General features: G+C 58.2%; 56 protein-coding genes (1 of these 56 cut by a window edge). 30 read left to right on the top strand and 26 right to left on the bottom strand.

Features of this window, described 5'->3' with window-relative positions:
- Both ACTG3X_RS09980 and ACTG3X_RS09975 read right to left on the bottom strand, forming a co-directional pair.
- On the bottom strand, window positions 1–1297 hold the 5' portion of the coding sequence (locus ACTG3X_RS09980) for an alanine/glycine:cation symporter family protein (RefSeq protein WP_439111122.1). It extends 245 nt beyond the left edge of the window; the window shows 1297 of its 1542 coding nt (coding positions 1–1297); it begins with the start codon at window positions 1295–1297; its stop codon lies off the left edge, out of view.
- 20 nt (window positions 1298–1317) lie between these two features.
- The gene (locus tag ACTG3X_RS09975; RefSeq protein WP_439111121.1) at window positions 1318–1752 is read right to left on the bottom strand and encodes a universal stress protein; all 435 of its coding nucleotides are present in this window, start codon (window positions 1750–1752) and stop codon (window positions 1318–1320) included.
- 146 nt (window positions 1753–1898) lie between these two features.
- Between ACTG3X_RS09975 and ACTG3X_RS09970 the strand changes: the two genes are divergently transcribed.
- Complete coding sequence (locus ACTG3X_RS09970; RefSeq protein WP_439111120.1) at window positions 1899–2354, top strand: Lrp/AsnC family transcriptional regulator; 456 nt, start codon at window positions 1899–1901, stop codon at window positions 2352–2354.
- On the opposite strand, the gene recR is transcribed toward ACTG3X_RS09970, so the two are convergent.
- The 5 genes from recR to ACTG3X_RS09945 form a co-directional block, all read right to left on the bottom strand.
- Window positions 2351–2947 (bottom strand): recombination mediator RecR, encoded by a 597-nt coding sequence (gene recR, locus ACTG3X_RS09965; RefSeq protein ID WP_439111119.1) that lies wholly within the window; start codon window positions 2945–2947, stop codon window positions 2351–2353. The two genes, ACTG3X_RS09970 and recR, sit on opposite strands and share 4 nt — an antisense overlap.
- Window positions 2948–3032: 85 nt before the next feature.
- Complete coding sequence (locus tag ACTG3X_RS09960; protein WP_439111118.1) at window positions 3033–3377, bottom strand: YbaB/EbfC family nucleoid-associated protein; 345 nt, start codon at window positions 3375–3377, stop codon at window positions 3033–3035.
- Between the two features lie 60 nt (window positions 3378–3437).
- Window positions 3438–3872 carry an NUDIX hydrolase gene (locus ACTG3X_RS09955; protein ID WP_439111117.1) on the bottom strand — a complete coding sequence of 145 codons (435 nt, stop codon included), beginning with the start codon at window positions 3870–3872 and terminating at the stop codon, window positions 3438–3440.
- 1 nt (window position 3873) lies between these two features.
- A complete protein-coding gene (locus ACTG3X_RS09950; protein ID WP_439111116.1) occupies window positions 3874–4272 on the bottom strand; it encodes a hypothetical protein in 399 nt (132 codons plus the stop codon).
- Window positions 4248–6008, bottom strand: a complete 1761-nt coding sequence (locus tag ACTG3X_RS09945) for a DNA polymerase III subunit gamma/tau (RefSeq protein ID WP_439111115.1) — start codon at window positions 6006–6008, stop codon at window positions 4248–4250. The genes ACTG3X_RS09950 and ACTG3X_RS09945 overlap by 25 nt, the downstream gene beginning before the upstream one ends.
- A 238-nt stretch (window positions 6009–6246) precedes the next feature.
- Here ACTG3X_RS09945 and ACTG3X_RS09940 point away from each other — a divergent pair, with 238 nt between their 5' ends.
- The 5 genes from ACTG3X_RS09940 to ACTG3X_RS09920 all read left to right on the top strand — a co-directional run bounded on the left by ACTG3X_RS09940 (window position 6247) and on the right by ACTG3X_RS09920 (window position 13076).
- On the top strand, window positions 6247–6741 hold the full coding sequence (locus ACTG3X_RS09940; RefSeq protein WP_439111114.1) for a protein-tyrosine phosphatase family protein: 495 nt from the start codon (window positions 6247–6249) through the stop codon (window positions 6739–6741).
- 251 nt (window positions 6742–6992) lie between these two features.
- Entirely contained in the window at window positions 6993–8078 is a 1086-nt protein-coding gene (locus ACTG3X_RS09935; protein ID WP_439111113.1) for a TRAP transporter substrate-binding protein, read from the top strand.
- 132 nt (window positions 8079–8210) lie between these two features.
- Entirely contained in the window at window positions 8211–9203 is a 993-nt protein-coding gene (locus ACTG3X_RS09930; RefSeq protein WP_439111112.1) for a TRAP transporter small permease subunit, read from the top strand.
- Between the two features lie 12 nt (window positions 9204–9215).
- Window positions 9216–11882, top strand: coding sequence for a TRAP transporter large permease subunit (locus ACTG3X_RS09925; RefSeq protein WP_439111111.1), 2667 nt, complete (start codon window positions 9216–9218; stop codon window positions 11880–11882).
- A gap of 102 nt (window positions 11883–11984) precedes the next feature.
- Window positions 11985–13076: a CaiB/BaiF CoA transferase family protein gene (locus tag ACTG3X_RS09920; RefSeq protein WP_439111110.1), complete on the top strand. Its 1092-nt coding sequence runs from the start codon at window positions 11985–11987 to the stop codon at window positions 13074–13076.
- Between the two features lie 7 nt (window positions 13077–13083).
- Here ACTG3X_RS09920 and ACTG3X_RS09915 read toward each other — a convergent pair whose 3' ends face one another.
- Window positions 13084–13443 carry a hypothetical protein gene (locus ACTG3X_RS09915; RefSeq protein ID WP_439111109.1) on the bottom strand — a complete coding sequence of 120 codons (360 nt, stop codon included), beginning with the start codon at window positions 13441–13443 and terminating at the stop codon, window positions 13084–13086.
- A gap of 140 nt (window positions 13444–13583) precedes the next feature.
- On the opposite strand from ACTG3X_RS09915, the gene ACTG3X_RS09910 reads away from it, so the two are divergent.
- The 6 genes from ACTG3X_RS09910 to ACTG3X_RS09885 all read left to right on the top strand — a co-directional run bounded on the left by ACTG3X_RS09910 (window position 13584) and on the right by ACTG3X_RS09885 (window position 19272).
- A complete protein-coding gene (locus ACTG3X_RS09910; protein ID WP_439111108.1) occupies window positions 13584–15023 on the top strand; it encodes an FAD-linked oxidase C-terminal domain-containing protein in 1440 nt (479 codons plus the stop codon).
- Window positions 15024–15027: 4 nt separating this feature from the next.
- On the top strand, window positions 15028–16146 hold the full coding sequence (locus tag ACTG3X_RS09905; RefSeq protein WP_439111107.1) for an FAD-binding protein: 1119 nt from the start codon (window positions 15028–15030) through the stop codon (window positions 16144–16146).
- Entirely contained in the window at window positions 16143–16478 is a 336-nt protein-coding gene (locus tag ACTG3X_RS09900; RefSeq protein WP_439111106.1) for a hypothetical protein, read from the top strand. Before ACTG3X_RS09905 ends, ACTG3X_RS09900 begins: the two co-directional genes overlap by 4 nt.
- A complete protein-coding gene (gene glcF / locus ACTG3X_RS09895) occupies window positions 16478–17764 on the top strand; it encodes a glycolate oxidase subunit GlcF (RefSeq protein WP_439111105.1) in 1287 nt (428 codons plus the stop codon). The genes ACTG3X_RS09900 and glcF overlap by 1 nt, the downstream gene beginning before the upstream one ends.
- An 86-nt stretch (window positions 17765–17850) precedes the next feature.
- A complete protein-coding gene (locus ACTG3X_RS09890; RefSeq protein ID WP_439111104.1) occupies window positions 17851–18666 on the top strand; it encodes a trypsin-like serine peptidase in 816 nt (271 codons plus the stop codon).
- Between the two features lie 138 nt (window positions 18667–18804).
- A complete protein-coding gene (locus ACTG3X_RS09885) occupies window positions 18805–19272 on the top strand; it encodes an Hsp20 family protein (protein ID WP_439111103.1) in 468 nt (155 codons plus the stop codon).
- A 65-nt stretch (window positions 19273–19337) separates the two neighbouring features.
- Here the strand turns inward: ACTG3X_RS09885 and ACTG3X_RS09880 are convergent, their stop codons facing one another.
- On the bottom strand, window positions 19338–20810 hold the full coding sequence (locus tag ACTG3X_RS09880; RefSeq protein ID WP_439111102.1) for an NAD-dependent succinate-semialdehyde dehydrogenase: 1473 nt from the start codon (window positions 20808–20810) through the stop codon (window positions 19338–19340).
- Window positions 20811–20895: 85 nt separating this feature from the next.
- Here ACTG3X_RS09880 and ACTG3X_RS09875 point away from each other — a divergent pair, with 85 nt between their 5' ends.
- Window positions 20896–21678: an alpha/beta hydrolase gene (locus ACTG3X_RS09875; RefSeq protein ID WP_439111101.1), complete on the top strand. Its 783-nt coding sequence runs from the start codon at window positions 20896–20898 to the stop codon at window positions 21676–21678.
- Here the strand turns inward: ACTG3X_RS09875 and ACTG3X_RS09870 are convergent.
- A complete protein-coding gene (locus ACTG3X_RS09870) occupies window positions 21675–22661 on the bottom strand; it encodes a P1 family peptidase (protein WP_439111100.1) in 987 nt (328 codons plus the stop codon). The genes ACTG3X_RS09875 and ACTG3X_RS09870 overlap by 4 nt on opposite strands.
- A gap of 152 nt (window positions 22662–22813) precedes the next feature.
- On the opposite strand from ACTG3X_RS09870, the gene ACTG3X_RS09865 reads away from it, so the two are divergent.
- Window positions 22814–24022 carry an aminopeptidase P family protein gene (locus ACTG3X_RS09865; RefSeq protein ID WP_439111099.1) on the top strand — a complete coding sequence of 403 codons (1209 nt, stop codon included), beginning with the start codon at window positions 22814–22816 and terminating at the stop codon, window positions 24020–24022.
- A gap of 100 nt (window positions 24023–24122) precedes the next feature.
- Here the strand turns inward: ACTG3X_RS09865 and ACTG3X_RS09860 are convergent, their stop codons facing one another.
- Complete coding sequence (locus tag ACTG3X_RS09860; protein WP_439111098.1) at window positions 24123–24461, bottom strand: cupin domain-containing protein; 339 nt, start codon at window positions 24459–24461, stop codon at window positions 24123–24125.
- 37 nt (window positions 24462–24498) lie between these two features.
- Entirely contained in the window at window positions 24499–25137 is a 639-nt protein-coding gene (locus tag ACTG3X_RS09855) for a TetR/AcrR family transcriptional regulator (protein ID WP_439111097.1), read from the bottom strand.
- Window positions 25138–25258: 121 nt separating this feature from the next.
- On the opposite strand from ACTG3X_RS09855, the gene mbfA reads away from it, so the two are divergent.
- The 7 genes from mbfA (at window position 25259) to ACTG3X_RS09820 (ending at window position 31560) form a co-directional block, all read left to right on the top strand.
- Entirely contained in the window at window positions 25259–26233 is a 975-nt protein-coding gene (mbfA, locus tag ACTG3X_RS09850; protein ID WP_439111096.1) for an iron exporter MbfA, read from the top strand.
- Window positions 26234–26280: 47 nt separating this feature from the next.
- Window positions 26281–27213 carry an AEC family transporter gene (locus tag ACTG3X_RS09845; protein ID WP_439111095.1) on the top strand — a complete coding sequence of 311 codons (933 nt, stop codon included), beginning with the start codon at window positions 26281–26283 and terminating at the stop codon, window positions 27211–27213.
- Window positions 27214–27333: 120 nt separating this feature from the next.
- Complete coding sequence (fghA, locus tag ACTG3X_RS09840) at window positions 27334–28164, top strand: S-formylglutathione hydrolase (RefSeq protein WP_439111093.1); 831 nt, start codon at window positions 27334–27336, stop codon at window positions 28162–28164.
- Between the two features lie 9 nt (window positions 28165–28173).
- Window positions 28174–29592 carry a Si-specific NAD(P)(+) transhydrogenase gene (sthA, locus tag ACTG3X_RS09835; RefSeq protein ID WP_439111092.1) on the top strand — a complete coding sequence of 473 codons (1419 nt, stop codon included), beginning with the start codon at window positions 28174–28176 and terminating at the stop codon, window positions 29590–29592.
- Window positions 29589–30032, top strand: coding sequence for a YaiI/YqxD family protein (locus tag ACTG3X_RS09830; protein WP_439111091.1), 444 nt, complete (start codon window positions 29589–29591; stop codon window positions 30030–30032). The genes sthA and ACTG3X_RS09830 overlap by 4 nt, the downstream gene beginning before the upstream one ends.
- Window positions 30029–30649: an HAD family hydrolase gene (locus ACTG3X_RS09825; RefSeq protein ID WP_439111089.1), complete on the top strand. Its 621-nt coding sequence runs from the start codon at window positions 30029–30031 to the stop codon at window positions 30647–30649. Before ACTG3X_RS09830 ends, ACTG3X_RS09825 begins: the two co-directional genes overlap by 4 nt.
- Window positions 30646–31560, top strand: coding sequence for an ornithine cyclodeaminase family protein (locus tag ACTG3X_RS09820; protein WP_439111088.1), 915 nt, complete (start codon window positions 30646–30648; stop codon window positions 31558–31560). Before ACTG3X_RS09825 ends, ACTG3X_RS09820 begins: the two co-directional genes overlap by 4 nt.
- 50 nt (window positions 31561–31610) lie before the next feature.
- Here ACTG3X_RS09820 and ACTG3X_RS09815 read toward each other — a convergent pair whose 3' ends face one another.
- Window positions 31611–32855 (bottom strand): MFS transporter, encoded by a 1245-nt coding sequence (locus tag ACTG3X_RS09815; protein ID WP_439111086.1) that lies wholly within the window; start codon window positions 32853–32855, stop codon window positions 31611–31613.
- 354 nt (window positions 32856–33209) lie between these two features.
- Window positions 33210–33917 (bottom strand): hypothetical protein, encoded by a 708-nt coding sequence (locus ACTG3X_RS09810; protein WP_439111085.1) that lies wholly within the window; start codon window positions 33915–33917, stop codon window positions 33210–33212.
- A gap of 96 nt (window positions 33918–34013) precedes the next feature.
- Between ACTG3X_RS09810 and zapE the strand changes: the two genes are divergently transcribed.
- Window positions 34014–35075, top strand: coding sequence for a cell division protein ZapE (gene zapE, locus ACTG3X_RS09805; RefSeq protein WP_439111084.1), 1062 nt, complete (start codon window positions 34014–34016; stop codon window positions 35073–35075).
- Window positions 35076–35164: 89 nt separating this feature from the next.
- Here the strand turns inward: zapE and ACTG3X_RS09800 are convergent, their stop codons facing one another.
- The 10 genes from ACTG3X_RS09800 to ACTG3X_RS09755 form a co-directional block, all read right to left on the bottom strand.
- Entirely contained in the window at window positions 35165–36004 is an 840-nt protein-coding gene (locus ACTG3X_RS09800) for a LysM peptidoglycan-binding domain-containing protein (RefSeq protein ID WP_439111083.1), read from the bottom strand.
- Window positions 36001–36633 carry a rhodanese-like domain-containing protein gene (locus tag ACTG3X_RS09795; protein WP_439111082.1) on the bottom strand — a complete coding sequence of 211 codons (633 nt, stop codon included), beginning with the start codon at window positions 36631–36633 and terminating at the stop codon, window positions 36001–36003. The genes ACTG3X_RS09800 and ACTG3X_RS09795 overlap by 4 nt, the downstream gene beginning before the upstream one ends.
- A gap of 199 nt (window positions 36634–36832) precedes the next feature.
- The gene (locus ACTG3X_RS09790) at window positions 36833–37300 is read right to left on the bottom strand and encodes a hypothetical protein (protein WP_439111081.1); all 468 of its coding nucleotides are present in this window, start codon (window positions 37298–37300) and stop codon (window positions 36833–36835) included.
- A gap of 138 nt (window positions 37301–37438) precedes the next feature.
- The gene (locus tag ACTG3X_RS09785; RefSeq protein WP_439111080.1) at window positions 37439–38710 is read right to left on the bottom strand and encodes a bifunctional folylpolyglutamate synthase/dihydrofolate synthase; all 1272 of its coding nucleotides are present in this window, start codon (window positions 38708–38710) and stop codon (window positions 37439–37441) included.
- The gene (gene accD, locus ACTG3X_RS09780) at window positions 38707–39645 is read right to left on the bottom strand and encodes an acetyl-CoA carboxylase, carboxyltransferase subunit beta (RefSeq protein WP_439111079.1); all 939 of its coding nucleotides are present in this window, start codon (window positions 39643–39645) and stop codon (window positions 38707–38709) included. Before accD ends, ACTG3X_RS09785 begins: the two co-directional genes overlap by 4 nt.
- A gap of 77 nt (window positions 39646–39722) precedes the next feature.
- The gene (locus ACTG3X_RS09775; RefSeq protein ID WP_439111078.1) at window positions 39723–40631 is read right to left on the bottom strand and encodes a lysostaphin resistance A-like protein; all 909 of its coding nucleotides are present in this window, start codon (window positions 40629–40631) and stop codon (window positions 39723–39725) included.
- 3 nt (window positions 40632–40634) lie between these two features.
- Window positions 40635–41522, bottom strand: coding sequence for a lysostaphin resistance A-like protein (locus ACTG3X_RS09770; RefSeq protein WP_439111076.1), 888 nt, complete (start codon window positions 41520–41522; stop codon window positions 40635–40637).
- Window positions 41523–41607: 85 nt separating this feature from the next.
- Complete coding sequence (rpiB, locus tag ACTG3X_RS09765) at window positions 41608–42057, bottom strand: ribose 5-phosphate isomerase B (protein WP_439111075.1); 450 nt, start codon at window positions 42055–42057, stop codon at window positions 41608–41610.
- Between the two features lie 134 nt (window positions 42058–42191).
- A complete protein-coding gene (locus tag ACTG3X_RS09760) occupies window positions 42192–42578 on the bottom strand; it encodes a hypothetical protein (RefSeq protein WP_439111074.1) in 387 nt (128 codons plus the stop codon).
- Between the two features lie 74 nt (window positions 42579–42652).
- Window positions 42653–43483: a prephenate dehydratase gene (locus ACTG3X_RS09755; RefSeq protein WP_439111073.1), complete on the bottom strand. Its 831-nt coding sequence runs from the start codon at window positions 43481–43483 to the stop codon at window positions 42653–42655.
- Window positions 43484–43605: 122 nt separating this feature from the next.
- Here ACTG3X_RS09755 and ACTG3X_RS09750 point away from each other — a divergent pair, with 122 nt between their 5' ends.
- The 5 genes from ACTG3X_RS09750 to ACTG3X_RS09730 all read left to right on the top strand — a co-directional run bounded on the left by ACTG3X_RS09750 (window position 43606) and on the right by ACTG3X_RS09730 (window position 50034).
- Window positions 43606–44130, top strand: a complete 525-nt coding sequence (locus ACTG3X_RS09750; RefSeq protein ID WP_439111072.1) for a c-type cytochrome — start codon at window positions 43606–43608, stop codon at window positions 44128–44130.
- A 169-nt stretch (window positions 44131–44299) separates the two neighbouring features.
- A complete protein-coding gene (locus ACTG3X_RS09745; protein WP_439111071.1) occupies window positions 44300–46231 on the top strand; it encodes an extracellular solute-binding protein in 1932 nt (643 codons plus the stop codon).
- A gap of 4 nt (window positions 46232–46235) precedes the next feature.
- Complete coding sequence (locus tag ACTG3X_RS09740) at window positions 46236–47318, top strand: microcin C ABC transporter permease YejB (RefSeq protein ID WP_439111070.1); 1083 nt, start codon at window positions 46236–46238, stop codon at window positions 47316–47318.
- 8 nt (window positions 47319–47326) lie between these two features.
- Window positions 47327–48433 carry an ABC transporter permease gene (locus ACTG3X_RS09735; RefSeq protein ID WP_439111149.1) on the top strand — a complete coding sequence of 369 codons (1107 nt, stop codon included), beginning with the start codon at window positions 47327–47329 and terminating at the stop codon, window positions 48431–48433.
- Window positions 48430–50034: an ABC transporter ATP-binding protein gene (locus tag ACTG3X_RS09730; RefSeq protein ID WP_439111069.1), complete on the top strand. Its 1605-nt coding sequence runs from the start codon at window positions 48430–48432 to the stop codon at window positions 50032–50034. The genes ACTG3X_RS09735 and ACTG3X_RS09730 overlap by 4 nt, the downstream gene beginning before the upstream one ends.
- Before the next feature lie 99 nt (window positions 50035–50133).
- Here ACTG3X_RS09730 and hemN read toward each other — a convergent pair whose 3' ends face one another.
- A complete protein-coding gene (gene hemN / locus ACTG3X_RS09725; RefSeq protein ID WP_439111067.1) occupies window positions 50134–51489 on the bottom strand; it encodes an oxygen-independent coproporphyrinogen III oxidase in 1356 nt (451 codons plus the stop codon).
- Between the two features lie 66 nt (window positions 51490–51555).
- Here hemN and fnrL point away from each other — a divergent pair, with 66 nt between their 5' ends.
- Window positions 51556–52302 (top strand): transcriptional regulator FnrL, encoded by a 747-nt coding sequence (fnrL, locus tag ACTG3X_RS09720; RefSeq protein WP_439111066.1) that lies wholly within the window; start codon window positions 51556–51558, stop codon window positions 52300–52302.
- A 143-nt stretch (window positions 52303–52445) separates the two neighbouring features.
- Here fnrL and ACTG3X_RS09715 read toward each other — a convergent pair whose 3' ends face one another.
- Window positions 52446–53285, bottom strand: a complete 840-nt coding sequence (locus tag ACTG3X_RS09715; RefSeq protein WP_439111065.1) for a universal stress protein — start codon at window positions 53283–53285, stop codon at window positions 52446–52448.
- Window positions 53286–53481: 196 nt separating this feature from the next.
- Between ACTG3X_RS09715 and ccoN the strand changes: the two genes are divergently transcribed.
- Together ccoN and ACTG3X_RS09705 are read left to right on the top strand one after the other, a co-directional pair.
- Window positions 53482–55086: a cytochrome-c oxidase, cbb3-type subunit I gene (gene ccoN, locus ACTG3X_RS09710; protein WP_439111064.1), complete on the top strand. Its 1605-nt coding sequence runs from the start codon at window positions 53482–53484 to the stop codon at window positions 55084–55086.
- Between the two features lie 13 nt (window positions 55087–55099).
- The coding region (locus ACTG3X_RS09705; RefSeq protein WP_439111063.1) for a cbb3-type cytochrome c oxidase subunit II at window positions 55100–55345 on the top strand (246 nt) is incomplete at its 3' end.

Genomic DNA, 55345 nt, shown 5'->3' with positions numbered 1-55345 from the left:
CCTTGAGGCCGTAGTAAGACCAGCTGATCATGGTTGAGAAAGCAAAGAGGATCACCGCAAGCGCCAGAACATACTGGAAGCCGCCAAAGGCAGAGGAGAAGGCCGCCGACGTGAGCGCCACGCCTTTGTTGCCATCAACCGTCTGGATTGTGCTTGCGCCTTCGTCCAGGAGGTACATGCCTGTGTTCGGATCGGCGACGAGCTGGCCTGAGATGATGATCACAAGAGCTGTCATGGTGCAGATCACGACTGTGTCGATGAATGGCTCAAGCAGTGAAACATAGCCTTCGGTGATCGGCTCTTTTGTTTTCACCGCTGAGTGGGCAATGGCGGCTGAACCGACACCCGCTTCGTTGGAGAACGCCGCACGCTTGAAGCCTTGGATGAGTGCACCCACCATGCCACCGGCAACACCGAGGCCTGTGAAGGCACCTGCGAAAATCTGGCCAAAGGCCCAGCCGATTTTGTCATAGTTTATCAGGATGATCACCAATGCGGTGAGGACGTAGAGAATGCCCATGAAAGGAACGACTTTCTCTGTCACTTTGGCGATGGATTGCAAGCCACCCATGATCACGAGGCCCACGATGACCGCGAAAATCACGCCAGTGATCACACCCGGGAAGTCGCCGACGACATTGGCGATTTGCGCGTGAGCCTGGTTGGCCTGGAACATGTTGCCACCGCCAAGAGCCCCGAGGATACAGAAGATCGAGAACAACACGGCGAGGACTTTACCCCCTGGCAGGCCACGCTCGGCGAAGCCTTTGGTGAGGTAATACATCGGGCCACCCGAGACGGTGCCATCGGCGTATTCGTTGCGATACTTCACACCCAAGGTACATTCGGTGAACTTTGAGGCCATGCCGAGAAGGCCTGCAAGGATCATCCAGAAGGTTGCGCCTGGCCCGCCGATCCCGACAGCAACGGCAACACCCGCGATGTTGCCGAGGCCGACTGTGCCCGAGAGCGCTGTGGCGAGCGCCTGAAAGTGGCTGACTTCGCCTGCATCGTTCGGGTCAGAGTAGTCGCCCTTCACCAGCGAGATCGAGTGGCGGAAGGCTGTGAACTGCACAAACCCGAAGTAGAGTGTGAAGACCGTGGCCGCCACGACAAGCCACATGACAATCCATGGAAAAGTCGTGCCGGGAAACGGGCTGAAGATGAGGTTGACGAACCAGCCTGTTGAGCTGGCAAAGATGCTGTTGACCGTTTCGTCAAAGCTTTGGGCGGCTGCGGCAGCGGGCGTAAGGGCCAGCGCTGCGGCGGAAGCCGCGAAACGTGTTGGTGTTTTCATTATAGTGTCCCTTATTCTTTTTATGGCACGATCACGACAGGCACAGGCGCAGCTTGCGCCAGTGTGCCAGCCACAGACCCGAACAGGCGGCTTGAAAGGCCCGAATGGCCCGTGCGCCCGATCACCACCATGGCCGCGCTTTCTTCTTTTGCGATGTCGATCAGAACTTCGGCGATGTTGCCATATTTGAGCGCTGTCTTAACCTCAAGCCCTTGGTCGGCGAGCTTTTTGACGAGAGGAGTCAGCACGGCTTCTTCCGCGCGGATCAACTCTTCCCGACGGCGCTTTGTGCGCTCTTCGACCTCTTGTTTGGTAAGGAATGAATATGGCGACCATTCCAGTACGTGAGCAACCACAAGCGACCCACCCGCCGCTTTGGCCTGCGCAACTGCAAAGGCCAGAGCCTTGTCAGAATCGCTACTTCCGTCGTAACCGACGACTATCTTTTGGGACATTTTGCCCTCCCTATTTTGTACTTTGCCCTCTTTCGGACAGTTTTAGTCTAACTGTCCGGACATCGGAAAGGTTCCTGTTTTTCTTGCGTGTTCGGAAATTTTCATAAAAAATAGCAAAATACGAGTTTGTATCAGGAAAATTTACGATGGATGCACTGGATAGGTCGATTCTTTCCGTTTTGCAGAAGACGGGTGATATCTCAATGGCGCAGTTGTCGGAAAAGGTGGGGCTCTCGCTCTCCGCGTGCCACAGGCGGGTGAAGCTTTTGGAGAGTAGCGGGAAGATCTCGAACTACGAAGCGCGGCTCAATCGCAAGGCGATCGGCTTGGCGCTTCAGGTCTTTATCGAGGTGAAGCTCTACAGCCAGCAGACCGAGAGCATTGTGGCCTTTGAAGCCGCGATCAAGGATATGCCGGAAGTGCTGGAGTGCCATCTGATTTCGGGCGAGTTTGACTACCTGATGCGGCTCGCTGTCCGCGATACCGAGGCCTATGAAGACCTCTACCGCAACCGCCTGTCGCTGATCCCTTCGGTGTCGCAGATGAAAACGCTGATCAGTCTTTCGACGGTCAAGGAATTTGGCGGATTTTACCTTGGTTAGATGTCTTTGCGGGCGTTGAGCGCGGCGGTGATGGTGCCGTCATCCAGGTAATCAAGCTCGCCGCCAATGGGCACGCCTTGGGCCAGAGAAGTGAGGCGCACGCGGCCTTCCAGCTGGTCGGCGATGTAATGCGCCGTTGTCTGGCCATCGACGGTGGCGCCAACCGCCAGGATCACCTCGGTGACGCCTTCGCTCTCAAGCCGTGTGACGAGCTGGGGGATGCGCAGGTCTTCGGGGCCGATACTGTCGAGGGCGGAGAGCGTTCCGCCGAGCACATGGTAGCGCCCTTTGAAGACGCCGCTGCGCTCCATGGCCCAGAGGTCGGCCACATCTTCGACCACGCAGATTTCGCCATTGGCGCGTTTGTTGGAGCTGCATATATCGCAGATATCAGCGGTTCCGATGTTGCCGCAACGCAGGCATTCACGCGCTGTTGCTGCGACTGTTTGCATGAGGTCGGCCAGCGGCGTGAGCTGGAGCGCGCGCTTGCGGATGAGGTGCAGCACGGCGCGGCGGGCGGAACGCGGGCCGAGGCCCGGCAGCTTGGCCATCAGCTCGATGAGCGCGTCGATATCACGGGTGGAGTTGCTCATGCGGGGCTTTCACTTGGGGCAAGGCCGGGGGGCCAGCCCCCCAGACCCCCGGGATATTTTTGGCAAAAAGAAAGAGCGGGAGGTGTTAGAACGGGAGTTTCATATCTTTTGGAAGGCCGAGGCTTTCGGTGATGCGCGCCATTTCTTCCTGGGCTTTTTCGTTGGCCTTGGCCTGAGCGTCTTTGATCGCGGCCAGGATCAGGTCTTCGACGACTTCTTTCTCATCGGGATTGAAGATCGACGGGTCGATGTCGAGGCCTTTCAACTCGCCCTTGGCAGAGCATGTTGCAGTGACAAGGCCAGCGCCACTCTGGCCTGTGACCATCATGTTGTGCAGCTCGTCTTGCAGCTCTTCCATTTGCTTTTGCATGGCTTGCGCTTTTTTCATCATGCCTGCCATATCGCCAAGCTGGCCCAGTCCTTTAAGCATTGTCGTCTCCTTGAAGGTCGTTGTTGTCTTTAGATAGGCGGCATTGCTGCGCGGGGCAAGCTACCAGCCGAATTCGGAATATTGGGTGCCGTGCGCGATGTGTTCAAGCGCCGCGCGGATGTAGGGGATGGTGAGATCAGGGAGCGCGTTGCGCGGCTGCCATGTGAGGGCGGCGCATTTTTCGGGTTCCATGTTTTGGGGTGTGCCGATGGGGGCCTCTGTTGTGAAGAAGAGAGAGACGCGCTCTGTGTCGGAATTGCGGTGCATGATGTGGGTAAGATGCAGCGCTTCGGGTGCAAGTGTCAGGCCTGCTTCTTCCTCGGCTTCCCGCGCCATGGCCTCGCGAAAGGTTTCACCTGCATCGACATGGCCGGCCACCAGCCCCCAGTGGCCATCCATGAAGCCTGTGTTCTGGCGCAAAAGCATCAGCAGTTCGCCCTCCCGCTCGAGCACGAGGTGTGCCTCGACAAAGAATGTGTCGCGCGTATCGGCCACGTCAGAGTCTCTTTTCGCGGCGGGCGGTGTAGATAACAGCGGCGAAGCAGAGGGCTGCAGAGGCCGCGATAAAGAGCGTGGGTTGGGCTTCGCAGCCTTCGGCGATGCGGGCGCTGCGCTGGCCTGTTGCATCTGGCCAGATGATCATCGAGATGAAAAAAGACCAGAGCAGCGCGACAATGGCTGTGCCCATAGCGTGGCGGAAGAGAATGGCGACGGCGAGCGCGCCAAGGAGGAAGAGGGGAATGGGCGACTGGAACAGCCCAACCGCTTCGTCGAGGAGGGTGACGGGTGTGCCGTCCCACTCGGGGCGGTCTGTGTCGCAGACGTCTGCCAGCGCCGGGCTGGCCAGCAGGGTTGTTGCAACAGTGAGGGTCAGTCTTCCTCGAAAGGATCCCATTCGTCTTCCACTTCTGGCAGGGCTTCTGACTGAGCTTCGGCGGCGATATCGGCTTCGCTGCGGATGCTCAGGATTTTGGCGGTTGGAAAGGCGTCGAACACGGCAGACACGAGGGGGTGGGCGCGGGCCTCTGCCTCTTTGGCGCGCTCGCCAGCTGTGCGGCGTTCTTCAATGGTTTCGGCGCCGTCTTCATTGACCAGCGTGATGGCCCAGCGGTTGCCCGTCCAGCCCTGAAGGCGCTGGCCGAGGCGGTTGGCCAGATCGGAGGGGGCCTTGGGGCTTGGCTCGAAGGTGATGCGCCCCGGCTGATAGGCCACAAGGCGCACACCTGCTTCGACATCCATCAAGAGTTTGCCATCACGGTTTGCGCGGATGAGCTCGACCACATGGTCAAATGTCGGGTAGCGCGAGAGGGCTTCAAGCGGGTCTTGCGCAAGTGCGGTTGCGCCGCCTGCCGAGCCTGTGCCGGCCGCGCTTGCGCGCGCGACGGCTTGGGCACCTTGGCTCATCGAGCTGCCAGCACTTGCACCGCCGCCACCGCCGCCGCCTGAGGGCGGGGTGCTGGGCGGGGGTGTCTCGCCGAGCTTTTTGACCAGCTCGTCAGGTGTGGGCAGATCGGCAACATGGGTCATGCGGATGATCGCCATTTCGGCCGCCATCATGGCGTTTGGCGCATGGGCGACTTCTTCGAGCGACTTGAGCAACATTTGCCACATCCGCGCCAGAACACGCAGGCCCAGCCCCTCGGCGTAGCCCTGGCCACGGGCGCGCTCGTCGGGGCCGATGGTGGGGTCGTTGGCGGCGTCAGGCGTGATTTTGACAACAGAGACCCAATGGGTCAGCTCGGCCAGATCGCGCAGAACGGCCATCGGGTCGGCTCCGTCGGCATATTGCGCAGAAAGCTCGGTGAGAGCGCCTGAGGCGTCGCCCTTCATGACCATCTCAAATAAATCCATCACGCGGCCACGGTCGGCGAGGCCGAGCATGGCGCGGACCTGACCGGCGGTTGTTTCGCCTGCGCCGTGGCTGATGGCCTGATCAAGCAGAGACGTTGCATCGCGTGCGGAGCCTTCGGCCGCGCGGGTGATGAGCGCGAGGGCGTCATCGGCTATCTCGGCTTGCTCGCTGTCGGCAATGCGGCGCAGCATCGAGATCATGTCTTCGGGCTCGATACGGCGCAAATCAAAGCGCTGGCAGCGCGACAGCACCGTGACGGGGACTTTGCGGATCTCTGTGGTTGCGAAGATAAACTTCACATGTGCGGGCGGCTCTTCCAGTGTTTTCAAGAGCGCGTTGAAGGCCGAGGTGGACAGCATGTGCACCTCATCGATGATGTAGATTTTGTAGCGCGCAGAGGCGGCGCGATAGGCGACAGAGTCAATGATCTCGCGGATGTCATTGACGCCTGTCCGAGAGGCGGCGTCCATTTCCATCACATCGACGTGGCGGCCTTCCATGATGGCGGTGCAGTGCTCGCAGACGCCGCAAGGCTCGGTTGTGGGTGTGCCTGTGCCGTCGGGGCCGATGCAGTTCATACCTTTGGCGATGATGCGGGCGGTCGTGGTTTTGCCAGTGCCTCGGATGCCTGTCATGATGAAGGCTTGGGCGATACGGTCTGCTGCAAAGGCGTTTTTGAGCGTGCGCACCATGGCGTCCTGGCCGACAAGATCGACAAAGGTTTCAGGGCGGTATTTGCGCGCGAGAACCTGATACGCTGTATTGGGAGTGTCGCTCATTGTATGCCTTGCTGGATTCGAAGCTACGCGAAGGTAGCTGCCTGCGCGGGTGAGGTCTAGCGCTTGTCGGAGATAATCGCTGCGCCACCGCGTGTGCGAGTGCTTGGCAGGGGCGGAAAAATGAGCCAGTCTGGGCCGAGTTGGGGGAGTTGGGCATGAAGACGCAGCTGCGCATGATCACACGAGAGCCAAGCGGGGCGGGGTTGAACCGCGTGCAAACGCCTAGAGGCGTATCGCGATGAGCGTGCTTGAGCTTGCGGCGCTTTCGGTCGGGGACGGGACGTTGGCCATTGCGTCGCTGCCCGGACGTGGGGGCGACCTAAAGGGGGATATGGCGCAATTTGGCGATTTCAAGCCCAGTCTCGTCCTGACGATGGTGACTGAGGCCGAACTTCTGGAGGTGGGGGCGCCTATTTTTGGAACCGATATTCAGGCTCTTGGCAGCCGTTGGGTTCATCTGCCTGTGGGCGATTATGGTGTGCCTGACGCGGCAACCGCGGCCAAATGGGCTGACGCCAGCCAGAGTGCGCGTGCCGCATTGGCCGGTGGTGGGCGCGTGATTGTGCATTGCAAGGGCGGGTGCGGGCGCTCGGGGATGGCTGCGTTGCGGCTCATGATTGAAGCGGGCGAGGCGGCAGATATGGCGTTGAAGCGGCTTCGGGCCGTGCGGCCCTGCGCGGTTGAGACCGCAGAGCAGCTGAGATGGGCGACAGAGCCTGATCGGCGCGCTTGATTCGGCAAATTTGACTGGCGGTAGAAAAGTTGTTTATGTAACCAAAAGGTGTGTTTGCCAGCAGAGAGCTGAAAAACCCCTTGTTTTAGTCAACTTAGGCCAGCGCCGTTTAATTTGGTAAAGTAATGTTACCAATCGCACGAAATTTTCGTTGTATTCTACAGGGAGTTGCTTAGTAATTGGCACTGGAGGGGACCCAGCGAAGACTGGGGCTGTTCATAAATATACCATATCGAACGTGGAGGATGAATATGGATCGTCGTAAATTTCTTAAAGGTGCTGCTATTGGTGCCGGTGCAACGGCACTCGCCGCGCCTGCCCTTGCCCAAGGTGGCAAGCAGCTGACAATCGTATCGACATGGCCGCGGGACTTCCCGGGTCTCGGCATGTCAGCACAACGCCTTGCCGCTCGCATTGCCGAAATCGGCGATGGTGCGTTCAACGTTGAATATTTCGCTGCTGGTGAGCGCGTTGGTGCGTTTGACGCATTTGACGAAGTCACATCAGGCAACAGCCAAGCTTACATCGGCCCAGACTACTACTGGACAGGTAAGCACCCAGCATTCGCATATTTCACGGCTGTGCCTTTCGGCATGAACGTGGCCGAGCGCAACGCTTGGATCGGTTTCGGTGGCGGTCAAGAGCTTTGGGACGAGATCTCAGGCGAGTTTGGCCTGAAAGCGTTCCAGTGCGGCCCAACAGGTACGCAAGCTGGCGGTTGGTTCAACAAAGAGATGGAAAGCCCTGACGACTTTAAAGGTCTGAAGATGCGTATTCCGGGCCTCGGCGGCCAGGCTCTGAGCAAAATGGGCGCTTCAACAGTGTCGCTTCCAGGTAGCCAGATTTATGAAAACCTTGTTTCAGGTGCGGTTGACGCGACTGAGTGGGTTGGCCCGTATAACGACTACTTCATGAAGTTCTATGAAGCTGCCAAGTACTACTACACTGGCGGCATGCACGAGCCGAGTGCGTCTATCGCATTTGGTATGAACAAAGCATGGTTCGACGGCCTGACAGACCACGAGAAACTTCTCATTGAAGTTGCTTGTGCCGAAGAGCACGCCAAAGCCCACCAAGAGTCGATCGCGAAGAACGGTGAGTACCTCGCCAAGCTCGTCAACGACCACGGTGTTGAAGTGCGTGAATTCAACGAAGACATCTGGGATGCCTTCGGTGATGCGGCCGCAGAAGTGTTTGCAGATACACGGGCGCACTCGCCTTTGGCTGCGAAGATTGATGACAGCTTCCAGGCTGCGCTGCGCAACTACGGCACATACCTGCACAACTTTGACGGCACGTTTGTCCGTCAGCGGGACCGCGTTCTCGGCATCAGCTAAGCTGAACTTACCAAAACTGAAACGGGGCCTCATGGCCCCGTTTCGCTCACACAGACACAGTTTTCGCGGCCTTGTGTGCTTCGGGCCAGATGCCCTTGAAGCCGAGGCTGTCATCGGGAGGCGGATACACACATGGCTTTTGCAGCTGATCTTTCGCGAACAGGTGGGGCACCGGCCCTTTTTGCGCGCGGTTTTGCCTGGGGTATGCTGGGGTTCCTCGCCGCTTTCCTTGTAAATAACGTGCTTAACATCGGTTGGGGTGTGCCAAACCTTGCCGATATGCTTGCGGGCCGCGCAGGTACACAGCTCTGGATGCCGCTTCTGATCCTTGCGTTGGGTGTAGGGGCGGGCATTGCCTACGTAATGGGGTCTCGCGAGACGTCTCTGCGCTGGGATGCTATGAAAATCAACGGATTTAACAGCTATATTATTCGGGCCTGCTTCTGGATCGTCTTGCTGACGGGGATCGTGGATGCGACCGTTGCTTTGACGCGCGTTGAAGGTTTCTTCTCAACGATCCTGACGCCAGAGATGATCAACAACATCGCACGGTCGCAATTTGTCGGTCCAATGATCCACTTGCCGCTTGTTGTGCTGGGCGCGTTGATTGCGCTGTGGCACCGCGGCCTCGGGTTTCATTGGCTTGCGCTGCTGATTGTTTCGGCTGAACTCTTGATCGTGATCTCCCGCTTTGTTTTCTCTTACGAGCAGGCGCTGATGAGTGACCTTGTGCGCTACTGGTATGCAGCACTTTTCTTGTTTGCGAGCGCCTACACGCTGTTTGATGACGGGCACGTCCGCGTGGATGTCTTCTATGCGGGCTTCGGGCGCACCAAAAAAGGCTTCGTGAATGCTTGGGGCTGTATCTTGTTGGGCATGATGACCACATGGGTCATTATCTGGATTGGTCTTGGGAGCAAAACATCCATCATCAACGCACCCATCCTGAACCTTGAAATCACCCAGTCTGGCCCAACGGGCCTCTACATCAAATATCAGATGGCGGCCTTTCTCGGCATCTTCGCCATTACAATGCTCATTCAGTTTGTGAGCTATTTTCTTGAATCGGTGGCTGACAAGCGCGACGAGCCGGGACACCGCACCGTCACACCAACAGGCCACTGAGGAGCGACACCTATGGAACTATTCTTTCTTGCCGTTCTGGTCATCACAATGGCCGGCGCACTTGGTTCGGGCTTTCCCGTGGCCTTCGCACTGCCCGGTGCTGCGATCATCTCGATCTCGTTGGCCGGTATCACGGGTTTAATTTTTGCAGGTGATGCGTCAGCTTATTTCCACTCCGGTGACCCACAGCAGTGGCTGTCGGCGGGGGTAACCAACCTCAGGGGGGTTTTCTGGGAGGTTGAGCGAGATACGCTGATTGCGATTCCGCTGTTTATTTTCATGGGCATTATGCTTCAGCGCTCAAAGATCGCGGAAGACCTGCTTGTGACCATGGCGCAGCTGTTTGGCCCTGTGCCAGGTGGTCTGGGGATTTCTGTTGTTTTCGTTGGCGCGCTTCTGGCGGCGACAACGGGTATTGTTGGCGCGACGGTTGTTGCGATGGGGCTTATCAGCTTGCCGGCGATGCTGCGTAACAACTACTCGCCCTCTCTTGCCACGGGCACGATTGCGGCATCAGGCACATTGGGCCAGATTATTCCGCCCTCTATTGTTCTGATCATTCTGGCTGACCAGCTCGCCAGTGCAACCGACCAAGCCAGCACGGCGCGTAAAGCCCTGCACAAGGCGTCGACAGGCGAAATCTCGATGCCGTCGAACTTTGATGTTTCGTCCACGTCGGCGGGCGAAATGTTCCTCGGTGCGTTTGTACCGGGTATTCTGCTTGTTCTGATCTATATGGCATACATTCTGATCTATGCGTTCCTCAAGCCTTCTGCTGCGCCTGCGGTAAAGGTTGAAGGCAAGTTTGACAGCGCCTTCTGGGGCACTGTTGCGCTGACGCTTATTCCGCCGCTCACGCTGATTTTCTTGGTCCTTGGGTCTATCATCGCAGGTGTTGCGACTGTGAACCAAGCGGGTGCGATTGGCGCGGCTGGCGCTATGATTATGGCGGGCTATCGCCTCTATGAAGGGCCGAACAAGAAGATGACGTTTGTGCCGGCGATCCTTGCGCTGCTGGCACTCGGGTCTTTGGCTTATGTGATCAGCAATTACGAAATGAACCTGAAGTCGGTCGATACCGCAGAAGACCAGTTTGGAATCATGCTCGGTGTGATTGCATCGGTTGTTATGATTGTGGCTGTGGTCTGGAGCGGTTGGCGTGTGTTTAAAACACATGGCACGCTGGATGGTGTGATGATGGAAACGGCGAAGACGACGTCGCTTGTGTTTATCATTCTGTTGGGCGCTGCGATGCTCACATCGGCCTTCCGTGCCTTCGGGGGCGAAGAGCTTGTGCGCGAGTTCCTTAATTCGCTGCCGGGTGGGTTCTGGACACAGTTCCTGATCGTTATGTTGGTGATCTTTGTGCTCGGTTTCTTTCTCGACTTTATCGAGATCGCTGTTGTTGTTGTGCCGATTGTTGCGCCAATTCTTCTGGCTGACCCAAGCGCAAACATCACTGCGGTTTGGCTGGGCGTCATGATTGGTCTGAACATTCAGACCAGCTTCCTGACACCGCCATTTGGGTTTGCCTTGTTCTATCTGCGCGGCGTTGCGCCAGCGACAGTGAAGACTATGGCAATGTATAAGGGTGTGATTGCCTTTATCAGTTTGCAGCTGATGGCTTTGGCTGTGGTCGGGTTCTACCCGCCGCTTGTAAACTACCTGCCAAACCGTGTGTCTTTCCTTTCGGACAATGCTCCGCCCCCGCGGAACCCCAAGTTGCAATACTGCCTTGAGGAATATGTGGGCGGCCAAGATACCGGTGCGAGCTCTGCTGTCATGGTGGCGATCACGAAAGCACAGGGGCTTGACCTGAGTGCGCTGCCACAAAGCATGGCAAAAGACCTTGCCGAAGGGTTCAGCGCTGCGTCTGAAGCTTTTGTGAGCCTTGATGAAGCTTTCGCGATGGAGCAGGCCGTTGAAGAGGCTGCAGTGGTTTACCGCCCCAAGCAAATCATTGTGCGCAAGATCGAAAAAGAGATCCGCAAGCTTGAAGAAGAGGCCGATGACATTCGTATCATCGCGGGCCGTATGAGAGACGAGTCTCTCGCGCCGCGCCGCGAACGTCTTGAAGCCAAGCGTGAAGCTATGCTGGCTGAGGCCGAGGTTCTGAGAGCCGAGATCCCTGCCACATGGGAGCCTGTGCACGACGAGTTTGCAGCACTGACGACCGCCGAGCAGAAAGCCCGTTCGATGTATCAGCGCCATGCTGACACATCATGGGAAGCTGCAATGGAAGCCGTTCAGACGTTGCGGGCCAATGATGCGTTTATGGTTCTTGAAGACGAGCTGCGTGCCCTGCGGGGTTATATCGAAACCGTTGCCGAGACAGACGAGGCGGCTGAAGACACTGTGAAAGCGTTGGAAGACAAGTTCTCTGATGTCGAGGGCGCTGGCGATGTCAGGTCGGCTCTGGGTAAGGCGCGTCGCGATATGCGGGTCAACAAATTTGACCGCGAAGCCGCTTTGGAAGAGTACGATGAAGCGCTTGCCGAGTATGAAACGCAGAAAATCTGGCGCGCTGAGGCTGTTGGCCTTGTGCCCGAGCTTGAAGCCTATCTCGATGGCATCCGCTCGACGCTTGGCCTGCGAAGCCAGGACGGGCTGAGCCGTGACGCAGCTTTGTTCATGGCGTCTTGCAGCTCCAAGCACCGCGATATCTCGCTGAACTTCTGATCAGCCTGATAACCAAGTTAAAGCCGCCGCCCGCGCAAGTGGGCGGCGGTTTCTTTTTGTGCGGTCTGCGTTAATGTTGCCTCAACAGAGAGGGAGGCTGAGATGGCTGTATTGAGCGGTGTGACAATCCTTGAGGTCGAGGGGCTTGGCCCTGCGCCTTTTGCGGGGATGCTTCTGGCGGATATGGGGGCTGAAGTGATTGTGGTGCACCGCAAGGGCGGCAAGCCTGCCCCGGGGATGCCTGCGCGCTCGGTGCTGGACCGTGGCAAGCGCTCGATTGAGTTGAACCTGAAGGACGAGGCGGACAAAGCTGTCTTTTTCAAACTTGTCGCGCGCGCGGATGCGCTCATCGAGGGCTTTCGCCCGGGCGTCATGGAGCGCCTTGGCCTTGGGCCTGAGCCTTGCCATGCGATCAATCCTGCGCTTGTTTTCGGACGTATGACAGGTTGGGGCCAGACCGGTCCGCTGGCGCATGCGGCGGGGCATGATCTGAACTACATCGCGATGTCAGGCGCGCTCTGGTATGCGGGCGCACCCGACACCGCGCCTATGCCACCTGCGACACTTGTAGGCGACGTTGGCGGCGGCGCCATGTATCTTGTCACGGGGATTTTGGCTGGAATCTTGCAGGCCCGTACGAGCGGGAAAGGCACTGTGGTCGATGCGGCGATCTATGATGGCTCAGCTCATATGATGAACCTTCTCATGGCGCTGCGTCAGACTGGCGGGATGCCTGAAGAGCGAGGCCAAGGGCTATTGGACGGGCCTCACTGGAGCCGCACCTATCGGTGCGCTTGCGGTGGCTTTGTTTCGGTGCAGAGCCTGGAGCCACAGTTTTATGCGGAGTTCTTGCAGCTGATGGGCCTTCAGGAGGATGCAGCCTTCCAGAAGCAATATGAGAAAGCGCTTTGGCCCGAATTAACACAACGGCTGGCTGAACTCTTTCTGGGGCAGACCCGGGATGCTTGGGCGGCTGTCTTTCTGGGGCGCGATGCTTGTGCGGCCCCCGTCTTGTCACCTGACGAGGCTGCGCACCACGAGATGAACGCGGCGCGGGGGACTTGGAGAGAGGTTGACGGTGTCTTGCAAGCCGCGCCAGCGCCACGGTTTGAGGGAAGTGGCCCGTGGCAGCCAACCCTACCGCCAGAGCGGGGGGCAGACAGTGCAGCTATTCTGGCAGAACTTGGCGGCTAGGCCTGGTTCAATGTGACAGCGTCACCTCTGTGCGCTCGGTGCTCCAACCATCTCTGGAGCAACGTGCGCGCACCCAGATTTTCTTTGTGCCGTCGGCTATCATCACGTTGCGCAGCGACCGTGTGAAGGGCTGTTCCTCGACATGCGGGTGCATCAGCTCGCGAAAGGCAATCTGGTTGCCGGCTTCGTCCAGAAGCTCCCAGCCGTCTGCGAAGTGCTCCCAGCCGGTGTCGGGGTGCGTCACGGTGACATCAATGCGCCAGCCCATGCCTGCGCGTGTGGCTTCGACCTTGGTGATCGTGGGCTGATCAGCGAGTGTGGCTGTGCCTGCGGCGAGGGCAATGAAGAGAACGAGATGTTTAATCATGATTGCTAGGTAGCATTGGGGCTGTGAAGTTTCACGACACATTTTTGTGTGATTATGCGAGGAAATACCGCAGGATTGAAGGAATCGTTTGAGTTTTATCGCAATTGGTAATATTCTTTTACCAATTTAGGAGATGCCATATGCAAATGCCTGCCCCTGACCCCGTCATCCTTGCAAAGAAGGCCAAGCTGACAGAGCGGCTGGTCGCTGTGCTTGGTAAGGAAGGGGTGATTTCCGAGGATATCGCGCTGAAGGCCTATGAGTGCGACGCACTCACCGCCTATCGCTGCCCTCCGATGTTGGCCGTGTTGCCGCGGAGCACCCAAGACGTGTCAAAGGCTTTGCGGATCTGTCATGAAATGAACGTGCCTGTCGTGCCGCGGGGCTCGGGCACTTCGCTTGCAGGTGGGGCCATGCCGACGGCGGACAGCGTTATTTTGGGTGTCAGCCGCATGACTGACGTGTTGGAAACCGATTATGACAGTCGCATCATTCGCGTGCAGTCAGGCCGAACAAATCTGGCTGTGACAGGTGCCGTGGAAAGTGAGAATTTCTTTTATGCGCCTGATCCGTCAAGCCAGCTGGCCTGTGCAATTGCAGGCAATGTCGCCATGAATTCGGGCGGCGCACATTGTTTGAAATACGGTGTGACAACCAACAATCTCATGGGCGTCACCATGGTGATGATGGATGGCGAAATCGTTGAAATCGGCGGCTCTCACCTCGATGCAGGCGGGCTTGATTTGCTTGGCCTCATTTGTGGAAGTGAAGGGCAGCTCGGCGTCGTCACCGAGGCGACGCTACGGATATTGCATAAGCCTGAAGGTGCGCGGCCTGTTCTGATCGGGTTTGATAGCAACGAGGTGGCGGGGGCCTGTGTCTCTGACATTATTCGCGCAGGGATTTTGCCTGTCGCGATCGAGTTCATGGACCGTATGTTGATTGGGGTTTGTGACGACTATTCTGGCGCAGGCTACCCTGACTGCGAGGCGCTTCTGATCGTGGAAGTGGAAGGCAGCGAGGCCGAGATTGAGCATCAGCTGGGCCTCATCCACGATATTGCAAAACGCCATAACCCTGTCGAGTTTCGCAAAGCGACCGATGCAGCCGAGGCCGGGCGGATCTGGGCGGGGCGTAAAGCGGCCTTCTCGGCGATTGGTAAGGTCAGTGACTATATGTGCCTTGATGGCACGATCCCTGTGAGCCAGCTTCCCTATGTGCTTAAGCGCATTGGCGAGATGAGCCTGAAATACGGGCTGGCTGTGGGCAATGTCTTTCATGCGGGCGACGGCAATATGCACCCGCTGATTTTGTATGATGCGAACAAGCCAGGTGACCTGGAAATCTGTGAAGCGTTTGGCGCAGAGGTTCTGAAGCTCTGCGTTGAGGTCGGAGGCTGCCTGACGGGCGAGCATGGTGTGGGCATCGAAAAGCGTGATCTGATGCTAGACCAATTTGCGCCAGATGATCTTGATATGCAGATGGCTGTGAAAGATGTGTTTGATCCAAAATGGCTTTTGAACCCTGCCAAAGTGTTCCCGCTGGCGTCCAGCGCGGCACGGCGTATAGCGGCGGAGTAAGCCCATGGACTTAAGACCGAAGACTGAGGCCGAGCTGGCCGAAATGGTGGCTGGGCTACAAGCCCCTGTGCGGCTTCAGGGCGGTGGCACACGTGCGATCGGGCAAGTGGCTGCTGACGATGTGCTGACCCTTTCTGGCATCAGTGGCGTGGTGGATTACGAACCAGGTGCTTTGACGCTGGTGGCCAAGGCGGGCACGCCGCTTGGCGAGATCGAAGCCCTCTTGGCTGCAGAAAACCAGCGCCTCTCTTTCGAGCCGATGGATCATCGCGTTTTGCTAGGCACTCAAGGGGAACCGACGATTGGCGGCGTTGTGGCTGCCAACGTGAGCGGACCGCGGCGGATTTCTGTGGGGGCTTGTCGTGACTTTGCGCTTGGTGTGCGGTTTGTCGACGGGCTGGGCCGTGTGCTCAAGAACGGTGGCCGTGTTATGAAGAATGTGACGGGCTATGACCTTGTAAAGCTGATGGCGGGGAGTTGGGGCACTTTGGGGGCGATGACGGAAATCAGCCTGAAAGTGATGCCTTGCCCTGAAGTAGAAGCAACCTTGGCTCTGCATGTCAGCGCGCCTGAACAGGCTGTTGCAGCGATGTCGGCTGCGCTCGGCTCGCCCTATGAGGTGACAGGGGCGGCGCAGAGCGGATCTGTTTATCTGCGCATCGAGGGGTTTGCGCCGTCTGTGGCCTACCGTTTGGAGGCTTTGGAGGCACGTCTGCGCCGCTTTGGCGATATAGAGCGGATCGAGGCTGCTGCGTCAGCAAAACTCTGGCAAGATATTCGCGACGTCAGGTCTTTTGCCAAGCATGACTTTGTCACCCGCGTGTCGCTTCGCCCGACCGAGATGCCAGTGTTTTTGGCCAAAGCACAAGCTGATCACAGCTTCGAGACGCTGCTGGATTGGGGTGGCGGCTTGGCTTGGCTTGCATCGGATAAAGACGCGCTTGGCGGGTTTGCCCAAGCCTATTGTGCTGCCCATGGTGGCCATGCAACGCGGATCAAAGACGCTTTTGAGGCCTGCGCCTTTCAGCCAGAAGCCGCACCTGTTGCGCGCTTGAGCCAAGGGGTACGACAGCGGTTTGATCCTAAGGGGTTGTTCAATCCAGAGCTGATGGCGCGCGGATGATGTATTGGGCCGCATATTTCACTGTCGTTGTGGGTGGCCCGCTCCTTATGCTGCTGCTGACGCGAGGTGTGGTATCACAGCTGAGCTTTGTGCTGGGCGCAAGTATTGTGGCCGCTCTTATAGCTGCAGCACTGTTTTCAAATTCTGCGCCAGGTCTTGAGACCTTGGTGATGGTCTGGTTGGCTTGGGTTGGAACAGTTTCTTTATGTGTTCGCGCAGTGATGCGGTGGATTGAGACGAAACGGGGCCTTGCCCTGACAAAGGCGCTTGGCGCGATGGCCTGTGTGATCCCTTGGATCGGGCTGGCGGCGGCAGATTGGATGACAGGTTAATGCAAACGAATTTCACTCCTGAGCAACTCAAAGACAGCGGCACCGCGCGCGCCAACGAAATTTTGCGCAACTGTGTGCACTGTGGGTTTTGTACGGCCACCTGCCCGACCTATCAGATTTTGGGTGACGAGCTGGACGGGCCACGCGGACGAATCTACCAGATCAAGGACATGATCGAAAACGACCGTGTGCCTGATAAGAAGACGGTGATGCACATTGACCGTTGTCTGAGCTGCCTTGCCTGTATGACAACCTGCCCCAGCGGTGTGCATTACATGCACCTTGTTGACCATGCGCGCGAGTACATCGAAAACAATTACAAGCGCCCTTTGACAGACCGCGCCTTGCGTTGGGTGCTGGCAAAGATCTTGCCTTACCCCATGCGATTTCGTGTGGCGCTTTTGGGAGCCAAGATCGCGAAGCCATTCAAGGCGCTTGTTCCTGATGCGCGGCTGCGTGCGATGCTGGAAATGGCGCCAAAAGAAATCCCGCCTGTCAGCCGCAATGATGACCCGCAGACATTTGCGCCCACGGGTGAGAAGAAGATGCGTGTCGCGCTCATGACGGGCTGCGCACAGAAAGCACTCAACACAGATATCAACGATGCCACCATACGTCTTTTGCGCCGCTTTGGGTGTGAAGTTGTCATTGCCGAGGGCGCGGGCTGTTGTGGGGCGCTTACCCACCACATGGGCAAAACATCTGAGAGCCATGCGACAGCTGAAAAGAACATCGATGCCTGGACGGCTGAAGCCGACGGCAGCGGGTTGGACAGCATTGTGATCAACACCTCGGGTTGCGGCACGACCGTGAAGGATTATGGCCATATGTTCCGGGATAGCGGAAAGGCTGTGGCGGCTGCAAAGGTTGCTGATTTGGCGCAAGACGTAAGCGAGCTTCTGATGAAACTCGACATTCCCGAAGGGGCGGCCAAAGGCATTCGGGTGGCTTATCATGCGGCCTGTTCCTTGCAGCATGGCCAGCAGATCAAGACCTTCCCGAAAGATCTGCTCAAGCGGGTCGGGTTTGAGGTTGTTGAACCCGCAGACAGCCACCTATGTTGTGGATCAGCCGGGACGTACAACCTTATGCAGCCGAAGATTTCGAAAGAGCTCAAGCGCCGCAAGGTCGATACTTTGGAAGCTAAAAACCCAGATATCATAGCCGCTGGAAACATCGGCTGTATGATGCAGATCGGGGGCGGAACTGGTGTTCCTGTCGTGCATACCGTAGAATTGCTGGACTGGGCGACGGGCGGGCCAAAGCCGCGCGCGCTGGTAGAGTAACGATTGGGCCAAGGCGCAACGCCCTAATTTTGCCATAAGTTTTCGCTACCTCGGACCACCTGACCTGGATAGGGGCGTCTAACCTGATGCTGCGTGCTTTTCTTTTTGCTCTTCTTGCGGCGCTGGTGGCGACACCTGTTGGTGCTGAGGCCACAGGCCTCAAGCGGCTGGATACGGGCGACGACAGCCGCGGCTGGGAGGCTGTCGGACGGCTGAATATTGATGGCAAAGGCTTTTGCACGGGGGCTTTGATCGCGCCTGATCTCGTGCTGACAGCGGCGCATTGTCTTTACAGCTCTCGCACCAAAAAGCGGATTGACCACGGCCAGATCGAATTTCTGGCTGGGTGGCGCAACGGTCGGGCCTCGGCCTACCGTATGGTGCGGCGCGCTGTTGTTCATCCAGAGTATAACTTCACAAGTGATGTGACAGCGGATCGTGTGCGCAATGATGTGGCTCTTCTTGAGTTGCACCACCCTATTCGCAACACCACGATTGTCCCTTTTGCGACGGATGTACGCCCTGCCAAGGGCGATGAAATCGGGGTTGTGTCCTATGCGCTTGACCGTGCCGAAGCGCCGAGCTTGCAAGAAGTTTGCGGGGTGCTTGCCCGCCAGCAGGGTGTTCTGGTGACCTCGTGCAATGTTGATTTCGGTTCTTCTGGCGCGCCGATCTTCAGCTTCCGCAACGGGACACCGAGGATTGTCTCGGTTGTTTCGGCCAAGGCTGAAGTTGAGGGGCTGCCCGTCTCTCTGGGCACCCAGCTTGAGACCCCTCTGGCGCTTTTGCGCGCCGAACTGGCCGCAGGCGGAGGTGTATTCCAAGACAAGGGGCCGAGGGTAAACCGCATTGGTGTGACCGAGACCCGCCGCGATACAGGCGCGAAGTTTATCAAAAACTGAGCTTGGACGGCCCCTCTTGAAAGCCGGAAAATCATCCCCAAATTTTATGATGTAGAGCGCCACTTCCGGGCTCTGCTGATTTGGCCTGTCCTGTTGAGGAAGGCCGTTACCTTGGAATCGCTCATTGGAGGATACCCTATGCGAAACTTTGATTTGACCCCCCTTTATCGTGCAACTGTCGGCTTTGACCAGATCGCTGATATGATGGACCGCGCCTTGTCTCATGATGTCGGGCAGGCGAGCTATCCGCCGTATAACATCGAGAAGACAGCCGATGATGCCTATCGTATCTCTATTGCTGTGGCAGGATTTGCCGAGGCTGACCTGACAGTCGAGGTGAAAGAGCATGCGCTTGTCGTTTCGGCCAAGAAGGCTGAAGACGAAGCACCGCGCACCTTCTTACATCGCGGAATTGCGACCCGAGCCTTTGAGCGCCGCTTCCAGCTGGCGCAGCATGTGCGTGTGACGGGTGCAAGCCACGCGGATGGAATGCTACACATTGATCTGGTGCAAGAAGTACCCGAGGCGCTGAAGCCACGCCGCATTGAGATTGCGTCTTCACCTGCGCAAGAGGCTGACGTGTTTGACGGCCAAACCGTGAATTAACACACCCAGATAAAGAAAGGGCGCCGGTTTTGATGCCGGCGCCCTTTTTTGTGTTTGTGCAGGTCTTAGACACTCATGCAGATATATTTCATCTCCAGATAGTCTTCGATCCCGTGGTGGCTGCCTTCACGGCCCAAGCCTGACTGCTTTACGCCGCCAAAAGGTGCAAGCTCGGTCGAGATGATGCCGGTGTTGACGCCAACAATCCCGTATTCCAGCGCCTCGGCGACTTTGTACACGCGGCTCAGGTCTTTGGCGTAGAAATAGCTCGCAAGGCCGAAGATCGTATCATTCGCCATGGCGATCACTTCATCTTCGTCTTCAAACTTGAAGAGCGGTGCCATTGGGCCAAAGGTCTCGTCTTGGGCGACCTGCATATCTTGGGTCACGCCTGTGAGAATGGTTGGCTGAAAGAACGAGCCGCCTAGGTTATGGGCCGATCCGCCGAAGACCACTTCTGCGCCTTTGGAGACAGCATCGTCGATATGGGCGCGAACCTTGGTTGCGGCCTTTTCGTTGATCAGAGGGCCAAAGGCTGTGCCATCTTCTAGGCCATCGCCAACTTTCATCTCTTTGAGTTTGGCGGTGAGCTTTTCTGTAAAGGCCTCATAGACACCCGCTTGCACATAGATCCGGTTGGCGCAGACGCAAGTCTGGCCGTTGTTGCGGAACTTGCACATGATTGCGCCGTCAACGGCTGCATCAAGGTCGGCATCATCAAACACGATGAACGGCGCGTTGCCGCCGAGCTCCATGGAGCATTTCATAACCTGATCCGCGGCTTGGCGTAGCAGGATGCGACCCACGGCTGTAGAACCTGTGAAGGTGAGTTTGCGCACGGTCGGGTTTTCGCAGAACTCCTTGCCTGTCGATGAGGCATCCGAGGTTGTGACGATGTTGAGCACGCCAGCAGGAATCCCCGCGCGCTCGGCCAGCACGCCAAGAGCGAGAGCGGAAAGTGGCGTGAGCTCGGCGGGGCGCGCGACAAAGGCGCAGCCTGCGGCGAGGGCTGGCGCGGCCTTGCGGGTGATCATCGCATTGGGGAAGTTCCACGGCGTGATCGAGGCTGCCACACCGATAGGCTGCTTGAGTACGGTGATGCGCTTGTCGCGCTGGTGGCCCGGGATCGTCTCGCCATAGATGCGCTTGGCCTCTTCGGCAAAGAATTCGATAAATGATGCGCCATAAGCGATCTCGCCTTTGGCTTCGGCCAGTGGCTTGCCCATTTCGGCGGTGAGGATGGTGGCAAGGTCATCGGTGTTTTCGATCATTAGATCAAACCAGCGGCGCAGCACTTGGGCGCGCTCTTTGCCTGTCCACTTGGCCCAATCTTTTTGAGCGCTTTCGGCGGCTGCAATGGCCTCGGCGACCTGGGCGCGTGTGAGGTCTGCGACCTCGGCGATAACATCACCTCGGGCAGGGTTGATCACATCAAATGTGGTGCTGCCAGCGACCCATTGACCGTTGACATAGGCCTGTGTCGCAAGGAGCGAGGGGTCTTTAAGCAGTGATTTCAGGTTTGTTGTTGTGTCGAGCATGGCGTCCTCCCGAGAATATATCTCGCCAAGGGAAACCATTTGCGTTTAGCTTTGTCCAGATGATTTGATCAAATTGGAGTAAGCGATGAAGCTCGATGATGCCTATGCCAACGCCGCCTATATCCCCAATGGCGAGAGTTATCCGCCGCGTTGGGACGCGGCTGCGGCTGGCTTTCGCGCGGGTGCGAAGGCCGCCCAGCTTGATCTGCGTTATGGGTCCGCCGAGCGCGAAAAGCTTGATCTGTTTTGCCCTGAGGGGCCGCCCAAGGGGCTCTTTGTCTTTGTGCACGGTGGCTTCTGGCGGATGTTGGACAAGAGTTATTGGTCACACCTTGCCGCAGGGGCGTTGGCCAACGGGTGGGCTGTGGCCATGCCGAGTTATACGCTGTGCCCAGATACAAGCATCGCAGGGATCACCCGCGAGGTGGCTGCGGCTGTGACCCATGCCGCCAAGGCTGTGAACGGGCCTGTCGTGCTGGCCGGGCATTCGGCGGGGGGCCATTTGGTGGCGCGGATGCTGGCGCGCGGTATGCTGCCTGACGCCGTAGCGGCACGGTTGCAACATGTCATGCCAATCTCGCCGCTGTCAGACCTGCGCCCGCTTATGCAGACCTCGATGAATGATGACTTCAAGTTGGATGAGGAAGAGGCTGTGGCCGAAAGCCCGATCTTTATGAGTGATCGGGTAGACTGCCCTGTGACTGTCTGGGTTGGGGCGGCAGAGCGGCCCGCCTTTCTTGATCAGGCGCGCTGGCTGAGTGAGGCTTGGGGCTGCGCACTCGTGGAAGACGCAGACAAGCACCACTTTGATGTGGTGGATGCGCTGGCAGATCACGAGAGCGAGATGCTCAGGCTGTTGCTCGGCTAAAGCGACTGCCACACAGGCAAGGGGTCGGCTTCCATCGGGGTCGCCGCATAGATTGCGCGGGCGATGGCGCGGGCCATGACCGTCGCGGCGGCGTGACCGAGATAGAGCGTGTCGGCGAGTGGGTTTTCCAGAGGCTTTGCGCCCGTGGCCGCGGCGAAGATCAAATCGCCATCCATAGGGGTATGAGAGGGAACAAGCGCGCGGGCGTAGCCATCATGCGCGGCTGTTGCCAAGCGGGTGCATTGCGCTTGAGTTAGGGTCGCGTCAGTTGCGACAATGCCGATGGTGGTGTTGGCATGCGCGGCAAGCTTGGTGGGTGGCATGTGAGGCTCTGGGAAGTTCGCTGGCAGGCCGTGGCCACCAAACTCCTTTCCAAGCTCAAAAGGAGCCGCCCAAAAGTGTTTGCCCGCGCCCACAGTTGCCGAGCCGAGGGCATTCACAGCAACCAGAGCGCCGACGGTATGCCCGGAAGGCAGTACCACGGAGGCCGAGCCCAGCCCGCCCATGAGCGTAGCGGTTGTCGCGCCTGTGCCTGCGCCTGTGCGGCCCAGCTCGAAAGACACAGCAGCGTTGTCGAGGGCTTCACGACCAAGGCGCTTGTAAGGGTTTTCACCCCAGTCCTTGTCGCCACCGTTGATGAGGTCAAAGAGGATTGCGGCGGGCACGATGGGCACGGTCTGATCTCCGACAGCGAAGCCGCGCCCTTGTGCGCGCAAGGCATCAGCGACACCTGAAGCTGCATCCAGCCCGAAGGCTGATCCGCCTGACAGCACGAGTGCATCAACCTGCTCAACGGTTTTATCTGCGGCAAGCAGATCTGTTTCGCGGGTGCCCGGGGCCCCCCCCATGACGTGAACGCCCGCCGTAAAGGGCGCATCGGCCAGAAGAACGGTTGCGCCTGTTTTAACGTGCGCATCGGTTGCGTTTCCCACGCGCAGACCTGCGACATCTGTTATAAGATTAAGCGGTCCAGCTTGTGGCATGGGTGTGTTTCCTTTTCGATGCTGTTTTATCTTGCCAGATTGCACGGAATCAGCAATGTGAAACTACGCGAGGGCGGTGGCGCCGCCTGACTTAAAGCGATTATCATTCAGTCCTGAACGCCGGGACCTTTCTTGTGCTAAGGAGGGTCAATATGACTGCACGTCCAGAAATGTACCGTTTCCACAACGGTGAAAAAGCGCCGCTGCAATTTGCAGTGAGCGAATATGAAACACGCGTGGCCAAGCTGCGTGCCATCATGGCAGACTTGGGGGTTGATGCGGCTGTCTTCACCTCCATGCACAATGTGTCTTACTACTCAGGCTTCACTTATTGTGCGTTTGGCCGCCCCTACGGGCTGGTTGTGACGGCGAGCGAATGCGTCACAATTTCAGCAGGCATTGACGCGGGGCAGCCTTGGCGGCGCTCGTTTTGTGACAACATCACCTACACGGATTGGCAGCGCGACAACTACTGGCGCGCGGTTATGAGCGTGTCGGGTGCGGGTAAAGTTGTTGGCTATGAAGGTGACCATATCAGCATGGTACAGATGGCCAAGCTGAACGACTTCCTTAAGCCATCACAAACCGTCGATATTGCGCCTGCGACGATGTTGCAGCGTATGCACAAGTCTGCAGACGAGCTGGTGATGATCCGCGCGGGTGCGGCTGTTGCGGATGTTGGCGGATATGCGATCCGCGACGCTGTGAAAGAAGGCGCGCGCGAGATTGATGTGGCGATGGCCGGTCGTGACGCAATGGAGCTGGAAATAGCCAAGCGCTTTCCGGATGCGGAGTATCGCGACACATGGGTTTGGTTCCAGTCTGGGATCAACACCGATGGGGCGCACAACCCGGTCACATCGCGCAAGCTTGAGCGTGGGGATATCTTGAGCCTCAACACTTTTCCGATGATTTCAGGCTACTACACAGCTCTTGAACGCACCATGTTTGTGGGCGAAGTGGACGCGGCGAGCCTGAAGATTTGGGAGGCCAATGTTGCGGCGCATGAGCTCGGGATTTCCTTGCTCAAACCCGGTGCAAGCTGTTCTGAGGTGACCCATAAAATTAACGCGCTCTTCGAAGAGCATCAGCTTTTGCAGCACCGCACCTTTGGGTACGGCCACTCGTTTGGCGTGTTGAGCCACTACTATGGCCGCGAGGCCGGACTTGAGCTGCGCGAGGATATCGACACAGTGTTGGAACCTGGCATGGTGATTTCGATGGAGCCGATGCTGACGATTGCAGATGGCGAACCGGGTGCTGGCGGATATCGCGAGCATGACATTTTGATCATCACGGAAGACGGCAACGAAAACATTACGGGGTATCCATATGGCCCCGAGTTTAACGTTGTTGGCTAAAGACAGTCTCGGATGGCGCTTGCGCGCCATCCGATCCGTTGAGGGGGCTTTGCCCCCTCAAACACCCCCAGGATATTTCGAGCAAAAAGAAAGACTCTGTCTAGAGACGGATCACATAATCTTTGCGCGTTGTTTCCAACACTTCCCAAGTACCGGAAAAGCCGGGGCGGATGATTTGACTGTCACCCGCGGTCAGGCGTGTTTCTGTCCCGCTTTCATCGGTCACAATCGAGACGCCCTCTAAGATGCGGAAATATTCCCATTCATCATAGGAGATGCGCCATTTTCCCGGAGTGGATTGCCAGATACCAGCGTAGAGGCCATCGTTTTCTTCTAGGTTCCATGTCGTAAAAACAGGATCACCTGCGATGAGCTTTTCCGGGGCAGGGCGCTCGGTTTCGGGTGTGGTTGTGGGAGCGACTTTGAGAAAGCGTTGCATGGGCGTGTCCTTGGACGGGTGTTGAAAAGGAAAAGGTTCAGGTGCCAAAACGGGCGAGTGTTGTCTCGACGGCTTCATAGACCACTGTGTTGACTTCATCTTCACTGAATTTGCTTTGAACGCCGAAGATGGCACGGGTCCAGAGGCGGGTGCGGCAGAGCTCGGAAAACTGCTCGGCGATTATATTGGGATCCGCCTCGATCAACTCTCCTCGGGCCATCGCAACTTTGAGATATTCTGCCATGCGCTGGTGCCCCATTTCGGGACCGTTCTTGTAGAAGGCTTGTCCCAGCTCTGGAAAGCGTGCCGACTCTGCCACGCAGATACGGAACATTTGAAGCGAGAAGTCTGACAACAAGAAGCGTGTGAGGTTTTGAGCGGCGGTGGTGAACGCCTCGCGCGGGGGGGCCAAAAAGTCGATTTGAGATAGGGTGGTTTTGGCCATACGCTCACACTCGGTGCGGGCGACCTCGAGGAACAGCTCTCGCTTGTCTGTGAAGTAGCTGTAGAGTGTGGCCTTGGAAACGCCGGCCGTGCGGGCAATATCATCCATTGATGTGCCTTCAAACCCATCACGCAGGAAGACTTCTCGCGCGCCTACGAGCACAGAGTCATACTTGCGCCCCTTGGGGGGCAGGCGCTTTTGATGTGCTGGTTTTGGTGTGGCAATGGCCATGCTGGCTCCTTGGCGGGTGGGCGCAGTTAAACCAAAGGCTTTGGGTGCAGCAAGGATTTTCCCTTGAAGGGGCATGCAAGACGGCGCTATAATTTAGAATAGTTCTAAACTGGAGAGTGACATGCGATTTCTACCGCAACGCCGCAGATTTTCTGATCTGAGTGAACAAGAAGTTCTCGCGCTCGCGATTTCCTCGGAAGAAGACGATGCGCGCATTTACAGAAGCTATGCCGAGCAGCTGCGCGGCGAGTTTCCGGACACGGCCAAGGTTTTTGAGGGCATGGCCCAGGAGGAGGATGGCCACAGGCAGGCGCTGATCGACTTGCACTGCAAACGCTTTGGCGAGGTTATTCCGCTTTTGCGCCGTGAGCATGTTGCGGGCTACTATACGCGCCGCCCTGTCTGGCTGGTCGAGAACCTCGGGATCGAGCGTATTCGAGAAGAGGCCGAGGGCATGGAGCGTGAGGCGGAACGGTTTTATCTGAATGCAGCCAAGCGCACACAGGACGCGGACACACGCAAGCTTCTGGGCGATCTGGCTGTGGCCGAGGCGGGCCACCAAAAGCGCGCAGGCGAGCTTGCTGAGGCGCATCTTGATGATGCAGCGCTTGAAAGCGAAGAGGCCCAATCCAAGCGTCAATTCTTGCTGACATGGGTGCAGCCTGGCCTTGCGGGGCTGATGGACGGGTCTGTGAGCACGTTGGCGCCCATTTTCGCCACGGCTTTCGCGACCCAAGACACATGGACCACGTTTCTTGTGGGGCTCGCGGCAAGTGTCGGTGCGGGCATTTCCATGGGCTTTACCGAAGCTGCAAGCGATGATGGCGAACTGTCTGGTCGTGGGAGCCCTTGGAAACGGGGCGTAGCGAGCGGTGTCATGACAACGCTCGGTGGGCTGGGCCATGCGATGCCCTATCTCATAACCGATTTCTGGACGGCGACAGCGCTGGCCATCATTGTTGTGTTTGTAGAGCTCTGGGCCATTGTCTGGATACAGAACAAATTTATGGACACGCCGTTCTTTAGGGCGACCTTTCAGGTGGTGCTTGGGGGCGCGCTTGTCTTTGCTGCGGGTGTGATCATCGGGGGCGGCTAGGGGCGCGTGCTCTTGCAGCCTTCTGCGCAAGCCGCTAGTGATTTTGCATGATCGAGATATTCCTGAAGACACTGCCATTCTTTGCTATCATCGGGCTGGGCTACGGCGCGGGTAAGACACGCTTTTTCTCCGAGGAGGCGACAGCTTATATCACCAAGTTTGTCTTCTACTTCGCGCTGTCTGCGATGCTGTTTCGTTTTGCGGCCAACCTGAGTTTTGCAGAGCTGATCGACGTACGCTTTATTGCAGCCTATCTTTGGGGCACAGCTTTTGTTTATGGCATCGCCATGGGCGTCTCGTTCTATATGGGGCGCAGTGTCGAGGAAGCCGCGATCGAGGCCCAATGCGCTGCAATCGGGAATGTCGGGTTTCTTGGCATTCCTATGTTGGCGCTCTTGATGGGAGAGGCTGCGGTCAAGTCGATCATGCTTTTGCTGGCGATTGATCTGATCGTCTTTGGCTCGCTGATTGTTATCCTTGTGACGGGTGCGCGCGACGGGCGCATGAGCCTCGGGATATTGAAGACAGTTGGCGTTGGCCTGCTGAAAAACCCCATGATCGTGTCGATTGTGCTCGGGCTTTTGTGGTCGGCCAGCCGCGTGCCTTTGCCGGGGCCTGTGAATGAGTTTGTGACTATTTTGGGGGCGGCTGCCACGCCGGGGGCGTTGTTTGCCATCGGGGCGTCTCTGGCCTCAAAATCTGCAGAACGGATCATTGTCCCGGGCTGGTTGAGCTTTTGTAAGCTGGTGCTGCATCCCCTCTTTGTGGCCTTTGCTGCGCTCGTTCTGTTCCCGGTTGATCCTTATCCAGCGGCCGTGATGATTGCGGCAGCCTCGCTACCGGTGGCGGGCAATGTCTATATTCTTGCGCAGCACTACGGCGTTGCGCCTCACCGTGTTTCAGCCTCAATCCTGATCTCGACAGCGGCGAGTATTGTCACTGTGTCGGTGATCATCGCTTGGGTTGTGACGCTTTACTAGGCTCACGCTCTGCGCGGCTTTTAAGGCTTTTAACCGCAGATTGACCATTTGGGGATATGCCCCGCGGCTGTGCCTTGGTATGGCTGGTCGCGAATTTGAGACTCATTGGAGGCGAAGCCCATGAAAACAATAGCTGAAAACAAGTGTTTTGGCGGTGTGCAGGGGGTTTACGCGCATAGCTCTAAGGCAACGGGCTGTGACATGACCTTTGGCCTGTTTCTCCCCGAAGAGGCGCGCGACGGCCCTGTGCCTGTGCTCTGGTATCTTTCGGGGCTGACCTGCACGCATGAGAACGCGATGGTGAAAGCGGGTGCCCAAAGCTGGGCGGCCGAGCAAGGCCTTGCGCTCGTCTTTCCTGATACCTCGCCGCGCGGCGAAGGCGTGGCCGATGATGACGCTTATGACCTTGGCCAAGGCGCCGGCTTTTATGTGAACGCAACGCAAGACCCTTGGACGCCGCACTTCCAGATGTGGGATTACGTGGCCGAAGAGCTGCCTGCGCTCGTTGCCTCGGAGTTTGCGATTGATGCCACGCGGCAGGCCATCACGGGCCATTCAATGGGTGGGCACGGGGCGCTAACCTTGGCGATGGCGCGCAAAGGGCAATATAAGTCAGTTTCGGCTTTCGCTCCGATCTGTCACCCCACTGCGAGCGAGTGGGGCCGCAAACAACTGGGCGCGTATCTTGGCCATGACGAAAGCACATGGGCCAAACACGACGCGGCGCTGATGATGCGTGAGGTTGGCTTTGACGGGCCTGTGCTTGTGGACACAGGCACAAGCGACCAGTTCATCGACTTGCTCAAGCCCGAGGCGCTGGCCGAGGCCGCCAACGCGCGCCGCCAGGAGGCGACACTGCGCCTTCAAAAAGGCTACGACCACTCATATTTCTTTGTTTCAACCTTCATGGAAGACCACATGGCCTTTCATGCCGAAGCACTCTACGCATAAGGACGGTTCATGGCGCATTACGATCTGATTATCATCGGTTCCGGCCCAGCGGGGCGCGCGGCGGCCATTCAGGCGGGCAAGCTCAAGCGCAAGGTTCTTGTTGTTGATCGCAAGGACCGTTTGGGCGGTGTGTCTGTCCATACGGGTACGATCCCGTCCAAGACATTGCGCGAGACGGTGCTCAACCTTTCCGGCTATCGCGAGCGCAGCTTTTATGGCCGGTCCTACCGTGTGAAAGATGATATCGACGCAGGCGATTTGAAGGCGCGGTTGCACATGACGCTCGACCACGAAGTCGATGTTTTGGAGCACCAGTTTAACCGCAATCACGTTGACACGCTTTTAGGTATGGCGCGGTTTGTCGGGCCAAACGAGATTGAGGTTGCCACAGAAGCCGGTGACACGAGCCGCATAACCGGTGACAAGTTCCTGATCTCGACAGGCACCAAGACCTATCGCCCTGACTATGTGCCGTTTAACGGCCGTACGGTTGTGGACAGCGATGAATTCCTCGAGATGTCTGAGATTCCACGCTCCCTTGTTGTGGTTGGAGCGGGTGTGATCGGGGTGGAATATGCCACCATGTTCTCGGCGCTGGATGTTACGGTCACATTGATTGAGCCGCGCGACAGTTTTCTGGACTTTATCGACAGCGCGCTGATTCAGGATTTCACCCATCAGATCAAAGAAAACGGCGTTGATTTGCGCCTTGGATCAGCGATTTCAAAGATCGAAGATACAGGCCAGCATGTTGAAGTGAGCCTTGAAAACGGCCGCCATGTGCGCGCCGAGATGCTGCTGTTTGCGGCGGGTCGTATGGGCGCAACAGACAAGCTTGGCCTTGAGGCGGTTGGCCTCAAGACAGATCACCGTGGGCGTATCGAAGTCGACCGCAAGACCTATCAGACGACCGTGCCGCATATCTACGCTGCGGGCGATGTGATCGGCCACCCGTCGCTTGCATCAACCTCACTACAGCAGGGCCGCGTTGCGGCCTGCCATGCGCTTGATACGCCAACGTTGCCCGAGAGCCCTTGGTTCCCTTACGGGATCTATTCTGTGCCTGAGATCAGCACTTGCGGCATGTCTGAAGAAGAAATGCAGGAGCGCGAAATCCCTTATGAAATTGGCGTCGCGCGCTTTCGCGAGACAAGCCGTGGCCATATCATGGGGTTGGAGCACGGGATGCTCAAGATGCTTGTGAGCCTCAAGACACGGCGGGTTCTGGGCGTGCAGATTGTCGGGGAAGGTGCAACCGAGCTGATCCATATCGCGCAAGCGGTGCTGAACCTGAAAGGCACAGTCGACTACTTTGTGAAGAACACGTTCAACTACCCGACCTTGGCGGAAGCCTATAAAATCGCGGGTCTTGATGCGTTTAACCGCATGCCTATTCCAGATGAGTTCAAGGTGAAGAAAGCCAAGTGATTTACGTAGATGCCGATGCCTGCCCCGTGAAGGACGAAGTGGAGCGTGTTGCCACGCGCCACAAGGTGATGGCTGTGATGGTCTGCAACGGCGGCTTGCGCCCGTCTGCCAACCCCTACGTGAGCCATGAGATCGTTCCGGACGGGCCAGACATTGCGGATATGTGGATCGCTGAGCGCGCAGGCAAGGGCGATGTGGTGATCACATCCGATATCCCGCTCGCGGCCAAATGTGTGGAAGCCGGGGCGCAGGTTCTCAAGCACAATGGCGAGGCTCTGACCGCCGCCAACATCGGGAATGTGCTGGCCACGCGTGACCTCATGTATGATTTGCGCGCCGCTGACCCCTTTCGCCAAGGGAGCGGAAAGGCCTTCAGCAAGACAGACAGATCGCGCTTTCTGGAGGCGCTGGAACGTGAGCTGAGGAAGGCTTCAAAGTGAAGATTGAGGCTGTCGTTTTTGATATTGGCAATGTGCTGATCGAGTGGAAGCCAGAGAAGCACTATCGCAAATGGCTTGGGGCCGCCCGTCAGGACGCCTTTTTTGAAGCGTTTGATTTTCATGAGTTGATGAACGAGATTGACGCGGGCGCACCGTTTTCTGAAACCGTTGCAAAAGCGGCTGCGGAACAGCCTGCTTATAGCGCGGAAATCCTCATGCTGCGTGACGAATGGCTCACGCTTGCTGGCGGTGTAATGCACCGCTCTGTAAGGCTGTTGCGGGCGCTGCGGGCGGCAGGTGTGCCTGTTTTTGCGCTCTCCAATTTTGGCTCCGAGAACTTCCGCTGGAGTGCTGCTGCGCACCCTTTTTTAAACGAATTTGATCGCGCCTATATTTCGGGGGATATGGGGCTGCGCAAGCCGTTTGAGGCGATTTATGCAGCGGTTGAGGCTGACTGTGGTGTGGCGCCTGAGCGGCTTTTGTTCGGGGATGATCGCGATGATAACCTTGCGACAGCGCAAGCGCGGGGCTGGCAGACCCATCGCGTTGACAGTGAGGGCAGCTGGGCGCAAGCTCTTGTTTCACATGGGTTGCTGAGCGAGGAGGCTGCGCGATGAGCATTGAGATGGTTCCGTTTCACGAGGGTGAAAAACTGCTGGACTGGGTCGGGCTGACGCAGGCCTTTGAGGCAGGGCACAGGCTGCCCAAAGCCGAGATTGGCGATACCTTTCTCTACCGTGGCTCTGACACGCTTCTGAGCCGTTCCGCATGGATTGATGGCATGGGCATCGCGGTGAAGTCGGCCACGATCTTTCCCAACAACCCGAGCGCAGGAAAGCCTGTCGTCGGTGGTGGGGTGAACCTCTATTCTGACGCAGATGGCAGCCTTGAGGCGCTGGTTGATTTTCACCTTGTGACCAAGTGGAAAACAGCAGGAGACTCGCTTTTGGGCGCGCTGAAACTGGCGCGAAAAGACAGTCGCAAAATTCTGATTATCGGCGCTGGCACGGTCGGCCGCTCGCTGCGCGAGGCCTATGGTGCGGGCTTTCCCGACGCGGAGTTTACCGTCTGGAACCGGACGCGCGCCAACGCCGAGAAGATGGCCGCAGACTACCCCGGTATGAACGTGGCCGAGAGCCTTGAGGCGGCTGTAAAGGAGGCTGATATCATCACATCAGCCACCATGGTCACCGAGCCAAACCTCATGGGTGCCTGGCTACAGGCGGGGCAGCATGTTGACCTTATCGGCGCATACCGCCCCGATATGCGCGAGGCCGATGACGCAGCGCTGACGCGTGCGCGCATTTTCGTCGACAGCTACAACACCACAATCGGCCATATCGGCGAGATCGAAATCCCCCTGAAAGCGGGGGTCATCACCCGCGCAGACCTGATCGCGGACTACTACACGCCCGAAAAAATGGTGCGCACCTCGGATGAGGAGATCACCTTGTTCAAAAACGGTGGCGGCGCGCATCTTGATCTGATGACGAGCCGCTATGTTCTTGAGCGGTGGCGCGCACGTTAAGCGCAAACCTGTCTTGAGCCTATAAAGCCAGAGAAGTCTTTACGGAGTGTTTACGCCACGGGCGAGGCTGCTGGCGCGCGGTTTTCGCGCACGGGCAGGTGCACGAGCGCCGAGAACAGACCGACGCCCACACCGAACCACCAGACAGTGGTGTAGCTGCCGTAGGTGTCATACATCCGCCCGCCGAGCCAGACGCCAAGGAAGCTGCCAAGCTGGTGGCTGAAAAACACGATCCCGTAGAGCGTACCCATGTAGCGCAGCCCGTAGATATGGGCGATAAGGCCCGATGTGAGCGGCACAGTGGCCAACCATAGCGCGCCCATGATGACAGAGAAAAGAAGCACTGTTTCAGGGCTCATTGGCGTGAGAATAAAGGCCGCGGCAACGATTGTGCGCGCAAAATAGATGCCCGCGAGCAGGTATTTCTTGGAGTAGCGCTTGCCCAGATAGCCCGCTGCGAGCGTGCCGCCAATGTTGGCAAGGCCGATGAGCGAGATGGCGACAGCGCCCAAAGCCGAGGTTGAGGTGATGCCGATATTGTGCAGAAGCGAGCCTGCCGCGATGGGGCTGCACATCTCTGTGACAAAGGCGGGGAAGTGCGCTGTGACAAAAGCAAGCTGATAGCCGCACGAGAAAAAGCCCAAGAAAATCAGGGTGAAAGACGGGTCACGTGCGGCGCGCTTGAGGATTGTTCCCATGCTTTCTTCAAGCTCCTGCTTGGTGGCCGCGACGGGCGCGCGCATAAACGGCAAGAGCATGATCAGCGACAGGACGGCTGCGGCGAAAGCCAGGAAGACCGACTGCCATGTCATGAAGCCCAAGAGATACTCGGCCAAGGGGGCACCGAAGACCTGCCCGCCACTGGCGGCGGCGGTGACAATGGCCAGTGACATGGAGCGGTTTTCATCGGAGCTGGCGCGGCCAACAACCGCGAGGATGACGCCAAAGCCTGTGCCCGCAACGCCAAATCCTACAAGGATTTCATAGAGTTGGTGCTCAAGTGGGCTGACGGCGAATGACGAGAGCACAAGCCCTGCGGCATACATGAGCGCGCCGATGATGACGGCCTTGCGGTCGCCTATCTTCTCGGCAATTGCGCCGAAGATGGGCTGGCCGATACCCCAGGCCAGATTCTGGATCGCGATGGCGAGCGAAAATTCGGCGCGCAGCCAGTTGAACTCTTCGGCGATCGGGATCTGGAAGACCCCGAAACTGGCCCGAATGGCAAAGGAAACAAGGATGATCACACACCCTGTGAGGAGAACGGGGGTGAAGAGTGAGGCCTGTTTTTGCATATCTGTCTCCTGTGCGCCGCCAGACATTACGACCGTTGCGGGAAAGGTCAATTATACATTTGTTAACAGTCGTGAAGACGCGGCGTTCGCCCTGAAACAGGGGGGTGAAACCCGTGCACCGGGCGTGCACCCCCCGTGCACCGCCTAAACGTTAATTTCTGTTAAGGGAATTTGGTAAACGGAGCGTTCGATGCGGCGCGAGGATTGGCGGTGCGGGTCGGGGTGGTGGGTTGGCACCCACCCTACGTGCAATGCTCGGCGGCGGGGTGCCGGGCAGATGTGGGATTTGGATATTTTGGCAAAAAGAAAGACGAGGCGCAGCCGCTTGCGCGCCAGAAGCGATCGCAAGATGCGCTAATCTGTTGCGCCGGATTTTTGTGCGGTCGATGCGGGATGCGACATTTGGGCGAAAGCGTGCCAGCCGACCAGAAACAACAAGCCTGTTGCGAGCGGAAAAAGGGGCAACAGGAGGGGAGCCGTTCTGGCTCGAAATGTGAGCCCGGTTGATGAGAAGTTGTGCAGCACCAGAAACAGGCCAGCACCAACAAGCATGAGGAACAGCCCCCTGAACGCGGATGGCGAGGGTGCAGACGTGGCCATATCTCGGGTCGCAGACTGAACGAAACCGCGCAAACGCACGGGGGCTGACGCAAAATAAAGGACGATCGCCACCATGACGGCCTCACCAACCAGAAGCATCAAATAGGCCCACTGGCCCTTGAGGGAGCCACCCAGCGCTTGCTGGGCCAGTTTCGTTTGTAATGGTCGGGTTTCGGCCATGTAGCTGATAGCTTGTTTTGCCCCGGGCAAGAGAGTGTTCCCGAACAAGAAACTCAAAACAAGCCCAAGGGCGAGCGGGCCAAGCAGAACGATCAGGAGGCGTTGATCAACTTGCGTTTCTTCTCTGCTCGGGGCGATATTTTGGGTGGCGATCAAAGCCACCACGAGCGTTGGGACGATCGCGTAAAAGCCCAGAGCGACCCAAGAGACTGTCAAAATCACACCCGAAAATACGCCTACCAAACTTACGCTCCTATCTCTAAACAAGCCGTCTTTTGCCATGGTCGCTGTATAGCGGGGTAAAGTGGAGAAATTTTGGCTTGTTGTGCTCCGTAGAGCCGCTTGCGCGCCTTGGGCGAATGGCGGTAGGTAGACGCCATGACGCGCGATATACTCTCTGAATACGCGGCCCGAGTGGCTGATGGCAGGCTGCGGGCCGATGCAGCGCAAGAGGCGGCTTTGCCCGAGCTTGAGCGCATTCGCGCGGCCTTGGCACAACCTGTCAAACGCGGCTGGTTTGCCAAGAAGCCCGAGCCCGTTCGCGGGCTCTATATGTGGGGCGGGGTCGGGCGCGGCAAATCCATGTTGATGGACCTGTTTGTCGCGTGTCTCGATGTGCCTGTGCGGCGCGTGCACTTTCACGCGTTTATGCAAGAGATCCACAAGGGCATGCACGAGGCGCGCCAGAACAATGTTGAAGACGCGCTTGCGCCTGTGGCGGCCAAAGTGGCCAAAGAGGTGCGCTGCCTTGCCTTTGACGAGATGCAGATCACCGATATCACCGATGCGATGATTGTCGGGCGCTTGTTTGAGGCGCTGTTTGCGGCGGGGGTTGTTGTTGTGACCACGTCAAACCGTGTGCCGGATGACCTCTATAAGAACGGGCTGAACCGCCAGCTTTTCTTGCCGTTCATTGCCATCATCAAAGAGCAGCTTCAGGTGCATGAGCTGGTGAGCGCGACCGATTATCGCCAACACAGGCTGGCGGGCGAGGCGACATATTTCAGCCCTGCCGATGAGGCGGCGCGCGCGGCGATTGAAAGCATCTGGGCCGATATGGGCGGGGCGGCGGCCAAGCCCTTGCGCCTGAGTGTGAACAAGCGCGAGGTGGTTGTGCCTGCGTTCCAGAGTGGCGTGGGGCGCGCGCGCTTTCATGACCTCTGTGGCAAGATGCTTGGCCCTGCGGACTACCTTGCCATTGCCGAGGCGGTGCGCGTGCTGATCCTTGAGGATATCCCGCGGTTGTCGCGCAACAACTTCAACGAAGCCAAGCGCTTTGTGACGCTGATTGATGCGCTGTATGAAGCCAAGGTGCGGCTTATTGCGAGCGCGGCTGAAGCGCCCGAGATGCTCTATATCGAGGGTGAGGGCACCTTTGAGTTTGAGCGCACGGCAAGCCGTTTGCGCGAGATGCAGGGCGAGGACTGGGGCGACATCTGAGGCCCAGATAAAGAAAGGGGGCCGTTGGTTCGGCCCCTCTTTCATCTGCTCGAAAATATACTCGTTACCACCTGTTCGGTGTGTCCTTGCTAGCCCGATGCGATATCGGGGATGCTGAGCCTTTGGCCTGCGCGGACGCGGTCGGGGCTGGACAAAATCTGACGGTTGGCGCTGAAGATTGCGCTGTAGAGCGCGGCATCGCCATAGAATCTGTGTGCAATTGCGCCGAGGCTGTCGCCTGACTGCACTGTGTAGAAGTGATATTTGACGGACTCTGACCCGCGCTGGACCACGCGGACTTCAACGCCGACCCCACCCGGAACCAGCGCGGCGGGCGCTGCGCCAGAGGTCGGGGTAGACTTGGCCACGAGATCAGCCAGCAGCGTGCTTGTATCAACGCGGCCCGTGTCTGTGCGCAGGGCAACGGGCACGGTGATGGCACCGCTGTTGGCCGCCTCGTTGAGCAGCGCGTCGATGTAGGCGTCTGACTGGCCCTGTTGCAGCGCTTGGCTGATGATCGCGGCCATGGACTGCGGTGCATCGGGCGTTGGTGCGACATTGCCTGAGAGGTTTGCGAGCACCCCTGAGGTCAGGTTGCGCAGCGGATCATCGCTTGCCTGGATGACTGCGGGCGCGGCGGGCTGCGGCTTTGCGCCTGCGAGGCTGGCGAGCACATTGGCTGTCAGCGCATCTGTGGGAACACTGGCGGGCTGTGCTGTGGCAATGCGCGGCACGCTCATCAAATCGGTTGTGGCGCGGGTGACTGTGTCGGCGTCAGCCTCTGCGGTTGTTGCGAATTGGGTGTCTTCCAGCTCTGCTGTCGGGTTGGACGGCTGTAGCAGGATCAAGACCAGCGTGACTGTCAGGAAAGCCGCGCCAATGATGAGCAGGCGGACGAGGTTCGGGTTTGTGGATTCAAGTTTCATCATGATGTCGGCTGCTTCACTGAGAGGCCGAGGAGCAGCCAGACTTGCATACCACCACGGTAGTATTTGAGCTTGTCCGCAGGGTAGCCTGCGTCGCGCAGCGAGCTGATGGCACGGGGAGATTGGTCACACCACGGGCCGTTGCAGAAGAGCAGAAGCTCTTTGGCGCTCGTAAAGTCCCAGCTGCCGCCCGTGTTTTGCGCGCCAAGGGCTTTCAGGATTTCGTCGCGGTAGGGGTTTGCTGCGTCGAGGGTTGCGAAGGGAACATTGACCGCGCCGGGGATGGTGCCTTTGGCAAACCAGTCAGGCATACGGCTGTCCATGAGGAGGCCTTGGCCTGTGGCAACCGAGGTTTCCAGAAAGGAAATCAGCTCAAGCTCACCAACAGTTTCGACGCCAGCGCCAGCGCTCATTTCGTGGATGCAGAACGGCGGGCAGCTGCGGGATGTTTTGGTGAACTCACCTGCAAGCTGGTGGGCGCTGTCTTGGATGCGGTCAATAACAATTTCTTCGCCCGAGCCGAGAACAATCGACTTGGACGTCATGTCAGGTGTCAGTCGCACGTCTTGTGCAAATGAGGCCACTGGTGCGGCAAGCAAACCAGCAGCGATCAGGCCGAACAGGCATTTCATAGGGATCCCCCAAAGATCTAAGCGCGCCTTTTGTGGCAGTCGGCGCATACTCGTTACACTTCAACATATAGGCGAATCACTGCGAATCGGTCAACCGGAAGTGATTCGCTTTTGGGCGAATCGAGGGCTTTGGGGGGCTAAGCCTTTGGAAGAGAGTCGCATTTTTTTGTAACCAATGCGGCGATAGCGCGGCCAAAGCCTAGTAGGAGGCCGCTTCTGCGCGCAGGCTGGCGGCGTATGGGTCGCTTGTGTTGAGGCTTTCGGTCAGAGAGCGCTGTACAAGGTGATAGAGCAGGCTACCCCTTTCGCCTTGCTGGCGGCTCTGGCCTGTGGCGCGCTGAAGGTTGCCGAGCGTGGCCCATGTCATCGCTTCCAGGTCTTTGGCTGGCGCGGTTGCGCCGGTTGCTGTCGCTGCGGCGGGCTGTGCCCCCGTGGGTGTGTCAGTGTCTGGCTGTTGAGGCGCTCCGATGGCTTCGGTGAGCGCTTGCGCGACGAGCGCGTCCAGCGGGGCAGGCTCGACCGTATCAAGCAAATTGACGGCGTCACGGCTGACCGCTTCAATGGGCCGGGGGGCGCTGGCCACCTCTTCTTCCAGCGAAGGCTGGAGCAGGACAAGGCCAAGGGTGACCGCCACAAAGGCGGCGATAATGCTGTAAATGCGAACCATCTTAAAAATAACCACTCGTTTTTGGGCAGAGCTATCAGCACAGCGCAGCGCAGGTCAATATGCGCGCGGCGGACTGTGGCGAAAAGCGACTTTTTAACAAATGGTTAACGCAGGTTGCGCCGCGTTAACCCTGAAGGATCAGCTGTGTTCGCGCAGGATGTGGCCTGCGAGGTAGAGCGAGCCGCAGATCAGCACGCGGGCGTTTGGCTCTTCAGCTGTGATCTGGCGCAGTGCGGCGGCGACGCTCTCGGCGGCTTTTGCTTTCAGGCCTGCGTCGGTGGCCGCTTTGGCGGTGGTCGCGGCGGGCAGCGTGTTGGCCTCACCGGGAATGGAAACGGCGTGCAGCGCTGTGATATGGGGCACCACAGGGGCAAGGTAGCCCGCAATGTCTTTGGTGTTGAGCATACCGCAGATCATATAGGTGGGGCGCTTGGGCAGACGTGTGAAGGCTTCGGCCAATGTTGCGCCACAGGCGGCGTTGTGGCCGCCATCAAGCCAGAGCTCGGCTGTGGGAGCCGTGTCGATCAGCGGGCCTTTGGAGAGCTTTTGCATCCGCGCGGGCCATGTGGCTTGCGTGACGGCGGCTTCATAGGAGGCCTCGGGCAGGCCAAGCTTGCGTAGCCCTGCGAGGGCCGCGCCTGCGTTCTGGAACTGGTGCGCGCCCATGAGCGCGGGCGCGGGCAGGTCAAGCAAGCCTGTTTCATCCTGATAAACGAGGCGTCCGCGCTCTTCAGAGACGTGCCAGTGCTGGCCTTGCGCGATCAGCTCGGCGCCAAGGCTGGCGGCGCGGGCCTCGATCACCTCGGCGGCGTCTTCGGTCTGGCCTGACAGGATGAGCGGTACGCCGCGTTTGATGATGCCTGCTTTTTCGCCCGCGATCTCGGCGACGGTTTCGCCCAGAAACTGCGGATGGTCATAAGACACTGGCGTGATCACGGTGAGGGCGGGGCGCGCGACCACATTGGTGGCGTCAAGCCGCCCGCCAAGGCCCACTTCAAGCAGCGTATAGTCTGCCGGCGTGCGCGACATGGCCAGGATGCCAGCGCAGGTGGTGATCTCGAAATAGGTGATCGTCTCGCCATTGTTGGCGGCATAGCACTCGTCAAGCACCTCGGTGAGGTGCTCTTCCGTGATCAGCTCGCCTGCCAGCACGATGCGCTCGTGAAACCGCGCCAGATGCGGCGAGGTGTAGGCGTGGGCCGTCAGCCCTGCGCCCTCAATGCCTGCGCGCAACATGGCAAGGGTTGAGCCTTTGCCGTTGGTTCCTGCGATGTGGATCACGGGGGGCAGCTTGTCTTGCGGGTTGCCCAATGCATCGAGCAACTTCCACATACGGTCTAGCGTCAGGTCTATGACCTTGGGGTGTAGCGCCATCATCCTTTCAAGGATGAGATCTGAACTTCCGCTCATTTTTTGGCGTCTTCCTCTTTTGCGGGGGCTGTGGCCAGCTCTGCCTCGGCTGCATCGGGCGCGGGCAGGTCGCCTGCTACGGCGGGGGACATCCCCATGAGCATACGGGTGATTTTGATCAGCTCTGCGCGCATTTCTGTGCGGGGTGTCACGCGGTCAAGCATACCGTGATCGAGCAGGTATTCGGCGCGCTGGAACCCTTCGGGGAGCTTTTCACCGATGGTTTGCTGGATGACGCGGGGACCCGCGAAGCAGATCAGCGCGTTTGGTTCGGCGATCTGGACATCGCCCAACATGGCGTAGGACGCGGTGACGCCGCCTGTTGTCGGGTGTGTGAGCACAACGATATAGGGCAGCCCAGCTTCTTTGAGCATTTGCACAGCCACTGTGGTGCGCGGCATTTGCATGAGGCTGAGGATGCCCTCTTGCATCCGTGCGCCGCCAGCAGCGGAGAAGAGCACGAGCGGGCGCTTGAGCTTTACCGCGCGCTCGGCGGCGGCGATGATGGCGTTGCCGACATACATACCCATGGAGCCACCCATGAAGGAGAAGTCCTGCGCAGCAGCCACGATGGGCGTGCGCCCGATCTCGCCTTCGACCACGAGCATCGCTTCTTTTTCGCCCGTTGATTTCTGGGCGGCTTTCATGCGGTCGGGGTAGCGCTTCTGGTCGCGGAACTTGAGCGGGTCTTCGATGGGCAGGGGCACATCGACCTCGGCAAAGATGCCGCCGTCAAACAGGGCTGTGAAGCGGTCGCGCGGGGAAATACCCATGTGGTGGCCACAGGAGGTACAAACATTGAGGTTGTTGGCCAGCTCGCGGTGAAACAGCATTGTGCCGCAGTCGTCGCATTTGCTCCAGAGGTTCTCGGGCGTGTCGCGGCGCGAGAAGATCGAGTTGATGCGCGGGCGGACGTAGTTTGTGATCCAGTTCATAAAGGAGCCTTTGCCGTTTCACTTGTCTTAAGGTCAGATAATCAGGACGGGCGGGAAATGCAATCGGCGCGTGGTGCTTAGCGGCGCAGTGCGATGCGCGCGGTGAGCCACATGAGCAACAGGATGCCTATTTCCAGAAAGATTTGCGGGCTAAAGAGGGCTGTGGCGCTTGTTTCAAAGGCTTCGTCGAGCGCCTCGGGCGGAAACAGAAACAGCGCAAAGCCGGAGGAGGGGCCATCGGCCTCGCCATAGAGCAGGAAGGCGAAGGTGTTGTTGGCCAGGTGAAAGGCCAGTGCGGGGCCAAGCGTACCTGACCGTGCGGTGAGATCAGAGGCCAAAACGCCGAAGGCAAAGGCCCAGAGCACATATTGCAGGCTTGCCGCCCCGCCTGCGCCTGCCTCCCAATGCGCCAGCCCAAAGGCGACGTTGGTGAGGATGAGCCAGCTTGCGGGGTGTTCAAACACAGTGGCGAGCTGTTGTTGCAGGTAGCCACGGTAGAGCAGCTCTTCTGCGCCGATCTGGACAAACACCATCAGGAGCGCAGGGGGCAAAAGCACGGCCCAGAGCGCAACATTGCGGGTGCGCTCAAGCGCATCACCGCTCCACCATGGGGGGATCAGCTCAAGCACAAAGAGCAAAAACAGCAGCGGCAGAAAGACAGCTGCAAACTGCCGCGCGGCCAGCCCCGGAGGGCCGATGAGGGTGAGGGCCGCGCGCTTGTGTAAGATGCGGGTCACCAGCATCACCGCTGCGCCAAGGGCGGCAAAAGAGAGCAGTTGCGCGCCAAGGCTGAGCGGTGTTGCGCCAAGGTAGAAGGCTTCAAGCATCTCGGGGTCGGCGCGGAGCAGGAGCGCATCAATCAGATCATAGGTGATATGGTAGATCAGCTCGATCACACCAAAACCGAAGATCAGCAGCAAAAGCCCTGTGCGTTTGAACGCAGGCGCAACAAAGGCACGGTGTGGGGCATAGGGCGACGGGCGCATCTGTTAGCGGCCCAGCGAGAGCCGCGCAGCGAGCCATGCGCAAAGCAGGATCATGAGGTCATAAGGCAGCCAGACGGGCAAAAGCGCAGGGTTGGCCAGCTCGAACGGGTAGGTGTAGAGGGCAAGGCCATAGAGCCTGTCACCGGGTGCAAGATAGAGCAGCGCCGTCGCATTGACGAAGAGATGCAGCGCAATGGCCGGAGCCAATGTGCCTGAACGGGCGGTCAGATCGGCGGCGGCAAGGCCAAAGAGCGAAGCGCTGACCGCCAGCGCCCACGCGTTGCTGCCTGCGGCGGCAGGGTCATAATGTAGTGCGCCAAAGACGAGCGCGGGGAGCACAAGCCAGACCAGCGGGCTTGAGAAGCGCGCGGCAAGCTGGCTTTGGGCATAGCCGCGAAAGAGCAGCTCTTCGGAGGTGACCTGCACAAAGAGCAGTGGCAGCGACAGGGGCAGAAGCGCGAGCCAGCGCAGGTAGTCAATGTTGTGAAAGGGCTGGAGCAGCGCAGGCTCGGGCAGAACCCAGAGCAAAACGGCAAAGCCCGTGAGCGCTGTGCCGACGCGCAGAGACTGGGCGGCAAAGATGCGCCCCGCACCAAAGAGCGTGGACAGATGCCGCCCGTGCAAAAAGTTGACCACAAGTGCGAGAGAAATAATGATAAAGCCGAAAGAGGCCAGTATCGCCAGCATCCCGCGGGCGCTGCTGCCTGTGTCGATTTCGCGGGCCAGAGCGGGCCAGTCTTGCGGCGTGACCAGCTCGGCAAGCAGGGTGAAGTAGCTATAGCCGAGCGCCAGATAGCAGGCGGCCACTAGGCCCAAGCCCAAGGCAAAGCGCCAAAGCTCACGGCTTGGGCGCGCTGGGTCTGTGAGAGAGTCTTGGGCCTGATAACGCATGGCTGAGGCTTAGCCCCAAACGCGCGCGCCGCAAAGCCAAAGGCGGCGCGCTCTGCTTATTTTTGCCAAGATGTGGCTGCGGTGCTTAGGCTTCCATGGCCTTGATCATGTCAACGCGGGTGGCGTGACGCCCGCCTTCAAACTCGGCAGAGAGGAACGCATCGACGATATCCAGCGCCAGACCCTCGCCCAGAACGCGCACGCCAAGCGCGAGCATATTGGCGTCATTGTGTGCGCGGATCATGCGGGCCGAGAAGGTATCGGAGCAGACGCCGCAGCGCACACCTTTGACCTTGTTGGCCGCCATCATGATACCCTGGCCTGTGCCGCAGAGGATGATGCCAAGAGCACAATCGCCTGAGGCGACCCGCTCGGCGGCCTCGGCACCATGCTTGGGGTAGGGTGTGCTTTCGGGCGTGACAGGGCCGATATCAACCGCCTCATAGCCGAGCGCTGTAATATGGGCCGCAATGGCCTGACGTGTGCCAATGGCGGCGTGATCACTGGAAAGAACGATGCGTGTTTTGGCTGTCATGGGGTGGTCTTTCTTGAGTTGGCTATCAGGCGCGTATGCACCTGAGGGCGCTTTAGCGGCAAAACCCGCTTGGTGCAAAGGGGGACTTGGGCATTTTTGCGTGATACCTTTCTGCTTGGCCAGACGGCCAGGTTTCAGAAGATACGAAAGAGCAGGTTGAGATACAGCAAGGCAATCAAGCCAGCCGCCAGCAATAAAAAGCTAGGACAAAGGGCATAAGTAACATTAAGAAAGGTCTCGTGCTTTCGCCAGATCACCCAGCGAGGGGCAATTGCGAGGTAGGCCGATCCTGATATTATGCCGCAAATGATCGTCGCCCAGCTTAAGAAGATCAGTGTGACAGTGGTTTTTGAAATCAGCACCTCTGGTATCTTGCTTTCGAGCGTCAAGACCACGACGACTGCGGGCACGGCCAGTGCAAATAACAAGATGCCAATTATATATTTGATGACGTCTACCCGCAGCTCCTGAACGATCTGCCTGTGCTCCCGCTTGGAGTATTCAAAAACTTCGTCCTGCATTTAAACGTCCTAATTGATTTCAGGATAACAGCTATGTCTCTTTCAGCCACCGAGCGCTTGCGCGCCGGCAGTGATCACCGCTCCCTGTCAGCAGGATACACCCCGATGATCTGGATGTAGGATGTGAAATAGTCCAGCTCTTCGAGTGCCAGCTTGACGTTGGGGTCGTCGGGGTGGCCGTCGATGTCGGCGTAAAAGCGGGTGGCGGTGAAGCTGCCATCAACCATGTAGCTTTCCAGCTTGGTCATGTTGACACCGTTGGTGGCAAAGCCGCCCATGGCTTTGTAGAGCGCGGCGGGGATGTTGCGCACTTCAAAGACAAAGGTTGTCATCATGTTGAGCTTGCCACGGCGGGCGCGGTCGGGCTTTGGGCCCATTATGACAAATCGGGTCGTGTTGTGGCCGTGATCTTCGATATCACTGGCCAGAACGGTGAGGCCGTGGATGTCGGCGGCAAGTTCGGAGGCGAGGACGCCCTCATCGGTTGCGCCGCTGCGGGCCAGATCGGCCGCTGCGCCTGCACTGTCGGCTGCTGCGATCGGCTCTATGCCGTGCTCTTTAAGGAAAGTGGCGGACTGGGGCAGCAGCACGGGGTGGGCGCGCACGCGTTTCACAGCCGCAAGCGGCACGCCAGCATTGGCCATGAGCGCGATCCGCACGCGCACGAAGGCTTCATCGACAATGAACAAGCCGCAATCCGGGATCAGGCGGTGGTTGTCGGCCACGCGGCCATAGGTCGTGTTTTCGACGGGGAGCATGGCAAAATCAGCTGCGCCTGACTTGACCGCAGCGATGGCCGCCTCAAAAGAGGGGCAAGGCACGGGCGTGGCATCGGGGCGGGCTGTGCTGCAGGCTTCGTGGCTATAGGCGCCAAGCTCGCCTTGAAACGCGATCTTCTGGGTCATTTTTTAACCTTTTTCGTACATCCCCTGAGACAAGGGGCGTTTAGCCGCAGAAACTACACCTTGCGCAAAGGGAGTGGAAGCGGATAGATAACCGCCAAAAGCTACCAAACGGAATCTGGCCCATGTTTGATACAATGACGTTTACGAAAATCCTCGGCGCTGTCTGCGGATCTCTGCTTGTTCTGCTCCTCGGCAAATGGGGTGCAGAATCGCTCTATGCTGTTGGCGGTGGTCACAGCTATGGCGAAGAGCACGCAGCTGGCTACCTGATTGAAGTTGAAGACACAGGCGAAGCCGAAGTTGAGGAAGAAGGCCCCGACTTTGCAGAGCTTATGGCAGCGGCTGACATCGGCGATGGCGCGAAAGTCTTTAAGAAGTGCTCTGCCTGCCACAGCCTCGTGCAAGGCGAAAACAAAATCGGCCCGTACCTTTACGGCGTTGTGAACCGCGATATCGACGCTGCAGTCGGCTTTGAATACTCCGAAGCGCTTCTGCAAGTGGGCGACGTCTGGACACCTGAAGCGCTCAGCGCCTTCCTTGAGAACCCGCGCAAAGCGGCACCGGGCACAAGTATGAGCTTTTCTGGCCTCAAGAAAGCAACAGACCGCGCAGATGTGATTGCGTATCTGGACAGCCTTGACGACTGATCACGCCTGACATGACGACATTGCGAGCCGCCAGCGTTGAAAAACCGCTGGCGGTTTTGCGTTGTGGGGGTGTCTGATCACGAATTCTCAACTTGAATGTCAGCAGAGTTGGAAACTAGGGTGTTGTGACCCTAGATTGTTTGCATGATTTCTCTGACAGGAGGCGAGTATGACCCGACCACAGGCAACAACCGCGCGTTATGCAAAGGCTTTGGCCGATTGGCGGCCCGCACTTCTGCTGAGCGTGGGGATGCTTGCCGCATCGGCGCTTATGTTGCGCGCCGAGAGCGAGATCATCGAGAGCCACGGGTATTCCTATTTTGGCGATCTCAGCTACCCTGAGGATTATACGCATTTCAACTATGTGAACCCCGATGCGCCCAAGGGAGGCGAAATCTCTATCGCTGTGGCGGGCACCTTTGACAGCATGAACCCCTACACCCGCAAAGGCCGCGCGGCGGCTTTGGCTACGGTTGGCTACGAATCCCTTCTCGGATCGGTTTTGGCGGGGTCGGGCGCTTTGCCTGCGGATGTGGATGGAGAATATTACGGGCTGCTTGCGCACAAGCTGGAGTATCCCACGGATAAATCATGGGTGATTTTCCATATGCGCCCGGAGGCCAAGTTTTCGGATGGCAGCCCTGTGACCGCGCATGACATTGCCTTTAGCCACAACCTGCTTCTGGATCAGGGGCTGAAATCTTACGCCGATGCGGTGCGCAAGCGCATTCCCAAGGTTGAGGTTCTGGATGACCACACCATCAAGTTTTATTTTGCCGAGGGCATTTCGCGCCGTTCGTTGATTGATCAGGTGGGGTTTGTGCCTGCGTGGTCGAAGAAATGGTACGAGGAAAGTGGGGCGCGGCTGGATGAAAGCCGGCTTGAGATATCACCCGGCTCCGGGCCGTATATGGTGGAAAGCGTCGATGTGAACCGCCGCGTGACCTACCAGCGCAACCCTGAGTATTGGGGCAACGACTTGCCCATCAACCGCGGGCGGCACAACTTTGACCGTATTCGCATCGAGTATTTCGCCGATGCCACGGCGGCGTTTGAGGCCTTTAAGGCGGGTGAAGTGACCTACCGCAGCGAGGCAGACCCCAAGCGCTGGGCCACCTCTTACGAGTTTCCTGCGCGCGACAGCGGCTTTGTGAAGCTGGAAGAAATCCCCGACGGGACACCGCCTGCGAACACCGGAGTAGTCTTCAACCTCGGGCGCGACGTGCTGAAAGATGCGCGTGTGCGCGACGCTGTGGCGCTGGGCTTTAACTTTGAGTGGACCAATGCTTCGTTGCTATACGGGCTGCAAAGCCAGCAACAGTCGTTCTCGACGGGTACAAAATATGAGGCCCAAGGCGTGGCCGAGGGCGCGGAGCTGGCGTTTTTGCAAGGGTTGCAAGCCGATGTCGCCCCCGAGATGCTGAGCGCGGCGGCGCGTGTGCCGCACAGCTCAAAGCCAGAGCGGCTCAACGACCGCCGCAACCTGCGCACAGCGATGAAGCTTTTGGACGATGCGGGCTGGGCTGTGGGCGATGATGGCAAGCGCAGGAACGCTGCGGGCGAGTTGCTGACCTTGAATTTTCTTTTCAACTCGTCAGACACACCCACCAACAAGGCGCTGGCCGAAAACTTTGTGAGCAACCTGCAAGTCTTGGGGATTGATGCGAAGTTTGAAGCGGTTGACCCCTCGCAATACACGTCGCGCGAGCGCGACAAGGATTATGACCTTGTGCTTGACGGCTACCCCGCGCTGTTCGGTGTGGGCACGGGCCTGCAACAGCGCTTTGGCTCTGAAGCGGCGGAGTTCTCTCTGTTTAATCCGGCCGCGCTGGCCAGCCCTGTTGTGGACGAGATCATCGAAAAGGCGCTTTTGAGCGAGAGCCAAGCGGAAGAAGACATGATGCTGCGTGCGCTTGACCGCGCGTTGCGCCACGAATTTTTCCTCATTCCGACAGGGTATGTGGCCGATCACTGGGTTGCCTACTGGGACCAATACGGACGCCCCGAAGATATTCCGCCTTTTGCGCTCGGTGCGCTTGATTTCTGGTGGTATGACGCAGACAAGGGCGAAAACCTGAAAGAACAAGGGGCACTGCGGTAACCTTATGGGCGCCTATATCCTGCGGCGATTGCTGCTGATCATTCCGACACTTTTCGGCATTATGCTGATCAACTTTGCTCTGGCGCAGTTTGTGCCCGGTGGCCCCGTGGAGCAGGCGATTGCGCGTGCGCAGGGCGAGGGCAATGTCTTTGGCAGCTTTGCAGGGCAAGACGGCTCTGAAGCGACGCTTGGCACAAGCACAAGCGAGTATGTGGGTTCGCGGGGGTTGCCGCCCGAGTTTATTGCGGAGCTTGAAAAAGAGTTCGGCTTTGACAAACCGCCTGTGCAGCGCTTTTTCCAGATGCTGGGCAACTACATGCGCTTTGACTTTGGCGAGAGTTATTTCCGCTCTGCGAGCGTGATCGATCTGATCAAGGAGAAGCTGCCTGTCTCCATCACGCTTGGGCTTTGGTCGACCCTCATCGCCTATATGATCTCGATCCCGCTGGGGATCCGCAAGGCTGTGAAAGACGGGACACCCTTTGACACATGGACAAGCGGCGCGATTATCGCGGGCTATGCGATCCCCGGATTTCTGTTTGGTATCTTGTTGCTCACGCTTTTTGCGGGCGGCTCTTACTGGCAAATCTTTCCGTTGCGCGGCCTGACCAGCGACAACTTCGAGACGCTGAGTGCGTGGGGCAAGGTGAAAGACTACCTCTGGCACATCACCCTGCCTGTGCTGGCCTCGACCATTTCGGGCTTTGCCACGCTGACACTGCTCACCAAAAACAGCTTTTTGGACGAGATGAAAAAGCAATATGTCATGACCGCCAAGGCCAAAGGCCTGAGCGAAAGCGCGGTGCTTTATGGCCACGTGTTCCGCAACGCGATGCTGATTGTGATTGCGGGTTTTCCCGCTGTTTTCATCGGCGTGTTCTTTGGCGCCTCGCTCATCATCGAGACGATCTTTTCGCTTGATGGTCTTGGGCGGCTTGGCTTTGAAGCCGCTGTTGCGCGGGATTACCCCATTGTCTTTGGCACGCTCTTTATCTTCGGGCTGATCAGCCTCGTTGTGGGGATCTTGTCGGACCTTATGTATGTTTTGGTTGATCCGCGGATCGACTTTGAGCGGAGGGAGGGCTGATGGCTTTGATGACGCTTTCCCCCATCAATGCGCGCCGCTGGCGCAACTTCAAGACCAACAGGCGGGCCTATTGGTCGATGTGGATTTTCAGTGTGCTGTTTGTGCTGAGCCTGTTTGCCGAGTTCCTCGCCTATGACAAGCCGATCCTTGTGAACTATCGCGGCCAGTATTATGCGCCGATCTGGACTTTTTACCCCGAGACCGAATTTGGCGGAGATTTCCAGACAGAGGCGGTCTACCGCGACCCGGAGGTGCAATGCCTCATCGCCTCAGGCGGGGTTGAAGACTGCTTTGACGACCCCGAGGGTATCATTGCAGCGATTGAGGCCGGTGACTACGCGGCTGAGGGCTTTCAGAAGGGCTGGGCGATCTGGCCGCTTATTCCTTATTCGTTTGATACAGCTGTCGAGCGCCCGGGTGCGGCCCCACTGCCGCCCAATGGCGAGAACCTTCTGGGCACCGATGCCACCAAGCGCGATGTGCTGGCGCGGGTCATTCACGGCTTTCGCCTCTCGATCCTTTTCACACTGATTGTGACGGGGGCGGCCTCGATCATCGGTGTCGCGGCGGGGGCTGTGCAGGGCTATTTCGGGGGCTGGCTTGACCTTGTCTTCCAGCGCATCATCGAAATCTGGACATCTACCCCGCAGCTCTATGTGATCATCATCATGTTCGCTATTCTGGGGCGCAGTTTCTGGCTGCTTGTCGCGCTGATGGTCTTGTTTGGCTGGATGTCGCTTGTGGGTGTCGTGCGCGCCGAGTTCTTGCGGGCGCGCAACCTTGAATATGTGCGCGCGGCCAAGGCGCTTGGCGTGAGCAATGCCACGATCATGTTCCGCCATATGCTGCCCAACGCCATGGTGGCGACGCTGACGATGCTGCCGTTTATTGTGACAGGGACAATCTCTTCACTGGCTGTCCTGGACTTTCTCGGCTTTGGTCTGCCTTCAAGCGCGCCGAGCCTTGGCGAGCTGACGCTGCAAGCCAAGCAGAACCTTGAGGCGCCATGGCTGGCCTTTACGGCGTTTTTCACCTTTGCAATCATGCTCTCGCTGCTTGTTTTCATCTTTGAGGGCGTGCGTGATGCCTTTGATCCGAGAAAGACCTTCCAATGAGTTTGCTTGAGGTTCAGGGCCTGAACGTCACCTTCCGTCAGGATGGCAAGGCCAACCACGCGGTGAAAGATGTGAGCTTTAGCGTGGACCGTGGCGAGACGGTTGCGCTGGTGGGCGAGAGCGGCTCTGGCAAGTCGGTGAGTGCGCTTTGCACCGTGTCTTTGCTCGGTGACAGCGCCGAGGTGTCTGGCTCTGTCAAATATGACGGCCAAGAGATGATCGGGGCGAAGGAGAAGCTGCTGCGCAAGGTGCGTGGCAATGACATCAGCTTCATTTTTCAGGAGCCGATGACCTCGCTGAACCCTTTGCACACGATTGAGAAGCAGCTTGGCGAGAGCCTTGCCCTGCATCAGGGCGTGGGCCGCAAAGAGGCGCGCGGGCAGATCTTGGAGCTGCTGGAGAAAGTCGGCATCCGCGATGCTGCGAGCCGCCTGACCGCCTACCCCCACGAGCTTTCGGGCGGGCAGCGCCAGCGTGTGATGATTGCCATGGCGCTGGCCAACAAGCCTGACATTCTGATTGCGGATGAGCCGACAACCGCGCTTGATGTGACCATTCAGGCGCAAATTCTGGAGCTGCTCAACGAGCTGAAAGCCAGCGAGAATATGGGGCTGTTGTTCATCACCCATGACTTGGGCGTGGTGCAGCGCTTTGCCGATAAAGTCTGCGTGATGAAGAGCGGCGAGATTGTCGAGACGGGGCAAGCGGCCGCTGTGTTTGACGCGCCAAAGCACCCCTATACCCAAAAGCTCTTGGCCGCACGCGCTGTGGGCCAGCCCGAGCCGGTGCCTGAAGGGGCCAAAGAGATTGTGAGCACCGAGAATTTGCGCGTCTGGTTTCCGATCAAGACGGGGCTGATGAAGCGGGTGACGGGGCATGTGAAGGCAGTGAATGCGGCCAGCCTGTCTGTGCGTGCAGGCGAAACGCTGGGGATTGTCGGAGAAAGCGGCTCTGGCAAGACCACGCTGGCGCTGGCCATCATGCGGCTGATCGGCAGTGAAGGGGGCATCACCTATCAGGGCGAGGATGTGCGCGGCTGGAGCACGAAGAAGCTGCGCAGCCTGCGCCGCGAGATGCAGATTGTCTTTCAGGACCCCTATGGCTCGCTCAGCCCGCGTATGAGCTGTGCCGAGATCATTGCCGAGGGTCTCGGCGTTCATGGCAAGCCCGAGGGCAAGAGCGAGCGCGCGCTTGTGGCCGAGGTTATGGAAGAGGTTGGCCTCGACCCTGCCACGATGGACCGCTACCCTCACGAGTTTTCAGGCGGGCAGCGCCAGCGCATCGCCATTGCGCGGGCGATGATCTTGCGGCCCAAGCTTGTTGTGCTTGATGAGCCGACAAGTGCGCTTGATATGACCGTTCAGGTGCAAATTGTGGATTTGCTGCGCGACCTTCAGCGCAAATACGGGCTGGCGTATTTGTTTATCAGCCATGACCTCAACGTGGTGCGCGCGATGAGCCACAAGGTGCTTGTGATGAAGCAGGGCGATGTCATTGAGGCAGGGACGGCAGAAGATCTGTTTGAACGCCCGCAGACCGACTATGCCAAGACGCTGCTGACAGCGGCACTGGAGCTGAAGGCCAGCGGCGCGACGGAGTAACGTGTTGCGCTGCGCTGGCGCGCATCGCGGTGGGCCTCGCTTCGCTCGGCCAGATTCTGGCCTCCGGCGGGGATATTTAGAGCAAAAAGAAAGAGCCGATCAGATCGCCGAACTGTGGCCTGCTTTGCTGAGGTCATAGGCATCAAAGGCACGTGCGATAAGCCGTGTCAGCGGGCGCATGGCCTCGGGGATGAAGAGCCCTTCGGCTGTCACGCTGAGACGGTTTGCAAAGCGCATATTGGCTTCGGTCATCATCTTTTGAAGCTCTGTTGTCGAGATGTGGTGCTCCGAGACGATCTCGGCGGCATCAATGCGGAAATCGCACATGATCATCTCGATCAAGCGGCTGCGCAGCTTGTCTTCATCGGAAAAGGCGTGGCCCCGTGATGTCGAGAAGTGGCCCTCTTCGATCTTTTTGGTGTGGGCCGAAGTGGCGGGCGCGTTTTGCGCGTAGCCCTGCGGGAAGCGCGAGATAGACGAGGCGCCAAGGCCGATAAGCACATCACTGGTGTCGTCGGTGTAGCCTTGAAAGTTGCGGCGCAGCTTGCCGGTATTTTGGGCGCGCGTCAGCCCGTCATCTGGGCGGGCGAAGTGGTCAATCCCGATTTCGGCGTAGCCATCCCAGACAAAGAGCTTGCGCGCGGCCTCAAAGAGGTCGAGCCGCTCTTCGGGTGTGGGGAGCGCCTCTGAAGGGATCATCTGCTGGCGTTTGGCCATCCATGGCACGTGGGCATAGCCGTAAAGGGCAACGCGGTCAGGCGAGAGGGCGAGCAGCTTTTGCACGCTCTCTGTGATGCGTTCTTTTGACTGGTGTGGCAGGCCAAAGAGAATGTCGGCGTTCAGGCTTTCCACGCCATGTGCACGGATCATATCAATGGCGCTGCGCGTCGCTTCAAAACTCTGGATGCGGCCAATGGCGCGTTGGATTTCATCGTCAAAATCCTGCACCCCAATGGACGCACGGTTCATGCCTGCAGCGGCCAGCGCATCAAGGCGGGCGCTGTCGATCTCGTTGGGGTCGATCTCTACAGAAAATTCATAGTCAGGGGCAAAGGGTGCGACTTTTGCGATCTCTTCGGCCAGTTCGCGCATCATATCGGCGCTGAGAAGTGTTGGTGTGCCCCCGCCCCAATGCAGCCGTGCAAGGCGCACGCCGCGTGGCAAGGTGGCTTGCAAAAGCGCCAGCTCGTCTTTGAGCACCTGAAGATAGGCGCGCACGGGCGCTTCTTTTTGGGTGCCTTGCGTGCGGCAGGCGCAAAACCAGCAGAGTCGTCGGCAGAAGGGCACGTGGATATAGAGCGAAATCGCGCTGCCCTCCGGGATCACCGAGATCCAGCGGGCGAACATATCGCCTGTGATGGAAGGGGTGAACTGGGGCGATGTCGGGTAGCTTGTATAACGCGGTACCTTTGCGTCAAATAGCCCTAAATCTGCGAGTTGAGTTTTTGTCATCATAGGGCTAGGCTTAAACGTAGGAACGAGTATCGTCATTGATACAGATCAAGCGCGCGAAGTGAAAAAATGCAGACGACCACAGTAACGGATCTACCGCGAGAGTGCGGGGATTGCCCCATCAGACACAGGGCTGTTTGTGCCCGCTGCGAGGGCGAGGAACTCGACCGCCTCGAAGAGATCAAATATTACAGAACCTATGAGGCAGGTCAGACCGTTGTCTGGTCCGGCGATCGTATGGAGTTTGTCGGGTCGGTTGTAAAAGGGGTGGCCTCGCTCACCCAAGCGATGGAAGACGGGCGCACCCAGATGGTCGGGTTGCTTCTGCCCTCTGATTTTGTCGGCCGTCCCGGGCGTGAGGCAGCTGCATATGATGTTGTCGCAACGACAGATGTTGTGATGTGTTGTTTCCGCAAGAAACCTTTTGAAGACATGATGGAACGCACACCGCATATTGCGCAGCGCTTGCTTGAGATGACGCTTGACGAGCTTGATGCAGCGCGTGAGTGGATGCTTGTGTTGGGTCGCAAAACAGCGCGCGAAAAGATTGCCAGCCTGCTGAGCATTATTGCCCGACGTGACGCGACGCTGAATCTTGCAAAAGGGCAGGGGCCACTTGAGTTTGACCTGCCACTGACGCGCGAGGCGATGGCCGATTATCTCGGTCTGACGCTTGAAACCGTGAGTCGCCAGATCAACGCACTCAAGCGGGATGGCGTGATCGACCTCGTGGGCAAGCGCCATGTGCTTGTACCCGATTTTGACCGCCTTACCGAAGAAGCTGGCGATGATTCTGACGGCGGTATGTTGAGCTAGCACTCCGTCTCCGAGGCTTTCAGCCTTTCTTTTTGCTAAAAATATCCCGGGGGGAGAGTTTCAATAACCATCGGGCTATTGAAACTGAGGGGGGGCTGGCCCCCCTCAGAGGATCGGATTTGCGAAGCAAATTCGAGCTTACTTTAATGTGCCATGAAAACAGGCAGCTTTGACTGCTCCAGCATATAGCGTGTTGCGCCACCCAATATGGCTTCGCGGAAGCGCGAGTGGCCGTAAGCGCCCATCACCACCAGATCGGCGTTCACATCCGTGGCATGGCGCAAGAGCACATCCGAGACACGGGGCATGGTTTTGGAGAGCACGTCGATCTCGGTGTGCACACCGTGGCGCGCAAGCCAGACTGACAAAAGTCCGCCGGGGTCCGAGCGGTTCGGCCCGTGTTTGGGCGGGTCAATAACCACAACATGCACCTTATCGGCTTGCTCGAGCAACGGCATGGCCGCGCGGACAGCGCTGAGCGCTTCGTCGCTTTCGTTCCAGCCGATCACCACTGTTTTGGGCGCGCCGAGCGGCTCAAGCTTTTCGGGAATGATAAGCACAGGCACGCGGGCTTCAAAGAGGCAGGCCTCGACGAGCGCTTCCTGTTCTGGGCCGCGGTCTTCGCCGTAGGGTGTGGGCAAAATGGCGATATCGGCAAAGCGTGCGCGCGTGGCGGCGTGGCGGCCGATGTCGGGCAGCTGCGCCATGCCGTGGTCACAGCTCCAGCGCGTGTCTGTTTTGCCAAGCTCTGTCTGTGCGAGCTTTTCCAGCGCAAGGGAGTCTTCATTGGCCTTTTCGATGACCTCCTGAAGCACCATGGCGTTGGCCCCTGCGTAGTAATAGCCTGTTTGGCTGCGATCAACGCCAAGGCAGAGGGTATCAAGGTGGGCGTCAAAGCTGTCACAGATGGCGCTCGCATGGGCCAGCATGGGCTTGGCGAGGCTGTCTTGGGAGAGCGCGGTGAAGATTGTTTTGTAGGACATCTCAGTTCTCCAAGGTTGATGTTCCCTCTCAGGCTAGGAGCCTTTTGCGCAGCTTGCATTGAAGCAGATCAAGAAATTTGGAGAGGCTTCTTGATGCAGATCAAGGCGACGATCCCGCCCTCAGACCAAAAGAGGCTCAGGAAAATCGCCCTGACGCACGAAAGAATCGTGTGCGGGTAAGACGAAGGGACGAAACATGGGTAACTACATCAAGCTGGTTGTGCTCGCTCTCATCACGCTTTTTGCGTTGATAGCGACCAACTTTGCGCGCGACCTGGCCTATTTGGTCAACGCGCTGACAGTTGCGCTTGCGGCAGGTGGACTTTTCATCTGGACGTTGCGCAGAACGGGAGATGACGCACCAAGCGTAGATCTTTCAGGAGAATATATGGACGGCGTGGTGCGCGCGGGTGTGGTTGCAACAGCTCTTTGGGGTGTTGTGGGCTTTCTCGTCGGTGTCACCATCGCTTTCCAGCTGGCCTTTCCGGCGCTCAACTTTGAATGGGCGCAAGGGCTTGCCAACTTCGGACGCCTGCGGCCACTGCACACAAGTGCGGTGATTTTTGCGTTTGGGGGCAATGCTCTTATCGCCACATCTTTTTATGTCGTGCAGCGCACCAGCGCCGCGCGCCTTTGGGGTGGCAATCTGGCGTGGTTCGTCTTCTGGGGCTTCCAGCTTATGATCGTTCTTGCGGCAACGGGGTATTTGCTCGGTGCAACGCAATCCAAGGAATATGCCGAACCCGAGTGGTATGTTGACTGGTGGCTGACAATTGTCTGGCTTGCTTACCTTGCTGTCTTTGTGGGTACGCTTGTGAAGCGTAAAGAGCCGCACATTTATGTGGCCAACTGGTTCTACCTGTCCTTCATCATCACGGTTGCGATGCTTCATGTTGTGAACAACCTGAGCATCCCAGTCTCCATCTTCGGCTCGAAGTCTGTTCAGGTCTTCTCGGGTGTTCAGGATGCGATGACGCAGTGGTGGTATGGCCACAACGCCGTGGGCTTCTTCCTCACAGCGGGCTTTTTGGGCATGATGTACTACTTCATCCCCAAGCAGGCAGAACGCCCTGTCTTCTCCTACAAGCTGTCGATCATCCACTTCTGGGCGCTGATCTTCATCTATATCTGGGCTGGTCCTCACCACCTTCACTACACAGCTCTGCCTGACTGGGCTTCGACGCTGGGTATGGTGTTCTCGATCGTGCTCTGGATGCCGTCATGGGGCGGTATGATCAACGGTCTGATGACGCTTTCAGGCGCATGGGACAAGCTGCGCACCGATCCGATCATCCGTATGATGGTTATCTCGGTGGGCTTTTACGGCATGTCCACATTTGAAGGCCCGATGATGTCGATCCGTGCGGTGAACTCGCTGTCACACTACACCGACTGGACAATCGGCCACGTGCACTCGGGTGCTTTGGGCTGGAACGGTATGATCACCTTTGGCGCGCTTTACTTCCTTGTGCCCAAGTTGTGGAACCGTGAGCGCCTCTACAGCCTGCGTCTTGTCAGCTGGCACTTCTGGCTCGCGACCATCGGCATCATCCTTTACGCGGCATCCATGTGGGTGACGGGTATCATGGAAGGCCTGATGTGGCGTGAAGTTGATGCCAACGGTTTCCTTGTGAACTCGTTTGCTGACACTGTGAGTGCCAAATTCCCGATGTATGTTGTGCGCGGTCTGGGCGGAACGCTGTTCCTCGCTGGTGCCATCATCATGTGTTACAACCTTTGGATGACTGTAAAACGTTCGCCGGCTGTCGAAGCCACGAACGGCGTCGTCCCTGCAGAATAAGGAGGGATAGAGAATGGCTATTCTTGACAAACACGCAATCCTTGAGCGCAACGTAACGCTCCTTGCGATCTTCGCCTTCCTTGTTGTGACAGTCGGTGGCATTGTGCAGATTGCACCGCTGTTCTGGCTCGAAAACACCATTGAGGATGTAGAGGGCATGCGCCCCTACACCCCTCTGGAGTTGGCAGGACGTGACATCTACATCCGCGAAGGCTGCTATGTCTGCCACAGCCAGATGATCCGCCCGATGCGCGACGAA

Origin of the sequence: Lentibacter sp. (assembly GCF_965658795.1) — a bacterium.
Taxonomy (GTDB): domain Bacteria; phylum Pseudomonadota; class Alphaproteobacteria; order Rhodobacterales; family Rhodobacteraceae; genus Lentibacter.
This window is presented reverse-complemented; position numbering and strand designations above follow the sequence as displayed.

Coding starts and splice junctions, on each gene's coding strand:
- ACTG3X_RS09975 (WP_439111121.1), bottom strand. CDS start 1,752: ATGTCCCAAAAGATAGTCGTCGGTTACGACGGAAGTAGCGATTCTGAC.
- ACTG3X_RS09970 (WP_439111120.1), top strand. CDS start 1,899: ATGGATGCACTGGATAGGTCGATTCTTTCCGTTTTGCAGAAGACGGGT.
- recR (WP_439111119.1), bottom strand. CDS start 2,947: ATGAGCAACTCCACCCGTGATATCGACGCGCTCATCGAGCTGATGGCC.
- ACTG3X_RS09960 (WP_439111118.1), bottom strand. CDS start 3,377: ATGCTTAAAGGACTGGGCCAGCTTGGCGATATGGCAGGCATGATGAAA.
- ACTG3X_RS09950 (WP_439111116.1), bottom strand. CDS start 4,272: ATGGGATCCTTTCGAGGAAGACTGACCCTCACTGTTGCAACAACCCTG.
- ACTG3X_RS09945 (WP_439111115.1), bottom strand. CDS start 6,008: ATGAGCGACACTCCCAATACAGCGTATCAGGTTCTCGCGCGCAAATAC.
- ACTG3X_RS09940 (WP_439111114.1), top strand. CDS start 6,247: ATGAGCGTGCTTGAGCTTGCGGCGCTTTCGGTCGGGGACGGGACGTTG.
- ACTG3X_RS09935 (WP_439111113.1), top strand. CDS start 6,993: ATGGATCGTCGTAAATTTCTTAAAGGTGCTGCTATTGGTGCCGGTGCA.
- ACTG3X_RS09930 (WP_439111112.1), top strand. CDS start 8,211: ATGGCTTTTGCAGCTGATCTTTCGCGAACAGGTGGGGCACCGGCCCTT.
- ACTG3X_RS09925 (WP_439111111.1), top strand. CDS start 9,216: ATGGAACTATTCTTTCTTGCCGTTCTGGTCATCACAATGGCCGGCGCA.
- ACTG3X_RS09920 (WP_439111110.1), top strand. CDS start 11,985: ATGGCTGTATTGAGCGGTGTGACAATCCTTGAGGTCGAGGGGCTTGGC.
- ACTG3X_RS09915 (WP_439111109.1), bottom strand. CDS start 13,443: ATGATTAAACATCTCGTTCTCTTCATTGCCCTCGCCGCAGGCACAGCC.
- ACTG3X_RS09910 (WP_439111108.1), top strand. CDS start 13,584: ATGCAAATGCCTGCCCCTGACCCCGTCATCCTTGCAAAGAAGGCCAAG.
- ACTG3X_RS09905 (WP_439111107.1), top strand. CDS start 15,028: ATGGACTTAAGACCGAAGACTGAGGCCGAGCTGGCCGAAATGGTGGCT.
- ACTG3X_RS09900 (WP_439111106.1), top strand. CDS start 16,143: ATGATGTATTGGGCCGCATATTTCACTGTCGTTGTGGGTGGCCCGCTC.
- glcF (WP_439111105.1), top strand. CDS start 16,478: ATGCAAACGAATTTCACTCCTGAGCAACTCAAAGACAGCGGCACCGCG.
- ACTG3X_RS09890 (WP_439111104.1), top strand. CDS start 17,851: ATGCTGCGTGCTTTTCTTTTTGCTCTTCTTGCGGCGCTGGTGGCGACA.
- ACTG3X_RS09885 (WP_439111103.1), top strand. CDS start 18,805: ATGCGAAACTTTGATTTGACCCCCCTTTATCGTGCAACTGTCGGCTTT.
- ACTG3X_RS09880 (WP_439111102.1), bottom strand. CDS start 20,810: ATGCTCGACACAACAACAAACCTGAAATCACTGCTTAAAGACCCCTCG.
- ACTG3X_RS09875 (WP_439111101.1), top strand. CDS start 20,896: ATGAAGCTCGATGATGCCTATGCCAACGCCGCCTATATCCCCAATGGC.
- ACTG3X_RS09870 (WP_439111100.1), bottom strand. CDS start 22,661: ATGCCACAAGCTGGACCGCTTAATCTTATAACAGATGTCGCAGGTCTG.
- ACTG3X_RS09865 (WP_439111099.1), top strand. CDS start 22,814: ATGACTGCACGTCCAGAAATGTACCGTTTCCACAACGGTGAAAAAGCG.
- ACTG3X_RS09860 (WP_439111098.1), bottom strand. CDS start 24,461: ATGCAACGCTTTCTCAAAGTCGCTCCCACAACCACACCCGAAACCGAG.
- ACTG3X_RS09855 (WP_439111097.1), bottom strand. CDS start 25,137: ATGGCCATTGCCACACCAAAACCAGCACATCAAAAGCGCCTGCCCCCC.
- mbfA (WP_439111096.1), top strand. CDS start 25,259: ATGCGATTTCTACCGCAACGCCGCAGATTTTCTGATCTGAGTGAACAA.
- ACTG3X_RS09845 (WP_439111095.1), top strand. CDS start 26,281: ATGATCGAGATATTCCTGAAGACACTGCCATTCTTTGCTATCATCGGG.
- fghA (WP_439111093.1), top strand. CDS start 27,334: ATGAAAACAATAGCTGAAAACAAGTGTTTTGGCGGTGTGCAGGGGGTT.
- sthA (WP_439111092.1), top strand. CDS start 28,174: ATGGCGCATTACGATCTGATTATCATCGGTTCCGGCCCAGCGGGGCGC.
- ACTG3X_RS09820 (WP_439111088.1), top strand. CDS start 30,646: ATGAGCATTGAGATGGTTCCGTTTCACGAGGGTGAAAAACTGCTGGAC.
- ACTG3X_RS09815 (WP_439111086.1), bottom strand. CDS start 32,855: ATGCAAAAACAGGCCTCACTCTTCACCCCCGTTCTCCTCACAGGGTGT.
- ACTG3X_RS09810 (WP_439111085.1), bottom strand. CDS start 33,917: ATGGCAAAAGACGGCTTGTTTAGAGATAGGAGCGTAAGTTTGGTAGGC.
- zapE (WP_439111084.1), top strand. CDS start 34,014: ATGACGCGCGATATACTCTCTGAATACGCGGCCCGAGTGGCTGATGGC.
- ACTG3X_RS09800 (WP_439111083.1), bottom strand. CDS start 36,004: ATGATGAAACTTGAATCCACAAACCCGAACCTCGTCCGCCTGCTCATC.
- ACTG3X_RS09795 (WP_439111082.1), bottom strand. CDS start 36,633: ATGAAATGCCTGTTCGGCCTGATCGCTGCTGGTTTGCTTGCCGCACCA.
- ACTG3X_RS09790 (WP_439111081.1), bottom strand. CDS start 37,300: ATGGTTCGCATTTACAGCATTATCGCCGCCTTTGTGGCGGTCACCCTT.
- ACTG3X_RS09785 (WP_439111080.1), bottom strand. CDS start 38,710: ATGAGCGGAAGTTCAGATCTCATCCTTGAAAGGATGATGGCGCTACAC.
- accD (WP_439111079.1), bottom strand. CDS start 39,645: ATGAACTGGATCACAAACTACGTCCGCCCGCGCATCAACTCGATCTTC.
- ACTG3X_RS09775 (WP_439111078.1), bottom strand. CDS start 40,631: ATGCGCCCGTCGCCCTATGCCCCACACCGTGCCTTTGTTGCGCCTGCG.
- ACTG3X_RS09770 (WP_439111076.1), bottom strand. CDS start 41,522: ATGCGTTATCAGGCCCAAGACTCTCTCACAGACCCAGCGCGCCCAAGC.
- rpiB (WP_439111075.1), bottom strand. CDS start 42,057: ATGACAGCCAAAACACGCATCGTTCTTTCCAGTGATCACGCCGCCATT.
- ACTG3X_RS09760 (WP_439111074.1), bottom strand. CDS start 42,578: ATGCAGGACGAAGTTTTTGAATACTCCAAGCGGGAGCACAGGCAGATC.
- ACTG3X_RS09755 (WP_439111073.1), bottom strand. CDS start 43,483: ATGACCCAGAAGATCGCGTTTCAAGGCGAGCTTGGCGCCTATAGCCAC.
- ACTG3X_RS09750 (WP_439111072.1), top strand. CDS start 43,606: ATGTTTGATACAATGACGTTTACGAAAATCCTCGGCGCTGTCTGCGGA.
- ACTG3X_RS09745 (WP_439111071.1), top strand. CDS start 44,300: ATGACCCGACCACAGGCAACAACCGCGCGTTATGCAAAGGCTTTGGCC.
- ACTG3X_RS09740 (WP_439111070.1), top strand. CDS start 46,236: ATGGGCGCCTATATCCTGCGGCGATTGCTGCTGATCATTCCGACACTT.
- ACTG3X_RS09735 (WP_439111149.1), top strand. CDS start 47,327: ATGACGCTTTCCCCCATCAATGCGCGCCGCTGGCGCAACTTCAAGACC.
- ACTG3X_RS09730 (WP_439111069.1), top strand. CDS start 48,430: ATGAGTTTGCTTGAGGTTCAGGGCCTGAACGTCACCTTCCGTCAGGAT.
- hemN (WP_439111067.1), bottom strand. CDS start 51,489: ATGATGACAAAAACTCAACTCGCAGATTTAGGGCTATTTGACGCAAAG.
- fnrL (WP_439111066.1), top strand. CDS start 51,556: ATGCAGACGACCACAGTAACGGATCTACCGCGAGAGTGCGGGGATTGC.
- ACTG3X_RS09715 (WP_439111065.1), bottom strand. CDS start 53,285: ATGTCCTACAAAACAATCTTCACCGCGCTCTCCCAAGACAGCCTCGCC.
- ccoN (WP_439111064.1), top strand. CDS start 53,482: ATGGGTAACTACATCAAGCTGGTTGTGCTCGCTCTCATCACGCTTTTT.